The sequence below is a fragment of the Arthrobacter sp. NPDC056727 genome (genome assembly GCF_042790555.1).
Taxonomy (GTDB): domain Bacteria; phylum Actinomycetota; class Actinomycetes; order Actinomycetales; family Micrococcaceae; genus Arthrobacter.
Genome location: NZ_JBHTZA010000008.1, coordinates 3,315 through 60,985, shown reverse-complemented (window position 1 = coordinate 60,985; position 57,671 = coordinate 3,315). Strand labels below are relative to the sequence as shown.

General features: G+C 66.8%; 52 protein-coding genes (1 of these 52 only partly in view). 36 read left to right on the top strand and 16 right to left on the bottom strand.

Annotated elements, in window-relative coordinates; all coding sequences use genetic code 11:
- From carB to ACFRAH_RS09980, 8 genes are all read left to right on the top strand, one after another.
- Positions 1-171 carry the 3' portion of a carbamoyl-phosphate synthase large subunit gene (gene carB / locus ACFRAH_RS10015; RefSeq protein WP_377990740.1) on the top strand. It extends 3,174 nt beyond the left edge of the window, so 171 of the gene's 3,345 nt are visible here — the last part of the coding sequence; the start codon falls outside the window, past its left edge; it ends in the stop codon at positions 169-171.
- Entirely contained in the window at positions 164-1,042 is an 879-nt protein-coding gene (gene pyrF, locus ACFRAH_RS10010; protein ID WP_377990739.1) for an orotidine-5'-phosphate decarboxylase, read from the top strand. Before carB ends, pyrF begins: the two co-directional genes overlap by 8 nt.
- Before the next feature lie 98 nt (positions 1,043-1,140).
- Positions 1,141-1,464, top strand: a complete 324-nt coding sequence (mihF, locus tag ACFRAH_RS10005) for an integration host factor, actinobacterial type (protein ID WP_377990738.1) — start codon at positions 1,141-1,143, stop codon at positions 1,462-1,464.
- A 43-nt stretch (positions 1,465-1,507) separates the two neighbouring features.
- The gene (gene gmk / locus ACFRAH_RS10000; RefSeq protein WP_377990737.1) at positions 1,508-2,104 is read left to right on the top strand and encodes a guanylate kinase; all 597 of its coding nucleotides are present in this window, start codon (positions 1,508-1,510) and stop codon (positions 2,102-2,104) included.
- Positions 2,105-2,119: 15 nt separating this feature from the next.
- On the top strand, positions 2,120-2,380 hold the full coding sequence (gene rpoZ / locus ACFRAH_RS09995) for a DNA-directed RNA polymerase subunit omega (RefSeq protein ID WP_003800778.1): 261 nt from the start codon (positions 2,120-2,122) through the stop codon (positions 2,378-2,380).
- 40 nt (positions 2,381-2,420) lie between these two features.
- Positions 2,421-3,707, top strand: coding sequence for a bifunctional phosphopantothenoylcysteine decarboxylase/phosphopantothenate synthase (locus ACFRAH_RS09990; RefSeq protein WP_377990736.1), 1,287 nt, complete (start codon positions 2,421-2,423; stop codon positions 3,705-3,707).
- Between the two features lie 76 nt (positions 3,708-3,783).
- Positions 3,784-5,019 (top strand): methionine adenosyltransferase, encoded by a 1,236-nt coding sequence (metK, locus tag ACFRAH_RS09985; protein WP_377990735.1) that lies wholly within the window; start codon positions 3,784-3,786, stop codon positions 5,017-5,019.
- An 87-nt stretch (positions 5,020-5,106) separates the two neighbouring features.
- Entirely contained in the window at positions 5,107-7,239 is a 2,133-nt protein-coding gene (locus ACFRAH_RS09980; RefSeq protein ID WP_377990734.1) for a primosomal protein N', read from the top strand.
- A gap of 18 nt (positions 7,240-7,257) precedes the next feature.
- Here ACFRAH_RS09980 and ACFRAH_RS09975 read toward each other — a convergent pair whose 3' ends face one another.
- The 4 genes from ACFRAH_RS09975 to ACFRAH_RS09960 are packed head-to-tail and all read right to left on the bottom strand — an operon-like array spanning position 7,258 to position 10,561.
- Complete coding sequence (locus ACFRAH_RS09975) at positions 7,258-8,334, bottom strand: glycosyltransferase family 4 protein (RefSeq protein ID WP_377990733.1); 1,077 nt, start codon at positions 8,332-8,334, stop codon at positions 7,258-7,260.
- Positions 8,331-9,260 carry an alpha/beta fold hydrolase gene (locus ACFRAH_RS09970; RefSeq protein ID WP_377990732.1) on the bottom strand — a complete coding sequence of 310 codons (930 nt, stop codon included), beginning with the start codon at positions 9,258-9,260 and terminating at the stop codon, positions 8,331-8,333. The genes ACFRAH_RS09975 and ACFRAH_RS09970 overlap by 4 nt, the downstream gene beginning before the upstream one ends.
- A 14-nt stretch (positions 9,261-9,274) precedes the next feature.
- Positions 9,275-10,144: an aldo/keto reductase gene (locus tag ACFRAH_RS09965; RefSeq protein ID WP_377990731.1), complete on the bottom strand. Its 870-nt coding sequence runs from the start codon at positions 10,142-10,144 to the stop codon at positions 9,275-9,277.
- 54 nt (positions 10,145-10,198) lie between these two features.
- Positions 10,199-10,561 (bottom strand): VOC family protein, encoded by a 363-nt coding sequence (locus tag ACFRAH_RS09960; protein ID WP_377990730.1) that lies wholly within the window; start codon positions 10,559-10,561, stop codon positions 10,199-10,201.
- 362 nt (positions 10,562-10,923) lie between these two features.
- Between ACFRAH_RS09960 and ACFRAH_RS09955 the strand changes: the two genes are divergently transcribed.
- The gene (locus ACFRAH_RS09955) at positions 10,924-11,316 is read left to right on the top strand and encodes a hypothetical protein (RefSeq protein WP_377990729.1); all 393 of its coding nucleotides are present in this window, start codon (positions 10,924-10,926) and stop codon (positions 11,314-11,316) included.
- Positions 11,317-11,374: 58 nt separating this feature from the next.
- Here ACFRAH_RS09955 and ACFRAH_RS09950 read toward each other — a convergent pair whose 3' ends face one another.
- On the bottom strand, positions 11,375-12,826 hold the full coding sequence (locus ACFRAH_RS09950; RefSeq protein WP_377990728.1) for a GntR family transcriptional regulator: 1,452 nt from the start codon (positions 12,824-12,826) through the stop codon (positions 11,375-11,377).
- A 142-nt stretch (positions 12,827-12,968) separates the two neighbouring features.
- On the opposite strand from ACFRAH_RS09950, the gene ACFRAH_RS09945 reads away from it, so the two are divergent.
- A complete protein-coding gene (locus ACFRAH_RS09945; RefSeq protein ID WP_377990727.1) occupies positions 12,969-13,115 on the top strand; it encodes a hypothetical protein in 147 nt (48 codons plus the stop codon).
- 19 nt (positions 13,116-13,134) lie between these two features.
- Here ACFRAH_RS09945 and ACFRAH_RS09940 read toward each other — a convergent pair whose 3' ends face one another.
- Positions 13,135-14,097 (bottom strand): sugar-binding transcriptional regulator, encoded by a 963-nt coding sequence (locus tag ACFRAH_RS09940; RefSeq protein ID WP_377990726.1) that lies wholly within the window; start codon positions 14,095-14,097, stop codon positions 13,135-13,137.
- Positions 14,098-14,236: 139 nt separating this feature from the next.
- On the opposite strand from ACFRAH_RS09940, the gene ACFRAH_RS09935 reads away from it, so the two are divergent.
- From ACFRAH_RS09935 to holA, 9 genes are all read left to right on the top strand, one after another.
- Positions 14,237-16,024 (top strand): glycerol-3-phosphate dehydrogenase/oxidase, encoded by a 1,788-nt coding sequence (locus ACFRAH_RS09935; RefSeq protein WP_377990725.1) that lies wholly within the window; start codon positions 14,237-14,239, stop codon positions 16,022-16,024.
- A gap of 56 nt (positions 16,025-16,080) precedes the next feature.
- Complete coding sequence (locus ACFRAH_RS09930) at positions 16,081-16,827, top strand: MIP/aquaporin family protein (protein ID WP_377990724.1); 747 nt, start codon at positions 16,081-16,083, stop codon at positions 16,825-16,827.
- Between the two features lie 91 nt (positions 16,828-16,918).
- Positions 16,919-18,433 carry a glycerol kinase GlpK gene (gene glpK, locus ACFRAH_RS09925; RefSeq protein ID WP_377990723.1) on the top strand — a complete coding sequence of 505 codons (1,515 nt, stop codon included), beginning with the start codon at positions 16,919-16,921 and terminating at the stop codon, positions 18,431-18,433.
- Between the two features lie 396 nt (positions 18,434-18,829).
- Positions 18,830-21,355: a leucine--tRNA ligase gene (leuS, locus tag ACFRAH_RS09920; protein WP_377990872.1), complete on the top strand. Its 2,526-nt coding sequence runs from the start codon at positions 18,830-18,832 to the stop codon at positions 21,353-21,355.
- 72 nt (positions 21,356-21,427) lie between these two features.
- Positions 21,428-22,450 carry a DegV family protein gene (locus ACFRAH_RS09915; protein ID WP_377990722.1) on the top strand — a complete coding sequence of 341 codons (1,023 nt, stop codon included), beginning with the start codon at positions 21,428-21,430 and terminating at the stop codon, positions 22,448-22,450.
- Between the two features lie 372 nt (positions 22,451-22,822).
- The gene (locus tag ACFRAH_RS09910) at positions 22,823-23,008 is read left to right on the top strand and encodes a hypothetical protein (RefSeq protein ID WP_377990721.1); all 186 of its coding nucleotides are present in this window, start codon (positions 22,823-22,825) and stop codon (positions 23,006-23,008) included.
- A gap of 351 nt (positions 23,009-23,359) precedes the next feature.
- The gene (locus tag ACFRAH_RS09905; protein ID WP_377990720.1) at positions 23,360-24,148 is read left to right on the top strand and encodes a helix-hairpin-helix domain-containing protein; all 789 of its coding nucleotides are present in this window, start codon (positions 23,360-23,362) and stop codon (positions 24,146-24,148) included.
- 1 nt (position 24,149) lies between these two features.
- Entirely contained in the window at positions 24,150-26,126 is a 1,977-nt protein-coding gene (locus ACFRAH_RS09900) for a ComEC/Rec2 family competence protein (protein WP_377990719.1), read from the top strand.
- Positions 26,063-27,076 (top strand): DNA polymerase III subunit delta, encoded by a 1,014-nt coding sequence (gene holA, locus ACFRAH_RS09895; RefSeq protein WP_377990718.1) that lies wholly within the window; start codon positions 26,063-26,065, stop codon positions 27,074-27,076. The genes ACFRAH_RS09900 and holA overlap by 64 nt, the downstream gene beginning before the upstream one ends.
- 1 nt (position 27,077) lies before the next feature.
- Here the strand turns inward: holA and ACFRAH_RS09890 are convergent, their stop codons facing one another.
- Both ACFRAH_RS09890 and ACFRAH_RS09885 read right to left on the bottom strand, forming a co-directional pair.
- Positions 27,078-28,103: an aldo/keto reductase gene (locus ACFRAH_RS09890; RefSeq protein ID WP_377990717.1), complete on the bottom strand. Its 1,026-nt coding sequence runs from the start codon at positions 28,101-28,103 to the stop codon at positions 27,078-27,080.
- Between the two features lie 25 nt (positions 28,104-28,128).
- Positions 28,129-29,010 carry an aldo/keto reductase gene (locus ACFRAH_RS09885; protein ID WP_377990871.1) on the bottom strand — a complete coding sequence of 294 codons (882 nt, stop codon included), beginning with the start codon at positions 29,008-29,010 and terminating at the stop codon, positions 28,129-28,131.
- 304 nt (positions 29,011-29,314) lie between these two features.
- Here ACFRAH_RS09885 and ACFRAH_RS09880 point away from each other — a divergent pair, with 304 nt between their 5' ends.
- Positions 29,315-30,196 (top strand): helix-turn-helix transcriptional regulator, encoded by an 882-nt coding sequence (locus ACFRAH_RS09880; RefSeq protein ID WP_377990716.1) that lies wholly within the window; start codon positions 29,315-29,317, stop codon positions 30,194-30,196.
- 210 nt (positions 30,197-30,406) lie between these two features.
- Here ACFRAH_RS09880 and rpsT read toward each other — a convergent pair whose 3' ends face one another.
- A complete protein-coding gene (gene rpsT, locus ACFRAH_RS09875; protein WP_003800822.1) occupies positions 30,407-30,667 on the bottom strand; it encodes a 30S ribosomal protein S20 in 261 nt (86 codons plus the stop codon).
- 185 nt (positions 30,668-30,852) lie between these two features.
- Positions 30,853-31,398 (bottom strand): type II toxin-antitoxin system PemK/MazF family toxin, encoded by a 546-nt coding sequence (locus tag ACFRAH_RS09870; protein WP_377990715.1) that lies wholly within the window; start codon positions 31,396-31,398, stop codon positions 30,853-30,855.
- Positions 31,399-31,614: 216 nt separating this feature from the next.
- On the opposite strand from ACFRAH_RS09870, the gene lepA reads away from it, so the two are divergent.
- Together lepA and hemW are read left to right on the top strand one after the other, a co-directional pair.
- Positions 31,615-33,468: a translation elongation factor 4 gene (gene lepA, locus ACFRAH_RS09865; RefSeq protein ID WP_377990714.1), complete on the top strand. Its 1,854-nt coding sequence runs from the start codon at positions 31,615-31,617 to the stop codon at positions 33,466-33,468.
- A gap of 36 nt (positions 33,469-33,504) precedes the next feature.
- Positions 33,505-34,734: a radical SAM family heme chaperone HemW gene (hemW, locus tag ACFRAH_RS09860; RefSeq protein WP_377990713.1), complete on the top strand. Its 1,230-nt coding sequence runs from the start codon at positions 33,505-33,507 to the stop codon at positions 34,732-34,734.
- A gap of 82 nt (positions 34,735-34,816) precedes the next feature.
- Here hemW and ACFRAH_RS09855 read toward each other — a convergent pair whose 3' ends face one another.
- Positions 34,817-35,236, bottom strand: a complete 420-nt coding sequence (locus tag ACFRAH_RS09855; protein ID WP_377990712.1) for a DUF4870 domain-containing protein — start codon at positions 35,234-35,236, stop codon at positions 34,817-34,819.
- Between the two features lie 143 nt (positions 35,237-35,379).
- Positions 35,380-36,234: a DUF3097 domain-containing protein gene (locus ACFRAH_RS09850; protein ID WP_377990711.1), complete on the bottom strand. Its 855-nt coding sequence runs from the start codon at positions 36,232-36,234 to the stop codon at positions 35,380-35,382.
- Positions 36,235-36,458: 224 nt separating this feature from the next.
- On the opposite strand from ACFRAH_RS09850, the gene hrcA reads away from it, so the two are divergent.
- The 3 genes from hrcA to ACFRAH_RS09835 are packed head-to-tail and all read left to right on the top strand — an operon-like array spanning position 36,459 to position 39,428.
- Entirely contained in the window at positions 36,459-37,472 is a 1,014-nt protein-coding gene (gene hrcA / locus ACFRAH_RS09845) for a heat-inducible transcriptional repressor HrcA (protein ID WP_377990710.1), read from the top strand.
- 58 nt (positions 37,473-37,530) lie between these two features.
- A complete protein-coding gene (gene dnaJ / locus ACFRAH_RS09840) occupies positions 37,531-38,655 on the top strand; it encodes a molecular chaperone DnaJ (protein ID WP_377990709.1) in 1,125 nt (374 codons plus the stop codon).
- Between the two features lie 2 nt (positions 38,656-38,657).
- Positions 38,658-39,428: a 16S rRNA (uracil(1498)-N(3))-methyltransferase gene (locus tag ACFRAH_RS09835; protein ID WP_377990708.1), complete on the top strand. Its 771-nt coding sequence runs from the start codon at positions 38,658-38,660 to the stop codon at positions 39,426-39,428.
- 570 nt (positions 39,429-39,998) lie between these two features.
- Here ACFRAH_RS09835 and ACFRAH_RS09830 read toward each other — a convergent pair.
- The gene (locus ACFRAH_RS09830) at positions 39,999-40,916 is read right to left on the bottom strand and encodes a GerMN domain-containing protein (protein WP_377990707.1); all 918 of its coding nucleotides are present in this window, start codon (positions 40,914-40,916) and stop codon (positions 39,999-40,001) included.
- A gap of 345 nt (positions 40,917-41,261) precedes the next feature.
- On the opposite strand from ACFRAH_RS09830, the gene ACFRAH_RS09825 reads away from it, so the two are divergent.
- The 5 genes from ACFRAH_RS09825 (at position 41,262) to ACFRAH_RS09805 (ending at position 46,801) form a co-directional block, all read left to right on the top strand.
- Complete coding sequence (locus ACFRAH_RS09825) at positions 41,262-42,362, top strand: PhoH family protein (protein ID WP_076802834.1); 1,101 nt, start codon at positions 41,262-41,264, stop codon at positions 42,360-42,362.
- On the top strand, positions 42,346-42,819 hold the full coding sequence (gene ybeY, locus ACFRAH_RS09820) for an rRNA maturation RNase YbeY (RefSeq protein ID WP_377990706.1): 474 nt from the start codon (positions 42,346-42,348) through the stop codon (positions 42,817-42,819). Before ACFRAH_RS09825 ends, ybeY begins: the two co-directional genes overlap by 17 nt.
- Positions 42,816-44,159, top strand: coding sequence for a hemolysin family protein (locus ACFRAH_RS09815; RefSeq protein ID WP_377990705.1), 1,344 nt, complete (start codon positions 42,816-42,818; stop codon positions 44,157-44,159). Before ybeY ends, ACFRAH_RS09815 begins: the two co-directional genes overlap by 4 nt.
- On the top strand, positions 44,143-45,102 hold the full coding sequence (gene era, locus ACFRAH_RS09810) for a GTPase Era (protein WP_377990704.1): 960 nt from the start codon (positions 44,143-44,145) through the stop codon (positions 45,100-45,102). The genes ACFRAH_RS09815 and era overlap by 17 nt, the downstream gene beginning before the upstream one ends.
- A 127-nt stretch (positions 45,103-45,229) precedes the next feature.
- The gene (locus ACFRAH_RS09805; protein ID WP_377990703.1) at positions 45,230-46,801 is read left to right on the top strand and encodes an LCP family protein; all 1,572 of its coding nucleotides are present in this window, start codon (positions 45,230-45,232) and stop codon (positions 46,799-46,801) included.
- Between the two features lie 95 nt (positions 46,802-46,896).
- Here the strand turns inward: ACFRAH_RS09805 and ACFRAH_RS09800 are convergent, their stop codons facing one another.
- The gene (locus ACFRAH_RS09800) at positions 46,897-48,849 is read right to left on the bottom strand and encodes a M13 family metallopeptidase (RefSeq protein ID WP_377990702.1); all 1,953 of its coding nucleotides are present in this window, start codon (positions 48,847-48,849) and stop codon (positions 46,897-46,899) included.
- Between the two features lie 251 nt (positions 48,850-49,100).
- On the opposite strand from ACFRAH_RS09800, the gene leuA reads away from it, so the two are divergent.
- From leuA to ACFRAH_RS09785, 3 genes are all read left to right on the top strand, one after another.
- On the top strand, positions 49,101-50,840 hold the full coding sequence (gene leuA / locus ACFRAH_RS09795) for a 2-isopropylmalate synthase (RefSeq protein ID WP_377990701.1): 1,740 nt from the start codon (positions 49,101-49,103) through the stop codon (positions 50,838-50,840).
- Between the two features lie 75 nt (positions 50,841-50,915).
- Positions 50,916-51,680, top strand: a complete 765-nt coding sequence (gene recO / locus ACFRAH_RS09790) for a DNA repair protein RecO (RefSeq protein ID WP_377990700.1) — start codon at positions 50,916-50,918, stop codon at positions 51,678-51,680.
- A gap of 2 nt (positions 51,681-51,682) precedes the next feature.
- Complete coding sequence (locus ACFRAH_RS09785; protein ID WP_377990699.1) at positions 51,683-52,504, top strand: isoprenyl transferase; 822 nt, start codon at positions 51,683-51,685, stop codon at positions 52,502-52,504.
- Between the two features lie 68 nt (positions 52,505-52,572).
- Here ACFRAH_RS09785 and ACFRAH_RS09780 read toward each other — a convergent pair whose 3' ends face one another.
- The gene (locus tag ACFRAH_RS09780; protein WP_377990698.1) at positions 52,573-53,562 is read right to left on the bottom strand and encodes an alpha/beta hydrolase; all 990 of its coding nucleotides are present in this window, start codon (positions 53,560-53,562) and stop codon (positions 52,573-52,575) included.
- A gap of 100 nt (positions 53,563-53,662) precedes the next feature.
- Here ACFRAH_RS09780 and ACFRAH_RS09775 point away from each other — a divergent pair, with 100 nt between their 5' ends.
- Positions 53,663-54,727: a quinone-dependent dihydroorotate dehydrogenase gene (locus tag ACFRAH_RS09775; RefSeq protein ID WP_377990697.1), complete on the top strand. Its 1,065-nt coding sequence runs from the start codon at positions 53,663-53,665 to the stop codon at positions 54,725-54,727.
- Between the two features lie 104 nt (positions 54,728-54,831).
- On the opposite strand, the gene ACFRAH_RS09770 is transcribed toward ACFRAH_RS09775, so the two are convergent.
- The gene (locus ACFRAH_RS09770) at positions 54,832-55,422 is read right to left on the bottom strand and encodes a DUF3043 domain-containing protein (RefSeq protein ID WP_377990696.1); all 591 of its coding nucleotides are present in this window, start codon (positions 55,420-55,422) and stop codon (positions 54,832-54,834) included.
- Positions 55,423-55,551: 129 nt separating this feature from the next.
- On the opposite strand from ACFRAH_RS09770, the gene ACFRAH_RS09765 reads away from it, so the two are divergent.
- Positions 55,552-56,994, top strand: coding sequence for a dipeptidase (locus ACFRAH_RS09765; protein ID WP_377990695.1), 1,443 nt, complete (start codon positions 55,552-55,554; stop codon positions 56,992-56,994).
- A gap of 160 nt (positions 56,995-57,154) precedes the next feature.
- On the top strand, positions 57,155-57,544 hold the full coding sequence (locus ACFRAH_RS09760; protein ID WP_104138470.1) for an iron-sulfur cluster assembly accessory protein: 390 nt from the start codon (positions 57,155-57,157) through the stop codon (positions 57,542-57,544).
- Positions 57,545-57,671: the final 127 nt, after the last annotated feature.

Here is a 57,671-nt window from a genome sequence, read left to right as displayed (position 1 = left end):
TGCATCACCACCGTGGCCGAGTTCAATGCCGCCGTCCAGGCCATCGAGGCGCTGCGCACCTACGCCTGGTCCGTCACCAGCCTGCAGGAGCACGCAGCCGCACTCCTTGCGTCCCAGGAGGCCGCCCTGCAGAAGGCAGCCGCGCAGACCCCGGCAGAGCAGAATGCCTGAGGCAGCTGCAGGCGCAAACACTGCCGCGGGCGCCGGCCGGGAGTCCTTCGGCTCCCGGCTGGGCCGGGCCATGGCGGACCGCGGTCCGCTGTGCGCCGGGATTGATCCGCACCCCGCCCTGCTGCAGAGCTGGGGCCTGAACGACGACGCCGCCGGGCTGAGGCGCTTTTCGCTCACCGCCCTGGAGGCCGTGGCTTCGCTCGCTGCCGCGGTCAAGCCGCAGGTGGCGCTGTACGAACGGCACGGCGCCGCCGGCATGGCGGTCCTCGAAGAGGTCCTCGCCACTGCCCGGGACGAGGGCGTGCTCACCATCGCGGACGCCAAGCGCGGCGACATCGGGTCCACCATGGCCGCGTACGCCGACGCCTGGCTCAGCGACGGCTCGTCCCTCGCCGCGGATTCCGTGACACTGAGCCCGTACCTGGGCTTCGAGTCGCTCCGGCCGGCCCTGGACCTCGCTGCCCAGCACGGCCGGGGCGTGTTCGTCCTGGCGCTGACCTCCAACCCGGAGGGCGCCTCGGTCCAGCACGTGGGCGGAAGCGATTCCGTGGCGCGCCGGATCGTCCAGGCCGCCGCGGCGGAGAACGAACGCTACTCCGGGCCCCTGGGCTCGGTGGGCCTCGTGGTCGGAGCCACCGTGGGCACGGCATTGTCGGACCTGCAGCTTGACCTGGGGGCCGTCCGCGGTCCGATCCTCGCGCCCGGCCTGGGCGCCCAGGGGGCCACTCCGGCAGACCTGCGCAGGACGTTCGGCGCTGCCTACCCCCAGGTGCTGGGAACCTCCAGCCGGGACATCCTCAAAGCCGGCCCCGGCGTCCGGGAGCTAAGGGAAGCGGCGGAGCGCACCCTCGCCGGGCTCCGCGACGAATAGTCCATTGATTTCTCCGGCCGGCAGGGAGTAGGTTCAGGACAAATCCGCGGCTGCTCCAACGCCGCCGGCCGCGGATCCGTTGGCTGACCCCAGGGGAAATGACCGTGAGCTTGCGACCCTTGTCACCGCAGGAACGTTCCGACGCACTCAGGAAGGCCGCGGCGGCAAGGGCTGCCAGGGCCTCAGCCAAGGAACGGCTCAAATCCGGCGAGCTGTCCGTGGCCCAGATCCTGGACTCCGGCGGCACCGAGGAGGCCATCGCGCGGATGCGCGTCTCGGAACTCCTCGAGGCGCTGCCGGGGATCGGGAAGGTCCGGGCCGCCGCCATCATGGACAACCTGGGCATCGCCGCGTCCCGCCGGGTCCGGGGCCTGGGCATCCACCAGCGCCGGGCGCTGGTAGATTTTATGAACGAGAAATAGCTTCATCCGAACAGAGTCATCTGTAGACCGCCCAAAGGAATACGTGAGCAAGAAACCCGGACTGACAGTCCTCGCTGGTCCGACGGCTGTTGGCAAAGGCACCGTGTCCACCTATATCCGCGACACCTACCCCGAGGTCTGGCTGTCCGTTTCGGCCACCACCCGGGCCCCGCGGCCCGGCGAAATCGACGGTGTGCACTACTACTTCAAGTCCAAGGAAGAGTTCGAGTCCCTCGTGGCTGCCGGCGAATTCCTGGAGTGGGCAGTGGTGCACGGGCAGAACACCTACGGAACCCTGAAGAGCACGGTCAACCAGGCCATCGCCGAGGGCCGCTCCGTGCTGCTGGAGATCGACCTGCAGGGGGCGCGCCAGGTAAAGCAGGCCCTTCCGGATGCCCAGTTCGTGTTCCTGGCACCGCCCAGCTGGGAAGAACTGGTCCGCCGGCTGGTGGGCCGCGGCACGGAATCGGCCGAGGAACAGCAGCGCCGGCTGGAAACCGGTAAAGTAGAGCTTGCTGCTGAACCGGAGTTCGACTACACCGTCATCAATGACGACGTCCGCCGGGCAGCGGACGAGCTTGTTTCACTCATGGGGCTGACCCCGCACCCGCGCCAGCCGCAGACGCCGTCAGCCCGCTAGAAATTTGGAGAATTCGTGTCCACGAACCTTGAAGGCATCATCAACCCGCCGATCGATTCGCTGCTCGAGGCAGCCGATTCCAAGTACGGCCTGGTGATCTTCGGTGCCAAGCGTGCACGCCAGATCAACGCGTACTACGCCCAGCTGCACGAGGGCCTGTTCGAGTACGTCGGCCCGCTGGTAGACACCAAGCTGAACGAGAAGTCGCTGTCCATCGCCCTGCGCGAGATCAACGAGGGCAAGCTGGTTTCCACACCGATCGAAGCTGCAGAGTAACCTCCGCAGAGTAAACAGACTGCCTGCTGACGGAGTTCACGTGCGCATAGTCCTCGGAGTCGGGGGAGGGATCGCCGCCTACAAGGTGGCATCGCTCCTCCGGCTTTTTACTGAAGCCGGCCATGACGTCACCGTCATCCCCACGGACGCCGCCACCCGCTTTGTCGGCGTGGCCACCTGGGAGGCGCTGTCCGGGAACCCGGTAACCAACAGCGTCTTCGACGACGTAGAACTGGTCAACCATGTCCGGCTCGGCCACGAGGCGGACCTGATCGTGGTGGCGCCGGCAACGGCCGACCTTCTGGCCCGTGCCGCCAGCGGCCAGGCCAACGACCTCCTCACCAACACGCTCCTGATGGCCAGCGGCCCCGTGCTGTTCGCCCCGGCCATGCACACCGAGATGTGGCAGCATGCGGCCACCCAGGCCAACGTGGAAACACTCCGCAGCCGGGGGGTTACCGTGCTGGAACCCGCGAGCGGACGGCTGACCGGCAGCGACTCCGGCCCCGGCCGGCTGCCCGAGCCCGAGGCGATTTTCGGGGCGGCGATGGCACTGGTCCACGGCCTCCAGGCAGACGCCCCGCTGTCCGCGTCCGCGGACGGAACGGCTGATGGAACCGGCGAGGCGTCACCCGTCCCGCTGGCCGGCCGGACCGTGACCATCAGCGCCGGCGGCACCCGCGAACCCCTGGACCCGGTCCGCTTCCTGGGCAACCGCTCCTCCGGCAAACAGGGCGTGGCGCTGGCCGCCGCCGCCCGCGACGCCGGCGCCACCGTCCGGCTCGTGGCGGCTCACATGGAGGTGCCCTCACCCGCGGGCGTCGAGCTCGTCTCCGTCGAAACGGCGCTGCAGCTCCGGGAAGCCATGCTGGCAGCGGCAGCCGACTCCGACGTCGTCATCATGGCGGCGGCCGTAGCCGACTTCCGGCCGGCGGAGGTGTCCGGCACCAAAATCAAGAAGCGTGACGACACCGCCGACCCCGTCATCACACTGGTCCGCAACCCCGACATCCTGCATGAACTTGTCGCCGTCCGCGACGCCGGAGGCGGCAACCAGCTCGTGGTGGGCTTCGCCGCCGAAACGGGGGATGAGCAGGGCGACGTGCTCTCCTACGCCGGGGCCAAGCTGCGGCGCAAAGGCTGTGACCTGCTGGTGGTGAACCACGTGGGCTCCGACAAGGTCTTCGGCCAGGACCACAACTCCGTGGTCATCCTCTCGAAGGCGGGTTCCGAGCCCCAGTCGGCATCCGGTTCCAAGCAGGACGTCGCCGCCATTGTCATTGACCGCATCGGCTCCGAACTGAGCCGGGTTTTTCCGCGCACCTGACGGGCGTAAGCAACGTCTCCTTAGCATGGGGACACACGCTGCCGCGCCTCCGTTTGCCAACCAGTAAGGTAGTTGAGTGACTTTACCGCTGCACATTCCAGAATCCCACGGGTCCGCCCCCTCCGCGCTTCGGCTCTTCACGTCGGAGTCGGTGACTGAAGGGCACCCGGACAAGATCTGTGACCAGATCAGTGATGCGATCCTGGACGCCCTGCTGGACAAGGACCCCGAGTCCCGCGTCGCCGTCGAGACCATGGCCACCACCGGCCTGGTCCACGTGGCCGGCGAGGTGACCACCGACGCGTACGTGGAAATCCCGCAGATCGTCCGCGAGACCATCCTGGGCATCGGCTATGACTCCTCCGCCAACGGCTTCGACGGCGCACGCTGCGGTGTTTCCGTCTCCATCGGCCAGCAGTCCAACGACATCGCCGGCGGCGTCTTCAACTCCCTGGAAGCCCGCGAAGGCCGCCAGGAGGACGACTACGACCTGCAGGGCGCCGGCGACCAGGGCCTGATGTTCGGCTACGCCAGCGACGAGACCCCGTCCTACATGCCCACGCCGATCTGGATCGCGCACCGCCTCTCCGAGCGCCTCACCGAGGTCCGCAAGAACGGCGAGCTCTCCTACCTCCGCCCGGACGGCAAGACCCAGGCCACCATCGGGTACGACGGCGACCGGCCCGTTTCCGTGGAAACCATCGTCATCTCCAGCCAGCACGCCGACGGCTTCAGCCTCGACCAGCTGCGCGCCGACCTCGCCACGCACGTGATCGAGCCCGTCCTGGCCCTCGCGGACTTGGATATTTCGCGCACCAACAACATCCTGAACCCCGCCGGCGCGTTCGTGATCGGAGGCCCGGTGGGCGACGCCGGCCTCACCGGCCGCAAGATCATCGTGGACACTTACGGCGGCATGGCCCGCCACGGCGGGGGCGCCTTCTCCGGCAAGGACCCGTCCAAGGTGGACCGCTCCGCGGCGTACGCCATGCGCTGGGTCGCCAAGAACGTCGTGGCAGCGGGACTCGCCAAGCGCGCCGAGATCCAGATCGCCTACGCGATCGGCCAGGCCCGCCCCGTGGGAACCTACGTCGAAACGTTCGGGACCGAGACCGTGGACCCGGCCAAGATCAGCGCCGCGATTGCGGAGATCTTCGACCTTCGTCCCCGGGCCATCATCGACGCACTGGACCTGAAGCGCCCCATCTACGCCAAGACGGCCGCGCACGGCCACTTCGGCCGCGACGATCCCGACTTCACCTGGGAACGCCTGGACCGCGTGGACGACCTCAAGGCGTACTTCAACGCCTGAGCCGTCGCCTCCTCCGGCCGTCAGCAACCCGGGAATGTCAGACCCGCGTGATTGGCTGGTGCGTAACCCAGGACGGAGGTAAGGCGCGTGTCATCAATTCCAACGCCGCCACAGCCCGCGCCGGAGCCGCTGCAGCTGTCACTGCTGCAGGGCTTCCCGGCTGCCAGGCCCGCCGGCGGACCGGAGTTGGCTCCCGTCCGTCCGGTGGCGCGTGTTCTCATAGAGTCGCCGCTGCCGCATCTGGACCGGCCGTTCGACTACAGCGTGCCCGCCGACCTCGATGACGACGCCCAGCCGGGCGTGCGTGTCCGGGTGAAGTTCAGCGGCCAGGAGCTCGGCGGCTACATCCTGGACCGGGTTCAGGAGTCCGACGCCGGCCAGCCGCTGGTACCGCTGCACAGGGTGGTCTCGCCGGTTGCCGTCCTGACACCGGCGCTGCAGGAACTCGCCGGCCGTGTGGCGGCACGCTATGCCGGCACCGTCAGCGATGTCCTGCGCGTTGCCATCCCGCCGCGCGTGGTGAAGGTGGAGAAAGAGCTTGCCGACGCCGAACCGGCGGTTCCCGCTGAATTGCCGGCCACGCCTGCCGCCACGGACCACTCTTTTTCCGGGTCGGGCTGGACCAGGTACCGGAACGGCGCGGCCTTCCTCCGCCACCTCGCGTCGGGAGGATCGCCCCGGGCCGCCCTCGGTGCCCTGCAGGGGTTCGGCCCGGACAGCTGGCCGCACCTCATTGCGCAGGCGGTAGTGGCGGTCCGGCAGTCCGGGCGGGGCGCTGTCGTCGTCGTTCCCGATTACCGCGACCTGGACCGGGTGCAGGCAGCCCTGGAAGACATCCTGCCTGCGGATGACGTGGCCCGGCTGACGGCCGATGATGGCCAGACACCCAGATACCGGAGTTACCTCCGCGTACTCAAGGGATCTGCGGGCGTGGCTGTAGGCACACGATCCGCCGCCTATGCCCCCGTCCGGAACCTCGGGCTCGTAGTGTGCTGGGACGACGGCGACGACCTCCATGTGGAGCAACGGGCGCCGTACGCCCACACGCGGGAGGTGCTGCTGCTCCGTGCTGAACAGGAAGCTGCGGCCTGCCTGCTGGCAGGGCATGCGCGCAGCACCGAGGTGCAGCGGCTGGTGGATGCCGGCTGGGCCATGCCCGTGGATGCGGAACGTCCTGTGCTCCGCCGCACGGTTCCCCGTGTCCTCAACACAGCCGACAGCTTTGAACAGGAGCGCGACCCGCTCGCGCGGCTGGCCCGGCTCCCCGGAGCAGCATGGCGCACCGCGAAGGAAGCCCTTGAACGCGGCCCCGTCCTGGTGCAGGTGGCCCGGGCCGGGTATGCGCCGTCGCTCGCGTGCGAAACCTGCCGGGAACCGGCACGCTGCCCGTCCTGCCAGGGGCCGCTCGCCATGGCCGGGAGTGCCGCTGTTCCGCAGTGCCGCTGGTGTTCGACGCCGGCGCCGGCCTGGCGCTGTGTACACTGCCAGGGCACCCGGCTGCGCCGGGGTGCGGCCGGCGTTCTCCGCACAGCCGAGGAACTGGGCAGGGCGTTTCCGGGCAAGACCGTGGTCACGTCGTCGGGCCAGAACGTCAAAGCAACGGTGCCGGATGCCGGTGCCCTGGTGGTGGCCACCGTCGGTGCCGAGCCTGTGGCTCCGGCCGGATACGCTGCGGCGCTCCTGCTTGATGGCGACTCGCTCCTTCGGCGGGAGAACCTGCGCGCGGGGGAGGACGCTGTGCGGCGCTGGTTCAACGCCGCTGCTCTCGTCCAGCCGGCCACCGACGGCGGCGTCGTGGTCATCACCGCCGACGATACTGCCGCCGTCGGCGCCCTGCTGCGGTGGGACCCGGCAGGCTATGCCCAGCGGGAGCTGGCGCTGCGCGCCGAGCTGAAGCTGCCCCCGGCAGTGCGGGTGGCCGCCGTCACCGGCGGCAGCACCGCCGTCGGCCATTTCACGGCCTCGGCCACAAGGCTTCTTGCCGCGGAGGGCGTGGAGCTCCGTGTCGCGGGTCCGGCGCCGCTGCTCCAGACGGCGCACATCCAGATCGCCCAGGCACCGTCCGCCGGCCAGGAAAGCGATGTGCGCACCCTGCTGTTCATTCCCTACGCGCAGGCCGCAGCGGTGACCAGGGTGCTGCGTGCCGCGAAGGCGGCAGCCGCGGCGAAGCGCACCGAGGACCCGGTGCAGCTGCGGCTGGACGGCCTCGACGTGCTCTGACAGCCAGGCGTAGGCAGGTTACTTGCCGCGGAGTGCGAGTACTTCCGCTGCCACGTCCACCAGCTGGCGGGCGGACTCGTCCCAGCTGAACTGCCCGGCGCGGGCCACAGAGCAGCGGGAGATGTCCCGCCAGTGCGCCGCGTCGGACAGTTCCTGAACGGCATCCGCAAAGGCGGCGGGCGACTCCGGGTCAACGTAGGACGCGGCGTTGGCGCCAACCTCCCGGAAGATCGGGATGTCGCTGGCAATCACCGGGGTGCCCAGCGCCATGGCTTCCACTAGCGGCAGTCCATAGCCTTCGGCCTTCGACAGGCTGACCAGCGCAGTGGTGCGCTTGAGCAGCTCCGTGTACTCATCGTCGGTCACGCCGTTATGGAACACAACGTTGGCCCCGGAAGGGATCAGCGGCTCAAGCTCGGCGCGGCGCTGCGGGGTGATCCGGCTGAGCAGGTGCAGCGTGTAGCCGGGCAGTTGGGCCATCCCGGCGAGCATGGTTTCGACGTTCTTGTAGGGCATGAACGAGCCCATGTAGAGCAGGGTCTTCTCCGGCGCCGTTTCGGGGTCCCGGGGCTGCTGGGCCGGCTGCGGAGCATTGCTGACGATGCGCACCGGACGGCTCGTGAGGCGGTACTTGGCCATCAGGGCCTCGGTGGTCCTGCTGATGGTGGCCACGACGTCGGCGCGGTTCAGCAGCAGCCGCTGCGGCCAGAACGCCTTGTGGTACAGGCGCCACAGGATCCGGACCGGGGCCGGCAGGAAGCCGGGGGGCGCCGGGTGTTCGTAGTAGATGAGGTCGTGCAGGGTGAGGACCAGGCCGTATTTGCGGCCCCAGGTGCCCATGGTCTGCATGGGGCAGACCACGACGTCGGCGTTCAGTTTGTTGACTTTCCGCGCCACGAAAAGCTCGGCGGGGGAGAGCGGGCTGCTGATCAGGGTGTAGGGGACGTCGGGGAGCAGGGCCAGCTGCCGGGGATCGCTGATGAGCATCGACACGTCGGCGATTTTGGCGACGGCGGCGATGAGGCTGGCGCCGTAGCGGCTGATCCCGTCGTGGTGGTCCGTCCGGGTGAAGCGGGCGTCGATCAGAATTTTCACGCGGGGTGGTCCTTAAGGAAGCGGCGGATGAATCCTGCGGCAGGCTCGGGGGTCTCGTAGTGGATGAGGTGGCCGACGCCCGGGATGACCTCCAGCGTGGGGTCCGGGAGGAGCCCGGCCAGATGGTGCTGGTCCCGCAGCAGGGCGATTTCGTCTTTTTCGCCGGCGATCAGAAGCACGGGGAGGGTGAGCCGGGGCGCCACTTCGGCCACGTTGCTGCTGACGGACGCGGTGAAGGATTCCAGCAGGCTTTCCCGGTTGGCGAAGGCGCTGAAGTAGGCGTGGTGCTGACCATGGATGAACCGAAGCAGGTCCTTGTCCTTGGTTTTTGCCATGGCGATGCTCATGACCCGCACGATGAGCGGGCTGCGGAGCAGGGCCAGGCCAAGGGGGCGGGGGAGCCGCGCGGAGAGGCGGTAGTACAGCACGGCCAGGCGGGTCATGATGCCCTTGGGGCCTTCCAGGGCGGGCGCGGCGATGGGGTTGACCAGGATCAGCAGGCGGACCGCGTCCGGGTGGGCTGCGACGAAATGGGCGGCCACGATGGAGCCGAACGAGTGTCCCAGCAGGACGGTGTCAGGTCCGAGCCCGAGGGCTGCCATGAGGTCGCTGATGAACCGGCCGTAGCGCTCCACGCTGTGGCCGGCGTCGGTGAATGCCGCGGAATCACCGAATCCGGGAAGGTCCGGCATGATCAGGCGCATTTCCGGCAGCTGGTCCGCTACCCGCAGCAGCCCGTGGTGGTCGCCGCGGAAACCGTGGATGACCAGGATGGTGCGCGTTTCCGGCGTCGTCTTTTCCGGTTCGTAGACCCAGTAGGCAACGTGGCTGCCTGCCACCCGCACGGTAGAGGCGCGGGTGCGGGCCGCGAGTCCGCTGCTGATAAAGGACGGCGCTGTTGCGGGCTCGGAGTCGGCTGTTCTCATCTGCTGGCGGGGTCCTAGTTGACGTTGTCGGGGTGGGAACCGGTGCGGTGGCCGCGCTCCAGGGCGGCGATGTCCGCCATGTCCAGGGCCGAGAGCTCGAAACCGAAGACATCAAGGTTCTCCCGGATCCGGGCCGCGGAGCTGGCCTTCGGGATGGTCACGTTGCCCAGCTGCACCTGCCAGCGCAGCACGATCTGGGCGGGTGTCATTTTGTGCTCGGCCGCGAGGGCCCCGATGACGGGGTCCTCGAGGACCTGCCCCCGGCCCAGCGGGCTCCACGCCTCGGTGAGGATCCCCAGGCCCTTGTGTTTTTCCCGGAGCTCGGCCTGCTGCAGCCACGGATGGAGTTCGATCTGGTTGACGGCGGGCACCACCTCGGCGGTTTCCAGCAGCTGGTCCAGGTGCTGCGGCTGGAAGTTGGAAACGCCGATGGCCCGGACCTTGCCCTCCCGGTAGAGCGTCTCGAGGGCCCGGTAGGTTTCCTGGAAAAGCCCGCGCTTGGCGGATGGCCAGTGGATCAGATACATGTCGACGTATTCCAGACCGAGGTTGATCATGGACGTGTCGAAGGCCCGCAGCGTTGCGTCGTAGCCATGGTCGTCGTTCCAGACCTTGGTGGTGATGAAGAGATCCTCCCGGGATATGCCAGGGGCGGTCATCCCCGAGCCGCCCGTGACCGGTTCCATCGCAAAGACCTCGACCAGGCCACGGGCCACGCCCGACTCGTTCCCGTACATGGCGGCAGTGTCGAAGTGGCGGTATCCGGCTTCCAGCGCGGTCGCCACCAGGTTGGCGGTGTCTGCGGGCGGCACCTTGTACAGCCCGAAACCCAACTGGTCGATCAGCACGCCGTTGTTCAGGCTGAGCCGGGGTGAGGTAGTCATGCCTATGACTCTACCGATTCCGCGCCCCGGAGCGTGTCACTGACCTACTCGGTGTTAGCCCCAGCAGAGGCAGAAGGGATGGCCGGCAGGATCGGCGTACACCTGGAAGCCTTCGGCCGAGGTGATGTCGTCTGCAGGCTTCAGCAGGCGTGCACCGAGGGCAACGGCCTCCTCGTGCGCCGACGCGACGTCTTCGACATACAGGTCAAGGTGGATCTGCTGGGGTGTCCCGTCAGGCCATTCCGGCGGCACGTGGTTGGGCGCGAGCTGGAAGCCGAGGCGCGGATCCCCGTCGACACTGACCGTGTGCCAGTCATCCTCCGCGTCCACCGTTCCGCCCAGCAGGCCGGCCCAGAACGCGCTTTCGGCGGGCAGGTCTGCGGCGTCGAACACAACGATCTCTCTGGTGATTTTCATGCGGTCATCCTTGCATGGCCGCAACGGATTTCCGAGGGGTCCGCGGCGGCGCAGGTTCAGGCGGCTGGTCGACGCCTCGGCTGGGGGAGTCCGGCTCGTCCTCGGACGCATTAAAGGCTCGATTGACAGTTTTAATTCGAGCGGGGTGGAGTGGTTCTTCCTTTGAAACCCACTGAGAGTCGCAATTCCGGGATTTTTGATGCCGATTGCGGGCAATCGATGCAGGCGGCTCCGGCCCTAAAAAAGGCTGGACTGGAGGATTAAAAGCACGTATCTTTGTGGGACGAGGAAACATGACGTACATCACATGAAGCCGCAGACGTAGGGGGAAGCAACAGCCACCAGAGCACCGAGGAGCAGCAATGACCGCCACGATAAATGACCTGATCGACGACCCGTTCGCGGACCTGCCAAGGCCTGGGATCTGTCCCGCCGAACAGTTCGCTGCCCCGGTTTTGACCGTCAGGGTCAATGACGGGGCGGTGCTTGCGATCGCCCGCCGGCTGCACGACGGGGCGTGCCTGCACGGAGACGGCTGCGGGCTGCGGGACTTCCACGCAATGGATGTCTACGAGACCGATGTCCGGGTCATGTTGGCCGCCATGGTGCAGGCGGGCCGTGAAGCCGAAGGTTCGGAGATTAGCCCCTGCCGCGCGGCAACCGAACGCCGATGGGTCCGGGGCGGGTGGCGGTGTGCCGCGTGCGGTGGTGTCATCCGTTTTGGCGGCGGCATCGGGTGGGTCCACACCCGCTGATGCTCACTCCGGAGGAAATCCGATGCACGGATCGGGTGCGGCCGGCCTCGGGAATGCGTTACCTGTGCTGCTCTCCGTGTTCGCCGGCGATTCCCATGCACAGCCACCATGGGACGCCGGGCAGGGCGCGTCGTTCGACTTGCCAGGTTGCCGGGATGGTGCCGCCGACGAAGCGGCCGGTGTTGGTTGCGATGACGGCACCGTGCTGGTCCACAATGCAGGTGTTCGGCGGCAGTGGCCGCAGAAGTGGCTCGAACGCGGCCTGGAGCTGGCCGACGCGGACATCGGCGCCGAGGGCCCCAACATTGCTTCCGGCAACGAGGACCCGCTTGCTGAAAGTGATGATGTTCTCGTTCGTGCCGCTCGCATCCACATACGCGTGGCTGGTGTGGATCGGGCTGTCATCGCCAGTGTCATCCGGCCGCCACGGCGCGGTGGCGAAATCGTAGAGGTCCATGTCGATGTAAAGCCGTTGCGGCGACTCAGGACCCGCCGGCGTGTAGCACCAGGCAATCCAGCTCTCACCGAAAAACGACTGGTCGGCGACGAAGCCCGTGCCGTAGAGGAACGGAACGCCGATGCCAACTGCCCTCCGGGCTGCGGCGTAGATGTCCGAGTCGGCCCGGTCCCTGTTGGCTCCGGACCCGATGCTGGCACGTACCGCTTGCTCGACCTCGCGCATGGAGGCGGCAGCAGTTCCGGAGAACATTGCGGCCAGCGATTCGATGGCGGCCACAGCCTCGTCGACGGAAGCCGGATAGTGCGGCGAAGCGGCCGGTCCGCTCTCCAGTTCCATCCGCTCGTCGATAACCAGGTTCATGTCCCGCCTGACGTGTTCCTCGGCCAGCGCCCGCGCCCTTGCGGCGTCACCGGCGCTGATGGCCTCGACGATTTTGGCGTGTTCTTCCGCGGCTGATTCGGTGTGGCCGGTCGGGTCCGTCCAGATCAATGGGCCCACCTCGGCCTGCAGCGCCACCTCCTGGCGGGTGAGTCTGACCGATCCTGAACTGGCTGCGAGCTCGATGTGAAACTTGCTGTCCGCCCGGATTGCGTCCGCCGGCTGCTCGCAGGTCCGGATTTCGACTGCTGTGTGGTCGAGGCGCCCCATCGAGAGCCGGTGGGATCGGATAGCCGCCGCGGCGGCGGCAGCGGCGCTGCCGGCGAGGAAGGCGCGGTACTCCCTCAAATCGCGCAGGTCGTCAAGGGAGTATGCCTCAAGGGACTGGCGCTGCACGCGGGCAATATCCCCGGTGTTGGCCTTCACGAAGCTCCCGCCGCCTTTGCCGCGCCGCGTCTCCACCAGGCCCAGTCCGCGCAACTCGGCCAGCGCTGCCCGCAGCGTCAGGGTGGACACGCCCATTCGGGAAGCGAGATAGCTTTCGCTGGGCAGCTGGGAGCCGTCTTCGAGCACTCCCAGTTCGATGGCATGCCTAAGCCGGCGTCCGACTTCTTCGCTTCGATCAGCGTTATCCAATGGGGCGAAGGCGAGTTGCTCTTTCCAGGCAGTCACAGCGCATCTCCTAGAGACTTGACGTTTAACCTTGAATGTCTATTGACCTTTATCAATGAAGGTCTATAGTTAAGGGTATCACCCGGGGAGGTCGGAGAGGCCTACCCGTACAGATCGGAACGTCGAAGCGAAAGGAAAGACGATGACACGCGAAGAAGCTTTCGCAAGATGCACTCCGGACTCGTACGTCGAGTTCTACGGCGGCCGGTGGCTCGTCGTCCCGTTCGCCCAGGTGGAGCAGCCCCTGTTCTTCGTTTGCTCGCCGGGTACGCTCCGCAGCGGCCACTAGGCTTGGTCTTACCGGACGCTCAGTTTCCGTTGTCAAGGCTGACCAGCCGCCGGGCCGAGGCCTCGTCAAGAATCAGGTCAGTCGCCAGCCCGGCCACCAGCGCCCCACGTAGACCGTTGATCTTGGACGCGCCGGACACCACGCAGATCCGCCGGCGCACTTGGCGCAGTTGTTCCAGCGAGGGACCAGTGGACCGTTCGTTCAGGGTGATGCCGTCCGAAGAGCCGTCGCTGCGGAAGAAGACTGTGGCCACGTCCCCGACAACGTCGGATTTTGCCAGCGTGAGCAGATCGTCCTCGTCGAGGTAACCGCCGGCGTACACGTGGCTGGGGTAGTCGGCGTCGACCGAGCCCACGCCGAAAATCGCAATGCTCATGCGGGACTGCAGGTCGAGGATGCGCTGCACGCTCCGCTCATTCCACATCGCTGTCTTCGTGGCCGCGTGGTCGAAGAAGGCAGGCACGGGAAACTGTTCAACGCGCGCCCCGTAGGCGCTGCCGAAGCGCCGCATGATGTCGCTGGCGTAGGTGATGCCAGTGGTCTGCATGTTGCCCGCGCCGTTCAGCTGCACCACCACGCTGTCATGGGTAATCTTGCGCGTCAGGTGGCGGCTTACGGCGCTGAGTGTGGATCCCCATGCCACTCCGATGATCGCGTTCGAGTCCACCAGGGGTCCGATGGTGCGCGCTGCCTGCATGGCCACGCGGTCCAGCGTCTCAGCCTCGTTGAGGGTGTCCAGGACGGGAACCACGTGCACATCCACCTTGTACTGAGCCCGGATTAGCCGCTCCAGCTCCGGTCCGGTATCCAGCGGGCTGCGGATTTGGATCTGCACCAGGCCCGTCTCCCGGGCCGTGGAAAGCAGCCGGGAAACGGTGGAGCGGGAGGTCCGCAATTCCCGGGCGATGGCGTCCATGGTGAGGTCCTGCATGTAGTAGAGCTGGGCGGCGCGCAGCGCTTCGGAATGTCTGGGACGGGGCATGCCTGGTTCCGTTCTGCACGTTTGTGCATAGTGCTTGACGTTATTTTCCATTAATCCAAACAATAGTGGTGAACGGCCCCGCACCATTCGGTGCGCCGCCTGCAACAAGCTCTTACGAACCAACCCAAAGGAGCCAGATTTGGGACTGAAGGATTCATCCGGCCATACCGACAGCACCCCCGCCGCGGGCGCGGAGCGCGAGTCCGTCTCCCGGCTGCGCCGGCGGCCCAACGCCCAGGTTCTGATCGTGGGCGGCGGCATCAACGGCGTCGGAACATTCCGCGACCTCGGCCTGCAGGGGGTCGACGTGGCGCTGGTGGAGCGCGGGGACTACTGCCAGGGTGCCAGTGGCGCCTCGTCCCACATGATCCACGGCGGCATCCGCTACCTGGAAAACGGCGAATTCCGGCTCGTTCGGGAGTCCGTGGTTGAGCGCAACCGGCTCCTGAGGATCGCGCCGCACTACGTGAAGCCGCTGCAGACCACCATTCCAATCTTCAGCACGTTCTCAGGTGTCCTTGCCGCGCCGCTGCGGTTCCTCACGCACAAGCAGCAGGGCAAACCGAAGGAGCGCGGCGCCTTCCTGATCAAGCTGGGCCTCAGCCTTTACGATTCTTTTTCCCGTGACGGCGGCAGCGTCCCGCGCCACCAGTTCCGCAGGCGCCAGAAGGCGCTGGCCGAGCTCCCGATGCTGCACCCCGGCGTCAAATACACGGCCACCTACTTCGACGCGTCCGTTCACAACCCGGAGCGCCTCACCCTTGATGTCCTGCAGGACGGCGAGAAAGCCGGAGCGCAAAAGGCCACGGCCCGGGCCAGTAACTACCTCTCCCTGGTCTCCGTGAAGTCCAACGCGGACGGTTCCAGCACTGCAGTCCTCCGGGATGAACTCACCGGCGACGAGTTCGGCTTCACCGCGGACGTCATCGTCAACACCACCGGCGCGTGGGTTGACCTCACGAACGAGGCAATGGGCGCGCCCACCTCCTTCATGGGCGGGACCAAGGGTTCCCATATCGTCCTTGACCACCCCGGGCTGCTGGCTGCGTGCAATGGACGCGAGATCTTCTTCGAACACACAGATGGCCGGATCGTGCTGATCTATCCGATGGGTGACCGCGTCCTGGTCGGTACTACTGACGTCGACGCCGACATGTCGGAAGACGCGGTCTGCACGGAAGAGGAAGTCGAGTACTTCTTCGACCTCATCGGCCATGTCTTCCCGGACATCGCCGTGAACCGCAGCCAGATTGTCTATTCGTTCTCGGGCGTGCGGCCGCTGCCGCGGCACGACGCAACCCAGCCGGGGTTCGTGTCGAGGGACTACCGCATCGAGCGGCGGGCTCCGCAGACAGGCACCCAGGCGGGCGGCGCCGTCGTCCTCAGCCTGGTGGGTGGCAAGTGGACCACCTTCCGGGCACTGGCCGAACACCTGACCGACGACGTTCTCACCGAACTTGGAAGCGAACGGAAGCTGTCGACGGCGAAACTCGCCATCGGCGGTGGCTCAGGATTCCCGGACAGCGAAGCCGGCATCCAGAAATGGATCAAGGCGCACATGGCTCCCACCCGGGATGCTGACCGGACAGCCGGCGTCCTCACCAGGTACGGCACCCGCGCCGAGGAAGTCATCAGCTATCTCGACGCCGGCCCCGACCGCCCGTTGCGATCCACCCGGGAGCTGAGCGTCAGGGAACTTCAGTTCATGGCCGCGAACGAACAGATCGGCCATCTCGTGGACGTCCTGATCCGGCGCACATCCCTCGCCTTCCGCGGCCTGGTCACGGGGGAACTGCTGAATGAGGTTGCCCAGGCCCTGGCCGAGCCGCTCGGCTGGGATGCTGCAGGAGTTACCGCCGAAATCAACCACGCGCAGGAGGTGCTGAAGCGATACCACGGCGTCGAGGTTCACAGCCTCGTCGCGTAGCGGGAAGCCGTCCTTCAACCGCGAAGGACTGACAACAGAAAATAGAGGAGTCAAAGATGTCTCTTGGATTGGTCTTTCTTTCCGAACTATTCGGAACCGCGATGCTGACCCTCCTGGGTTGCGGCGTTGTGGCCAACGTTGCCCTGAAAGGCACGAAGGGCAACAACGGAGGATTCCTGATGGTCACGTGGGGATGGGGCATCGCCGTTTTCTCCGGCGTGTACGTTGCCGCCCACTCCGGCGCCCACCTTAACCCGGCCGTCACCCTGGGCCTGCTCGTTCACCGCAACGCCGAATACGCACCCGGCGTCCCGGTGGACGCTGCTTCCACCTTCACATACTTCGGCGGGGAACTGACCGGAGCATTCCTGGGCGCCGTGGTCACATGGCTGGCGCACAAGCAGCACTTCGACGTCGAGCCTGAGCCAGCCAGCAAGCTCGCGGTATTTTCCACCGGCCCGGCCATCCGCTCCACGCCCTGGAACCTGATCACCGAAATCATCGGCACGTTCGTGCTGGTCTTCGTGATCCTCACCTTCGGCGGGACCCCCTCGGGGCTTGGCCCGCTTGCTGTAGCCCTCCTGGTGGTCGGCATCGGCGTATCCCTTGGCGGTCCCACCGGCTACGCAATCAACCCGGCCCGTGACCTGGGACCGCGCATTGCCCACGCCATCCTGCCCATCAAGGGCAAGGGCTCCAGCGACTGGGGCTACTCCTGGATTCCGGTGGTCGGCCCCCTGATCGGCGGGACGCTGGCAGGCCTGGCCGGTCTGCTCCCGATCGTATTCAGCGCGGCCACCTGACACCTGACCCACGGCACGACTCCGGCAGCACAACGATTTTCCGTTTTACGCACATTTCCTCACTAGAAAGCACAACGACAAGGACGTCATCATGAGCCAATACGTAATCGCCGTCGACCAGGGCACCACCAGCACCCGCGCCATCATCTTTGACCACAGCGGCAGCATCGTGTCGTCCGGGCAGATGGAACACGAGCAGATCTTCCCGCAGGCCGGCTGGGTGGAGCACGATCCCATGGAAATCTGGGATAACACCCGCGAGGTCATCGGTTCCGCCCTGTCCAAGGCGAACCTGACCCGGCACGACATCGCCGCCGTCGGGATCACCAACCAGCGCGAAACGGCGGTGGTCTGGGACAAGACCACGGGCAAGCCGATCTACAACGCGATCGTGTGGCAAGACACCCGCACCCAGCCCATCGTTGATGAGCTGGCCAAGGACGGGGGAGCGGACCGGTTCAAACAGAAGGTCGGCCTGCCGCTGGCCACGTACTTCTCCGGTACCAAGATCAAGTGGATCCTGGACAACGTGGACGGCGCCCGGGAGAAAGCCGAAGCCGGCGACCTCGTCTTTGGCAACACCGACTGCTGGGTGCTGTGGAACCTCACCGGCGGCGTGGACGGCGGTGTGCACGTCACTGACGTCACCAACGCCTCGCGGACCATGTTCATGGACCTCGACACCCTGCAGTGGGACGAGGAGATCCTGGGCATCTTCGGCGTTCCCGCCACCATGATGCCCGCGATCAAGTCCTCCTCCGAGGTCTACGGCAACGTCCACACCTCGCAGTTGCTGCGGGAAGTTCCCGTGGCGGGCATCCTCGGCGACCAGCAGGCGGCCACGTTCGGCCAGGCCGCGTTCGAGACCGGCGAAGCGAAGAACACCTACGGCACCGGCTGCTTCCTGATCTTCAACACCGGCGAGGAGATCGTGCACTCCAAGAACGGGCTGCTGACCACCGTCGGCTACAAGCTGGGGGACGCGGCCCCGCACTACGCGCTGGAAGGGTCGATCGCCGTCACCGGTTCGCTCATCCAGTGGCTGCGCGACAACCTGAACATGATCAGCAGCGCGCCCGAAGTGGAGTCCCTGGCCGCCTCGGTGAAGGACAATGGCGGCGTGTACATCGTGCCGGCGTTCTCCGGGCTCTTCGCGCCCTATTGGCGCTCGGACGCGCGCGGCGCCATCGTGGGCCTGACCAGGTTCGTCAACAAGAGCCACATCGCCAGGGCCGCGCTCGAGGCCACCGCCTTCCAGACACGGGAAGTCCTGGACGCCGTCAACGCTGACTCCGGTGTTCCGCTCACCGAGCTGAAGGTCGACGGCGGCATGGTCGCCAACGATGCGCTCATGCAGTTCCAGGCGGACATCCTCGGCGTCCCCGTCATCCGGCCCAAAGTGGTGGAAACCACCGCGCTGGGGGCCGCCTACGCGGCCGGACTCGCCGTCGGCTTCTGGAAGGACCTCGGCGAACTGTCCGCCAACTGGTCCGAGGACAAGCGCTGGGAACCGAACCTGGACACGGAGGAACGGGAACGGCAGCTGCGCCTCTGGAAGAAGGCCGTCACCAAATCCATGGACTGGGTCGACGAGGACGTGAGGTAACCTTCTCGTCCCGTTCTCAAGGGGCCGCCTCACCTCCGCGAGGAAGGCGGCCCCTGCCCCGCCCGGTTCGCGGTGCCCACCACACCATGGGCGAGGGGCCGCCTTCCTCGCTTCTCCTGTGATGTCACCCAAGTGAACGGTGCGTCAGCTATTCAGCCGCTCGGGGCGACGGGGCTTAGGTGGCGGGGCGGGTATCGCGGTGCGCTAGAGTAGGTGTATGCGTGCGATCCTTCTGCTTAGCTAGCCGCTTGGTATCCCGAACAAATACGGATTATCGAGCGGCCGCCCCTCCATGTCGAGGGGCTTTTGTGTGTCCGGGGAAGCCTTCCCGGCGGGCGGCGGGGATCAGACCGTTGTGACAGGACAGAGGTCATGACAGAACAGAAGAGGGCAGCAGTGAGCGTTCAGCCGGAGACCGAAACCGGAACAGCAGCAAGTGGAGCGGAGGCGCCCGAGGAGGGCGCGTACAGCTTCGCGGCGATGGAAGCCCGGTGGCCGCAGGTGTGGGAAGACCTGAAGGTCTTCACCCCCGCCGACGACGGATCCCGGGAACGCCGCTATGTCCTGGACATGTTCCCCTACCCCTCCGGCGATCTCCACATGGGGCATGCCGAGGCGTTCGCAATGGGCGACGTGGTGGCCCGCTACCTGCGCCAGCAGGGGTACGACGTGCTGCACCCGATCGGCTGGGACTCGTTCGGGCTCCCCGCGGAGAACGCTGCCATCAAGCGCAACGCCCACCCGAGCGAGTGGACCTACGCCAACATCGACACCCAGGCCGCGTCCTTCAAGCGCTACGCCATCTCGGCAGACTGGTCCCGCCGCCTGCACACCTCGGACCCGGAGTACTACCGCTGGACGCAGTGGCTGTTCAAGCGCTTCTACGAGCGCGGCCTCGCCTACCGCAAGGACTCACCTGTCAACTGGTGCCCCAAGGACCTCACCGTGCTGGCCAACGAGCAGGTTGTCAACGGTGCCTGCGAACGCTGCGGCACGGCAGTGACCAAGAAGTCGCTGAACCAGTGGTACTTCAAAATCACCGAGTACGCGGACCGGCTGCTGGACGACATGACCGAGCTGCAGGGCCACTGGCCAGAGCGGGTTCTGGCGATGCAGCGCAACTGGATCGGCCGCTCGGAAGGCGCGCATGTCCGGTTCGTGATCGAGGCGTCCGACGGACGTGCCGAGCGTGAGGTCACGGTCTTCACCACGCGTCCGGATACCCTGTACGGCGCCACGTTCTTCGTCGTGGCCGCTGATGCGCACCTGGCCCTGGACCTGGTCACCCCCGAACACCACGACGCACTCATGGCATACCGTGAAAAGGTCAAGGCCCTTTCGGACATCGAACGCCAGTCCACGGAGCGCGAAAAGACCGGTGTGTTCACCGGCCGCTACGCCATCAACCCGCTGAACGGTGAAAAGCTGCCCGTCTGGGCAGCGGATTATGTCCTGGCCGACTACGGCACTGGCGCCATCATGGCTGTCCCCGCGCACGACCAGCGCGACCTCGACTTCGCCAGGGAGTTCGGCCTGCCTGTGCGTGCGGTGCTGGACACCGGCGAGGAAGATCCCGCAGTTTCCGGCAAGGCGACCGCCGGGGAGGGAACGCTGATCAACTCCGGCGTCCTTGACGGCATGCCCAAGAGCGACGCCATCCCCGAAGCCATCAGGATTCTCGAAGAACAGGGCACCGGCGAGAAGTTCGTCAACTTCCGGCTGCGCGACTGGCTCCTGAGCCGCCAGCGCTTCTGGGGCACCCCGATCCCCATCATCCATTGCGCCGAGTGCGGCGAGGTGCCGGTGCCCGACGAGCAGCTGCCGGTTACGCTGCCCGAGGACCTGCGCGGCGAGGCGCTGTCACCCAGGGGCACTTCGCCCCTGGCCGCAGCCGCAGAGTGGGTCAACGTCGAGTGCCCGAACTGTGGACGCGCGGCCCAGCGGGACACTGACACCATGGATACGTTCGTGGACTCGTCCTGGTACTTCCTGCGCTTCGTCTCCCCGCACTACACCGACGGCCCGTTCGATCCTGCGAAGATCAACGACTGGATGCCCGTCGGACAGTATGTCGGCGGCGTCGAGCACGCCATCCTGCATCTGCTCTACGCCCGCTTCTTCACCAAGGTCATTCACGACATGGGCCTGCTGGCGGCAGACGAGCCGTTCAGCGCCCTGCTCAATCAGGGCCAGGTGCTCAACGGCGGCAAGGCCATGAGCAAGTCGCTGGGCAACGGCGTCGACCTCGGCGAGCAGCTGGACAAATTCGGCGTCGACGCCGTCCGGCTCACCATGATCTTCGCGTCCCCGCCCGAGGACGACGTCGACTGGGCGGACGTTTCGCCGTCGGGCTCCGCGAAGTTCCTGGCCCGCGCCTGGCGCCTTGGCCAGGACGTCACCAGCGAGCCCGGGGTGGACTTCAGCGCCGGCGACCGCGCCCTGCGCTCGGTCACGCACCGGACCATCGCGGATGCGGCAGAACTCCTGGACAACAACAAATTCAACGTCGTGGTGGCCAAGCTGATGGAGCTGGTCAACGCTACCCGGAAGACCATCGATGCCGGCGCCGGCGGTGCCGACCCCGCCGTGCGGGAGGCGGCAGAGGCCGTGGCCGTCATCCTCAGCCTCTTCGCGCCCTACACCGCTGAAGACCTGTGGAACGTCCTGGGACACCCGGCATCCGTGGCCAACGCCGGATGGCCGTCGCACGACGAGGCCCTCCTGGTGCAGGAGACCATCACCGCGGTGGTCCAGGTCCAGGGCAAGGTCCGCGACCGCCTCGAGGTATCGCCGGCCATCTCCGAGGACGAACTGCGTGAGCTTGCGCTGGCCTCCGAGAACGTCCAGCGCGCCCTCGATGGCCGCGGCATCCGGACCGTGATCGTGCGGGCACCTAAACTGGTGAACATCGTCCCGGCCTAGCAGGGCGATAACTGGACGGATTCCGGCCGCCGGCACTGCCGGCGGCCGGAAAACAACTGCAAGGGGTGCGCCGTGATTGACCGTGAGCCGGCAGCCTGGCTGTGGTTGAAAGAGCACCTGGTCCGCCTCCGCCAGGCGACCAGACCGGGACAGGTCCCGCCCACGGGGGAGCCCGCCGTCGTCGTCCGCACTGCCGTGGTGACGGACTCCGCCGCTGCCCTGCCGGCCGACTGGGTGCGTGCTTTTTCCATCAACGGCCGGCTGACTGTCATTCCCATGCCCGTCATGGTCGGCGAGGAGATCTTCGGCGAAGGTGAGGACGACATCACCGGGACCATAGCCCTTGCTCTGGCTGCAGCGACTCCCGTCAAGACGTCCCGTCCGTCGCCGGGACAGTTTGAGCAGGCCTATCTCGCCGCCGAACGGCAGGGGTTCGAGTCCGTCGTGTCCATCCACATTTCCGGTAGTCTCTCCGGCACCGCTGATGCGGCCCGGCTCGCGGCCGGCCGGGTCAGCATCCCCGTTGAGGTGCTGGACACCCGCACCGTGGGGATGGCGCAGGGACTTGCCGTCCAGAGCGCCGTGGTGGCGGCGGCGGACGGGAGGGGCGCGGCTGAGGTGCGACTGCTCGCCGAGGAGCGCGCCGCCCGGAGCAAGGTCTATTTCTACGTGCCCAGCCTGGAGCAGTTGCGGCGCGGCGGACGTATTGGCGCTGCTGCCTCGCTCGTCGGTGCCATGCTGTCCATCAAGCCGATTCTGGCGGTCGACGGCGGCAAGATCGTTCCGCTGGAAAAAGTGCGGTCCGCGGCGAAGGCCATCGCACGGCTGGAGGAGATCGTGGTGGCGGAGGCCGAGGGCAGACCATTGGGGGAGGCCCGGCTGGCCATCCACCACTTCGGCAACCGGCCCGAGGCCGAGTTGCTTGCGGCCCGGCTGGCCGCGAAGCTCCCGGCGTGCCCTCCGGCTCAGATCAGCTCGCTCCCGGCCGTCCTGGCGGCGCACGCCGGGCTCGGCGTCCTTGCGGTGATCGTGGGGGAGAGCAGCGCATCGGTTGCCGGTTGCCTCGCGGCGGGCGGTACTGACACTGACAGCTAAGGCGTAGCTGCTTCTGTTTCGATGCGGTGCACTCGGTCCGACTCTTTGGTTCCAGACGATCCAGACAACCCCATCGGCGTCTACGGCTACTCAGGCGTGTCCGGTGACCCGGGCCCGGAATCTTGGAGGCTCCCCATATCTATGTCGAGAACTCGCTGGCTCTCGACGGACACGAACCTCCACTGCCAGTGGACCCATGGCCCGATTGGGCATCCTCGCCAGCAGCCTGGGAAGACTCCTGCCCCAACGTTCCGGTCGTCGGGGCGCCTAAACGACTGCTCACGCCTGCGCTGCACGAATGCCTCAACTGTTCATGCCCTACCAGCGGCGGGCCGCTGGTAGTACAGTCTCCCCACCGAGCAAGGAGGCCCCATGTCCATGCAAGTCCACCACGTCGCACAGTTGGACCGGGACGTGGCCGACGAAGTCACGAAATGGCTGAAGTACCTGAAGGGCCAGGTGACCGGCGTCCAGTTCCTCACCACCACGATCCCCGATCCCAAGGAGCCGGAGAAGTGGCGCGTGCAGTACGAGGCGTACATCACCTACCAGCGATAACTGAACTATCCACATAGGGCATGACGGGACTGTCGGTGGGATTGACCGTTTCCTAGCGTGGTGGATATGTCACGCCGGACCGCTGGAGCCGCAGCCCGCGATCAGTCGCGCGTTGGCGGGGGCCGTGCGTCCGGTCGGGCGGGCACGGTGGAGACACCGGCGGCCAGAAGACTGGCGGCCTCCCTCGGGCCGCCAGCCACGCCCGGCCTCCCCGGCGATGAAGTGACCGACCGGCGGCCGGGTGACGGCGCTACGGGCTTGCTGGAGCCGGGCACTACAGGTGGCTTTGTCTACGGCAGGCAGTCAGGTTCGGCCGGGTCTGCGAAGTCCGGCGAAGTGTTGGAACCACGCTTGCGCTGGCGCCTTGGTATCCGCGCGGCGGCATTGGTGGGCGTCTTGTCGCTGCTTGCCGGAGCACTGCTCTGGTGGCAGGCGGCGGCCAACGGACCCGTTGTCATTCCGCTCAGTTCATTCACCCACGACGCGGCGGGCGAGTCGGCCGGCAACCCGTCTGACCGGGAGAATGGCGGCACGGAAAGCGGGTCGAACGAAGACGGGACTAACGGTGATGGGAACGACGCCGACGGAAAAGAAGGAAACGGGGCGGACAGCAAAAGCCCGGCGGCGGGGAATGTTGTGGTGCACGTTGCCGGGGCGGTGAAAAAGGCCGGAGTGGTCCGGCTTCCGCGGGGGAGCCGGGTTCACCAGGCTATCGCTGCTGTCGGAGGCGGCAGCCGGGATGCAGACCTCGACCGCCTCAACCTTGCGTCCCTGCTGGAAGACGGACAGAAAATCTACGTGCCGCGTCGGGGGGAGGCGGCACCGGCTGACACGTCGGGTGGCCCGCCGGCGGACCGCCCCGGGTCGGGCGGCACGTCGGGCGGCACGTCGGGCGGGGGTGGCCCCGCTGGCGGTGGAAGCCCCGGGGCTGCGGGCGGCGGTGCGGGAGCCAAGGTCAACCTCAACACGGCCACCGCCGAACAGCTCGCAGAACTGCCGAAGGTGGGCCCGGTGCTGGCTCAGCGGATCGTCGACTGGCGCATGCAGCAGGGCCCCTTCAAATCGCCGGAGGAACTGGACGCCGTCGACGGCGTCGGCCCCAAAATGCTGGAAACGCTCCTTCCGCTGGTGACCATCTGACATGGATGGCAGGAACGGACGCGCACCCAGTCGGTGGCACCGCTATGTCCAAGCCGCCGTGGAGTCTCCACGGGTTGACTCTGCACGGCGCGACTCCGCGGCTACAGGCTCCAGACAGGACGGTTCTGCACCGGGCGCCGCCGCACCTGCTCCACCTATCAGTCCGGGGCCTCCATTCCGCCCCAGAGCCGCGAGTGTCCTCAGTGGCAAGATTCGAGCTGACATCCGCCGTCGTTTGCTGCCGGACCCAAAGGACACGGCAGCAGCTGAACAGAACCGCCGCCGGACCGACCTTCGCCTTGTCCCCGCCACACTGCTGGTCTGGGCAGCCACCGTCGCGGGGCCCTGGCTGACGCCGACCACTCTCCTGCTTGTTTGGAGTGGACTTGCGGCATCCGCCGGCGCACTGCTGGCCATGGTCCTGCGGAGGAAGAAAGCCGGAGGACACTGGCGGCGCACCTTCCTGACGACGCTCACCGCAGCACTCATGCTGGCCGCCGCATCGACTGCACATTCGGCGGTGTCATCGGCGCAGCGCTCGGACGAGCACATGGCCGGACTAATCGCCGGGCGGAAATCAGTTGTGGCGGAAGCCGAGCTGACCGGGGCACCGCGTGCCCTCAAGACGCCGGGCCCCTCCGGGCGCGCCGAACGCTGGGCGGTGGCGGCGGTGGTCCGGGCGTTGACGTCGGGAGGCCAAGTCGCGCGGGCCCAGCTCCCGGTGGTCATCATCGGCGGTCACGAGTGGCAACACGCGGGCACCGGCCAGTTGATCAGGGTGACAGGAAAGCTCCGGCCTCCGGATGCGGGCCGCGTCGAGGCGGCAATTCTGACCGCTTCATCGCCGCCCGCCCGGCTGGCAGCGGCACAGGACTGGCAGCAGGCCCCGGCTGCCTTGGGCAAGCGGTTTGCTTCGGCCTCCGCCTGGCTTCCCCCCGATGCTCGCGGCCTGCTTCCCGGCATGGTTACCGGCGACACGGGCGGACTCAGCGAGGAACTGGAAACGGTCATGAAAACCGTTGGCCTGACACACCTGACTGCCGTCTCCGGGGCCAACTGCAGCCTCATTCTTGGTGCGCTGCTGCTGGCTGCACGTTCGCTGCGCCTGGGCAGGATCCCTGCCGCGGCATGCGCCCTGGCAGGCCTTGGTTTGTTTGTCCTCATGGTGGGACCGGACGCCAGCGTCCTCAGGGCCTCGCTGATGGGAGCTGTTGCCGTCGCTTCCCTTGCAGGTGGCCGGGCCGGCAGGGGACTGAGCTTCCTCTGCCTCGCCGTGATCGCCCTGCTGCTCGTGGAACCGGAGTTGGGCGCGAGTTTCGGGTTCCTGCTCTCTGTCCTGGCCACGCTGGGGATTATTGTGCTGGGACGCAGCATTATGGGCTGGTTTCCGCCCCGCGTGCCGCGCTGGGTTGCGGCGGCGGTCGCGGTTCCGCTGTCAGCCCAGGTGCTGTGCGGCCCGGTCATTGTGCTGCTGCAGCCGCAGTTTGCCACGTATTCGCTGCTGGCCAATGTCCTGGTAGCCCCTCTCGTCGCGCCCGTCACCATCCTGGGTACCGCTGCTGTGCCCGTCTTGCCCTTCCTGCCGTGGCTGGCGGCTGTGCTAATCGGCATTGCGGGGCTCTTTGCCGGTGCCGTGGCTTCCATCGCCCGCTTCACGGCCGGGCTTCCCGGCGCCGCACCGTCATGGCCGGAAGGGGTGTTCGGCCTGCTGACCATGTTGCTGTTTTCCATGCTGACGCTGGTCGCCTTGTGGATTGCCGTCCATCCTGCCCACACCGTCAAACTGGTCCTGGCGGCCCACGCCCACACCGTGCGCTTCCTGGACCGGCTGCCTGAGGTCCGGCTCCGCCGCACCGCCCCCGGGAGCCGTGGGAGACTTAGAGTCTGCAATTTGAACTCCGGGAGGAATCACGAGTGGCCGCTGCCCAGCAACGACCGAAGACGCCGGCAGCCAATTCGGCGTCCTGGCGGGACGTAACCCCTGCGGCCGTCGTCCTGATAACAGGCCCCGAGGAGTACCTCGGCATCCGGGCGATGGACCGTATCCGGACCCAGGTACGTGCGGCGGCTCCCGACGTGGAAGTCACCAGGCTCAGTGCCGGCGCATACGAGGCCGGGGCGCTGGCCATGAACGTCAGCCCGTCGCTGTTCGGTGAGAGCAAGCTGATCGAGGTGGACGGCCTCGAAGCTATGAATGACGCTTTCCTGGCCGACGGACTGACGTACCTCAAACACGTCGAGCAGGACGCCGTGCTGGTGCTCCGGCACGGAGGCGGAACGCGCGGCAAGAAGCTGCTCGACGCCGTGAAGGCCGGCGGCTGGCCGATTGTCGACTGCCAGCCGCTGAAAAAGGACGCGGAGAAGACCGCCTTCGTCACGGCGGAATTCAAGGCCGCCGGCCGGCGGATCACGCCCGACGCGGTCCAGTCCCTGGTCAACGCCGTCGGCGCGAACCTGTCCGAACTTGCGGCCGCGTGCAGCCAGCTCGTTGCCGACGCCTCGACCGCCGTCGACGCCGACATGGTCGACAGGTACTACGGCGGAAGGATCGAGGCGACAGCCTTCAAGGTGGCTGACGCAGCCATGGCCGGCAACGGCCCGCTTGCCCTGTCCACGCTCCGCCACGCGCTGGCAACGGGTGCCGATCCGGTACCGCTCGTCGCCGCGTTGGCGGCGAAGCTGCGGACCGTCGCCAAGGTGGCGGGCGCCAAGGGCTCGGCTGCGCAAATCGCCAAGCAACTGGGCATGCAGCCCTGGCTCGTGGAGCAGGCGCAGCGTGACGTCCGCAGATGGACGCCGGAAGGCCTCGCCCGGTCGATTCAGGTCACGGCCGAGGCTGACGCCCAGGTCAAAGGCCTTTCCCGCGATCCCGTCTACGCCGTCGAACACGCCGTCACCGTCATCGCCTCCGCCGCCCGCGGCCGTTAGCTCACTGCTGTCTCCGCCGGCGGGCCTGCGCTGTGAGCTCGTGGGCTCCGTAGCTGTTGTCTTCGGGATTGACGGTCACACCGGGTGCGACGATCTTGTCGATGCGCTCCAGCACATCGGTGGACAGGGCCAGGCCGGCCGCCGGGAGATAGGACTCCAGCTGCTCCATGGTGCGCGGACCGACAATTGCTGCCGTGACGGCGGGATGGTTGATCACGAACGCGATCGCCAGCTCGATCAGGCTAAGCCCCGCCTGGTCGGCGAGCTGGGCGAGTTCCTCGACGATGTCGAGCTTGCGCTGGTTGGCCGGGCTCGTCATATCGAACCTGGCGCCCGGACGGGCGGTCGAGGTGGGGGAGGAGGCTTTGTCTTTCCGCCAGCGCCCGGAGAGCCAGCCGCCGGCGAGCGGACTGTATGTCAGTGTGCCCATCCCGTGGCGCTGCGCCGCAGGGAGAACATCCTCCTCGATGCCGCGTACCAGGATCGAGTATGGCGGCTGCTCCGTGACGAAACGCTCCAGGTGCCGCTCCCGGGACGCCCACTGGGCCTCCACGATCTGGGATCCGGAGAAGGATGAGGACCCTATGTAGCGCACCTTGCCCTGGCGGACGAGGTCGGTGAGGGCTCCGAGGGTCTCCTCCACGTCCGTGTCAGGGCCGGGCCGGTGGACTTGGTAGAGGTCAATGTAATCGGTGTTCAGGCGGCGCAGGGAACTCTCAACCGCGCGCATGATCCAGCGGCGGGATCCTCCGCGCTGGTTGGGGCCGTCACCCATGGGCATGAAGAACTTGGTGGCGAGGAATACGTCGTCGCGCCGGCCCTGGAGCGCCTCCCCGACGATGTCCTCCGAAACGCCGCCGGAGTACACGTCGGCGGTGTCGACGAAGTTGATTCCTGCGTCAAGTGCGCGGTGGATGATGCGGATGGAGTCGGAGCGGTCGTCGTTGCCCCAGGGCCCGAACATCATCGCGCCGAGGCATAGGGGACTGACCTGCACACCGGTGCGGCCGAGGTGGCGGTATTCCATGCTGGTTCCTTCTCTCTCTCGGGTCTTAGGCTTCGGGGATGACCATGGCAAAGCGCTCCGGGCGGGCTTCGTCCGGATCCGGTCCGTTGCGCACGCCCGTGTCCAGTGCGTCGATGGCCGCCAGCTCATCGGAACTGAGCTCGAAGTCGAAGACGTTGAAGTTCTCGCTGATGCGCGCCGGGTTGGTCGATTTGGGGATGGCGGAGCGGCCCTGCTGCAGGTGCCAGCGCAGCATCACCTGGGCGGGGGTCTTGCCGTGCGCATTCCCGACGGCGGCAATCGCCGGTTCTTCCATCACATTCCGGCGGTTCTCGCCCCAGCCGGGGTAGAAGGTGATGCCGCCGATCGGGGACCACGCCTGCGTGAGGATGCCGTTAACGGCGTCGGCTGCCTGGACAGCCGGCTGCGCGAAGTAGGGGTGCACTTCGATCTGGTTGACGGCGGGAACTACGTCCGTGGCCGCGAGCAGCTCCTCGAGGTGGTGGGGCATGAAGTTGCTGACGCCGATCGCCCGCACGCGCCCATCAGCGAGCAACGTCTCCAGCGCCTTGTACGCGGCGATGGTTTTTTCGAACCGGTCGGGTGCAGGCTGGTGCAGAATGAACAGGTCCAGGTAGTCAGTGCCAAGCTTGCCGGCTGCCTTCTTCCAAGCATGCAGGGTCTGGTCGTGGCCGTAGTCGCTGACCCAGACCTTGGTTTCGATGAAGACGTCCGGACGGTCGGGACCGGAACGGCGGATGCCGTCGCCAACCTCCCTCTCGTTGCCGTACGCGGCGGCGGTGTCGATGTGCCGGTAGCCGGCGGCCAGTGCGGCCTCGACCGCCGCAGTCGTCTGCTCCGGCGGGCTCTGGAAGACGCCCAGGCCAAGGGCGGGAATCGTGACGCCGTTATTGAGTGTGAATTCCATGGTCATGCCTTTCACGCTAATCAGATGGGTTGGTTGTTGGTGGGGGGGACGTCAGTTCGCCAGCCGCCGCCGCACCGGGGCTAAAAGGACAACGAGCACCAGGCCGGGGCAGAACGCCGCGATCGTCATCATGAAGCAGCTGGCGAGGATGACCGCAAGGACGGCCACCGGCCGGGGAGCGGATGATGGGGGCGGCGTTCATGCATTCAATGCAACCCTGGCCTGCACGTGCGCGGGAGTTCCTGCCGTTCCAAGTAATGCCAGACCCTCCCTCGGCCATCATGGCCCGCGTAGCCTTGAGGCCATGACACACAGCGACGACGTGCGGAAGTTTTTGACCTCCCGCCGGGCCCGACTCAGTCCCGACGAAGCCGGCCTGCCACTCTACGGCGGCAACCGACGGGTGGCTGGCCTGCGCCGCGAAGAAGTCGCGATGCTTGCCGGACTGAGCGTCGACTACTACATACGCATGGAGCGCGGCAACCTCACCGGTGCGTCGGACAGCGTCCTTGAGGCCCTTGGGCGAGCTCTGCGGCTCGATGAGGCGGAAACGGCGCACCTTTTCGACCTCGCCCGCGCGGCCACCAGTTCCCCCCGGACGCGGCGGAAACGCAGCCCGCAGACTGTCCGGCCGAGCGTGCAGCGCGTCATCGATGCCATCACTGCGGCGCCCGCCTGGGTCCGCAATGACCGCGGGGATGTCCTGGCCGCCAACGAACTCGGCCGGGCGCTGTACCTGGACCTCATGGCGGAGCGGGTCACGCCGCCGAACAGCGCACGGTTCACCTTCCTGAATCCGAAGGCGCGGAAGTTCTTTGCAGACTGGGAGCGGGCCGCGGACGACATCGTTGCGGTACTCCGCTCCACGGCAGGGAAAAACCCCTACGACAAAGACCTCACGGACCTGATCGGTGAACTCTCCACCCGGAGTGAGGAGTTCCGCTCCCGCTGGGCCCGGCACGACGTGAAATACCACCGCACGGGCCGGAAACGGCTCCACCATCCGATCGTCGGGGATCTGGATCTAAGCTTCGAAGCGCTCGAGCTGCCCGGCGATCCGGGGCTGCGCATCAACGTGTACACCGCCGAACCCGGGACACCTTCCGAGGACGCGTTGAAAGTCCTGGCCAGCTGGGCGGCGACCCAGCGGGAGCCGGCCGCGATTTCCCTCGAGGAGACGAAATAACGGGCCAGCCAGCCACCGGGCTCATCGTCGGCGCCACCGCAGCGTCGGACGCCTTGCCGTCGCCGACTCGCAGTGGCAGGGACATGCCGTCCGTCCCGCCGTCGGAGGTTCCCGCCGTCGTGCTTTGAAAGAGCCGGTGTAAGTTAAAAGAGAAGTGGCCGGCACCAATGGTGCCGGCCACAAGCATCAGTTCAGATGAACTGGAAAACCTTAGAGTGCGTTGACCTTTTTGGAGATCGCCGACTTGCGGTTTGCAGCGTTGTTCTTGTGCAGAACACCCTTGCTGACAGCCTTGTCCAGCTTACGGCTGGCAGAAACGAGCGCAGTAGTAGCAGCTTCCTTGTCAGAGGACTCAACGGCGGTGTTGACGGCGCGGATGGCCGTCTTCAGCTCGGACTTGACTGCGTTGTTGCGCAGGCGAGCCTTCTCGTTGGTCAGGATGCGCTTCTTCTGGGACTTGATATTTGCCACGTGTGAACTCTCTTTGTAATGCGGAAATGGTCTAGAGGGCTTTCAGGCTGGCCTTGACTGAGCGGCGTGGGGATACCTATGGCGGCCAGCCATCAGTGACCGTCGACCTGCACGGACACACAGCTAAAAATACTAGCAGGTCGGGGCCATTTGTGGCCATTCAGGCCGGGGGCGGCGCGTCGCCGTCACTTCCAGCCGCGCAGCCGCCGCAACTCGCCCGCCACCAGCCTAAACTTCTTCCGGTCCAGGACCGCACCCTCGCGCCGGATATCGGCCGGGTGGATCTGCAGGACGCGGTTCAGTTTGGCCTCGCTGGCGCGGCCCTGCCTGTCCCAGTTCCCGGTCCCGATATCGACGTAGCCGAGCCGGGCATGCGGGTGGCGGTCATGGTCCTTGCTGGTCAGCATCAGGCCCAGCAGATACTTCCCGTGGCTGCCGACCAGGAGGACGGGCCGGTCCTTGCCGCGCGAGTGGTCCTCTTCGAAGGGAACCCACGTCCACACAATCTCGCCCGGGTCCGGGCGGCCGTCGGGGGAGGGGCTGTACCGCAGGGCCGCCGTGCCGGTGAAGTCGCCCGGATACGTCCCGGTTACGCCGGCGGAGAGCCGGGGACCGTTTTCGGGCCTGCCCCGGTCCGGTGACGGGGTGCGGACCGGCGGCTGCCTCAGCACTCCAAGGAAGCGGAGCACACTGCGGACGGCGCCGCCGATGGAGGAGAAGTCCGAAGCCATGGGGGCCACCATAACCCGCGCGCCCTTCAAAGCTGCCCGACAGTAGCCGGACAAAGCTGCCGGACTAAGCTGCCCGACGTCGTGGGTGGACCGCGCAAAATGTACTGTCAGCGCCCCGGACGTGGGAGACTAGAGGATCAGATATGCGGCCGGCAGCAGGATCGCCAGAGTTCAGCCTGAACAACGCCGCTGAAATGCCAACAGTAAGGACCCTGCGTGTCTCCCATGGCCCGCACCGCCCCGGTGCCCGCCGCGACAGATCCGGCCATTATTCGGAATTTCTGCATCATCGCGCACATTGACCACGGTAAGTCCACCCTGGCCGACCGCATGCTGCAGTCCACCGGCGTGGTGCAGGCGCGGGACATGAAGGCCCAGTACCTGGACCGCATGGACATCGAGCGCGAACGCGGCATCACCATCAAGTCCCAGGCCGTCCGCATGCCGTGGGAACTGGACGGCGTCAGCTACGCGCTGAACATGATCGACACCCCGGGCCACGTGGACTTCACCTATGAGGTGTCCCGTTCCCTGGCGGCTTGCGAAGGCGCAGTCCTGCTTGTTGACGCGGCCCAGGGCATCGAGGCCCAGACGCTGGCCAACCTGTACCTGGCCATGGAAAACGACCTGACGATCATCCCGGTCCTGAACAAGATCGACCTGCCTGCCGCGCAGCCGGAGAAGTACGCGGCCGAGCTCGCGGGCCTCATCGGCGGCGACCCGGAGGACGTCCTGCTGGTGTCGGGCAAGACCGGCGTGGGCGTCGAGGCCCTGCTGGACAAGATCGTGCGCGACCTGCCCGCTCCCGTCGGCGACCCCGAGGCGCCTGCGCGGGCCATGATCTTCGACTCCGTCTACGACACGTACCGCGGCGTGGTCACGTACGTCCGCGTGGTTGACGGCATGCTCCACCCGCGGGAGCGCATCCAGATGATGTCCACCAAGGCCAGCCACGAGCTCCTGGAAATCGGCGTCAGCTCCCCGGAGCCCACGCCGTCCAAGGGCCTGGGCGTCGGCGAGGTGGGATACCTCATCACCGGTGTGAAGGACGTCCGCCAGTCCAAGGTGGGCGATACCGTCACCAACCTGGCCAAACCGGCGACAGAATCACTGAGCGGTTACGCCGATCCCAAACCGATGGTGTTCTCCGGCCTCTATCCGCTGGACGGCACGGACTACCCGGTGCTCCGTGACGCTCTGGACAAGCTGAAACTCAACGATGCCGCGCTCATCTATGAGCCCGAGACCTCAGCGGCGCTGGGCTTCGGGTTCCGCGTGGGCTTCCTTGGCCTGCTGCACCTCGAAATTGTCCGTGAACGCCTGGAGCGCGAGTTCAACCTGGACCTCATCTCGACAGCCCCCAACGTGGTCTACGAGGTCACCCTCGAGGACAAGAATGTCCTCACCGTAACCAACCCCAGTGAGTTCCCGTCCGGCAAGATCAACGAGGTCCGCGAGCCCATGGTGGCCGCCACCATCCTGGCCCCCAACGAGTTCGTGGGCTCCATCATGGAGCTCTGCCAGGGCCGCCGCGGCCAGATGCGCGGCATGGACTACCTGTCCGAGGACCGTGTGGAGCTCCGCTACTGGATTCCGCTGGCCGAGATCGTCTTCGACTTCTTCGACCTGCTCAAGTCCAAGACGCGCGGCTACGCCTCGCTGGACTGGAAGGCCGACGGCGAACAGGTCGCCGACCTGGTCAAGGTGGACATCCTGCTCCAGGGCGAACAGGTGGACGCCTTCAGCGCCATCACCCACAAGGACAAGGCCTACGCCTACGGCGTGATGATGACCGGCAAGCTGCGTGAACTCATCCCGCGGCAGCAGTTCGAGGTGCCCATCCAGGCCGCCATCGGATCCCGCATCATCGCCCGTGAATCCATCCGCGCCATCCGCAAGGACGTTCTGGCCAAGTGCTACGGCGGTGACATCTCGCGCAAGCGCAAACTGCTGGAAAAGCAGAAGGAAGGCAAGAAGCGCATGAAGATGGTGGGGCGCGTGGAAGTTCCGCAGGAAGCCTTCATCGCAGCCCTCACCACCGACGAATCCAAGGACAAGGCCAAGAAGTAGTGATGACCGTGGCCGGAATCTCCGGAGGCCGCACCCATGCCTAGCGTTCTTCCCCTGGGCGACCCAGCACCGTCGGACGGCCTGCTGCCGCCGCAGGCGCTGGAGGGTGCAGCCAACCGGGCCTTCGGACTGTATGTGCACATCCCGTTTTGTGCTGTGCGCTGCGGTTACTGCGACTTCAACACCTACACGGCAACAGAGCTAGGCGGCGGGGCGTCCCAGGACGCCTACGCCTCCACCGCCATCTCGGAAGTGGACTTTGCCGCGCGGGTCCTTGAAGAGTCGGGGCTGCCGGCCCGGAAGCTGAGCACAGTGTTCTTCGGCGGCGGCACGCCGACGCTGCTGCCGGCCGAGGACCTGGCCAGAATCCTCCGCGCCGCCATCGACCGGTGGGGGATCGAACCGGGCGCCGAAGTGACCACGGAGGCCAACCCGGACTCGGTCACGCCGGAATCCCTGCAGCTGCTCGCCGATGCGGGCTTCACCCGGGTCTCGTTCGGCATGCAGTCCGCTGTGCCGCACGTGCTGAAGGTCCTGGACCGCACCCACACGCCCAGCCGTGTCCCGCTCGTGGTGCAGTGGGCGCGCGACGCCGGCCTGGCAGTCAGCCTGGACCTGATCTACGGCACACCGGGCGAGTCAATGGAGGACTGGCGCTTTTCGCTTGAGACTGCGCTGTCCTACCAGCCGGACCACATCAGCGCCTACGCGCTGATCGTGGAGGACGGCACCAAGCTCGCAGCCCAGATCCGCCGTGGCGAAGTTCCCGGAATCGACGACGACGACCACGCCGACAAGTACGAACTCGCCGACCGGATGATCACCGAAGCGGGGCTGCACTGGTACGAGGTCAGCAACTGGTCCGCGACGCCGGATCAGGCCTGCCGCCACAACCTCGCCTATTGGCGCGGGGATGACTGGTGGGGCATCGGTCCCGGCGCTCACTCGCATGTGGGCGGGGTGCGCTGGTGGAACGTCAAGCACCCCACCGCCTATGCCGGCCGGCTCGGCTCAGGTGCCTCGCCAGCGGCCGGCCGCGAGACGCTCGATGCCGAAACGCGGGGCGTCGAAAAGGTCATGCTTGAGGCCCGGCTGTCCTCAGGGATCGAGACGGCCGCCCTTTCGCCGTCCGGACGAAAGGCCGTGGCCGGGCTGATCGCCGACGGCCTCGTGGTGCCGGAGGAGGCGTTCAAGGGGCGTCTGGTCCTCACGCTGAAGGGCCGCCTGCTGGCCGATGCCGTGGTCCGCCGGATCCTGCCTGACTGATCCCTTAAAACCAACGCGGGGCCAGTTACAGCCCAATATCCTCGAAGGATCGGGCTGTAACTGACCCCGCGTTTCGTTTTCGCTACTTGATCCAGCGGAGGTTGTACTGGTAACGGTGCGGCTGGCCCTTGTTGACGTGGACGCCCGCGGACACCGCGAAGCAGGTCAGCGCAATCCAGATCAGCGTGGCTATGACGGCGAACAGGTTTCCGACGACGGGAAGCAGCACCAGGAGGTTCGCCACGAAGGCCGCGATGGTGGGCGGCAGGGTGAAGTTGAGCGCTTCCTTGGACTCCTGCGCGGTGAAGGGCCCGCGGTCGCGGAAGATGAGGTAGATCAGCAGCGCCGGAACGCAGCCGAGGATGCCGCCGAAGTGCGCCAGGGTGGCCCACTGCCGGTCTTCGCCGGCGGTCAGCGGAAGAGCGTTGGCCGGTACGCCATGGTACTGGGGCAGGTCCTGGCCGGACTGTGTGTCCCTGCGGTCGCGAGCGTCTTCTGCCACGGTGTCTTCCTTTTGCTTGCGTTGGTGCGTTGGTGCTTTGGTGCGGCGCCGGGCCCGCGGTGCGGTGACGCCGTACCAAGGATACCGGGCCGTTGGGGCAATCGCTGGCTCGACGCTGAAACCCGGAACCGCCGCGGCGGGAACTACGGCACGGTCAGGAAATCGATGACCTCTTCCACGCGGCCCAGCAGCGCGGGCTCGAGGTCGGCATAGGTGCGGACGGCGCCCAGGAGTTTCTGCCAGCCCAGGCCAATGTCCTCCTTGGTCTCGTGCGGCCAGCCGAAGGCGGTCAGGATGCCCGTTTTCCAGTCCGTGCCGCGCGGCACCACAGGCCACTGCGGAATCCCCAGCACCGACGGCCGGATCGCCTGCCAGACGTCGACGTACGGGTGGCCCACGATCAACACGTTTCCGGCAGCTCCGGGGGAGGCCATCACGGCGTCCGCGATCCTGGACTCCTTGGAGTCGGGGACCAAGTGGTCCACCAGAACGCCCAGCCTGCGGCCGGGACCGGGGCGGAAGGAAGCAACTGCCGCCGCCAGGTCGTCGATGCCGTGCAGGGGTTCGACGACGATACCCTCCACCCGGAGGTCGTCGCCCCAGACTTTTTCCACCAGTTCGGCATCATGCTTGCCCTCGACCCAAATGCGGCTGGCCTTGGCCACCTGGGCGCGCTGCCCTTCCACCCGAACCGAGCCCGACGCCGTCCGTGCGGCAGTGCCGGACCCTGCCGGCTTGGCCTTGGGAGCCGGGGGCATCAGGCGGATCGGCTGTCCGTCCAGGAGGAATCCGAAGCCAAGCTTGAAGGACCGGGACTTGCCGCGGCGGTCCTCGAGCGCCACCACGTGCATGCCGCCGGACTTCTCCACCCGGGTCACCGCGCCCACCCAGCCGGACTGGACGTCCTCGAGCACCATCCCGCGCTCCACCGGCACCTCGGGCAGGCTGCTCTTGGCAGGCGCCGCAATCTCCTGCGGGCCCCAGTTCTGGTACTGCATTCGTTCACCGCTTTGCATTAGGAATTTGCACAGGAAGGAGCCGCTCCGGCAGCGTGCGTGCCGCCGGGGGACAGGCGCCCGGAATTTCGCCCGGAGCGGTACCAATGCTAACAACGCGGCGACTCATATTAGACTTGTTAGCACTTAGGCATGTCGAGTGCTAACCACGGCGTTTGCGGGCGGGATTGACGCCCGGCGCGGTTATGGCCAAAAGGAGGTGGACTGTGAGCGAACCACGGAAGCTTGAGGTGCTGCGCGCCATCGTGGAGGACTATGTCCACTCCCGCGAACCTGTCGGCTCCAAGGCGCTGGTGGAGCGCCACCACCTGGGCGTTTCCAGCGCCACGATCCGCAACGACATGGCGGCATTGGAGGACGAGGGCCTCATTACGGCCCCGCACACCAGCGCCGGCAGGATCCCCACGGACAAGGGTTACCGCCTTTTCGTCGACCAGATCTCGGCGGTCAAGCCGCTCTCGCCGGCGGAGAAACGAGCCATCCAGACCCTGCTCGAGGGCTCCGAGGACCTTGACGACGTCCTGGACCGGACGGCCAGGCTCCTGTCCCAGCTGACCAACCAGGTCGCCGTCGTACAGTACCCGCACCTGAGCCGCGCCGTGGTCCGGCACATCGAATTCGTGCTGCTGGCGCCCCGAAAGGTGCTGATCGTGCTGATCGCCGATTCCGGAAAGGTGGACCAGCGTGTTGTCGACGTCGGGCAGGACCTGTCAGACGACACACTCGCGGCCCTGCGCACCCGGTTCCTGACAGGCGTGGCCGGAACGCCGGTGGCAATCCTGCCCCAGCACCTGGCCGCCGTCGTGGCGGGCTGCGCACCCGCCGAGCGCCATGCGGCTGTTGCCCTCGGGAAGGGGCTGGAAGGCCTCGCCCACAACAGTCGGGAAGACCGGATGGTCATGGCCGGAACGGCCAACCTCGCGCGGTCCAACGTGGACTTCCCGCTGAGCATCGGACCCGTCCTGGAGGCCCTCGAGGAGCAGGTGGTTATGCTGCAGCTCCTGAGCGACATGGCCCACGACCCGCGGGGAGTGGCCGTCAGCATCGGCCGCGAAAACCCTTACGATGGGCTGGCCGAAGCGTCGGTGGTGGCCACCGGCTACGGCCCCGACGCCAGCGCCAAGGTGGGCATCCTCGGCCCCACCCGGATGGACTATCCCACCACCATGGCCGCCGTGCGCGCGGTGGCCCGCTACCTTTCGAGGATTCTGGGACCGTGACAGCACTCCCCGGACATCCTCTGACCACAGGCAGTACAACCAGGAAGAGATACGAACTTTGAGCAGCCACTACGACGTTCTTGGAGTCTCCCCGGAAGCCACCGGCGAAGAGATCAAAAAGGCCTACCGCAAGCTGGCCCGCTCCCTTCACCCGGACGTCAACCCGGGCGACGACGCCGCGGAACGGTTCAAGGCCGTGACCCACGCCTATGAGGTGCTGTCCGATCCGCAGAAGCGCCGGGTCTACGACACCACCGGCAACGAGAACGGCACCGACAACGGCTTCGGCGGCGGCTACGCCGGCCAAGGCTTCGCGTTCCAGGACATCTTCGACACCTTCTTCGGCGCCGGCGGCACCTCCGGGCCGGCGTCCCGCGTCCGCCGCGGCCAGGACGCACTTATCAGCGTCCGGATCGACCTGCGCGACGCCGTTTTCGGCGTCAACAAGAAGCTGGAAGTGGACACGGCCGTCACCTGCCCCACGTGTGAAGGCTCCTGCTGCCAGCCGGGCACGCACCCGGAACGCTGCGACATCTGCGGCGGCAGCGGCCAGGTGCAGCGGGCAGTCCGCTCCATCCTCGGCCAGGTCATGACCGCAGCCCCCTGCGGTTCGTGCGAGGGCTTCGGCACGGTCATCAAGGACCCCTGCAACGAATGCAGCGGCCAGGGCCGCATCCGCAGCCGCCGGTCCCTGACCATCAAGGTACCGGCAGGCGTGGCCACCGGAACGCGCATCCAGCTCTCCGGACAGGGCGAGGCCGGCCCCGCGGGCGGCCCCTCCGGCGACCTCTACGTGGAAATCCGCGTCAACAGCGACTCCACCTACGTCCGCGAGGGCGACGATCTCCACGCGACCCTGAACATTCCCATGACCGCCGCCGCCCTCGGCACGGAACTGAGCCTGGAAACCTTCGACGGCAAGCAGGAGATCGACGTCAAGGCGGGCACCCAGTCCGGCGAGATCATCACTCTCCGGGGCCTCGGCGTCACCCACCTGCGCGGCTACGGCCGCGGCGACCTCAAGGTCCACCTGCAGGTGGAAACGCCGTCCAAGCTCGACCCCGCCCAGGAGGACCTGCTCCGGCAGTTGGCCAAGCTCCGCGGAGAGCAGTTCTCCGAGGGCAAGCTTGCGGCCAGCGGCGGCGTCTTCGCCAAACTGCGGGACCGCCTCGGTAACCTGTAGCGGTGAGCAACCCCGTATTCTTCACCCCGGCCGGCGCGCTGGACAGCACCGCTCGCGGATCGCTGTTCGTCCTTGACGGCGCCGAGGCCCGGCACGCGGTCACCGTCAAGCGCCTGTCCGTGGGGGAGCAGGTGGACATCGCCGACGGCGCCGGCAAACGCATCACCGGAACGGTCACCGAAGCTGCCCCCGCCGAACTGACGGTCGAATGCGCTTCTGTCACCATGGAGCAGCGGCCGGCCGTCCGTCTGGTCCTCGTCCAGGCCCTCGCCAAGGGAGACCGGGATGAACTCGCAATCGAAACCGCCACCGAACTCGGCGTCGACGCGGTAATCCCCTGGCAGTCGGAACGCTCCATCGTCAGGTGGAAGGGTGACCGCGCCGCCAAAGCCCACGGCAAATGGCAGTCCGCCGTCACGGCCGCCGCCAAACAGGCGCGGCGCGCCTGGATCCCCGAGGTGCGTCCCGCCGTCGAGACCCAGGCCCTGGCCAGGGAAGTGGCGGAGGCCGGCCTTGCGGTGATTCTGCATGAGGACGCGGTGACACCGCTGCGCCGGGTCCTTGGGGACTGGCGCGAAAAGCACCAGGAGGGGATGGGCCCCAGCGAGATCCTCCTCATCGTCGGCCCTGAAGGGGGCATCAGCCCGCGAGAGGTCACCCGACTGTGCAGTGCCGGTGCGGTCACGGCACTGCTGGGACCGCACGTCCTGCGGTCATCGACGGCGGGACCGGCCGGCGTCGTCATTGCCAGCGACGTCCTCGGACGCTGGTAGCCCGCCTCCACCTGCGCAATCGGGTAGCGGCGACGTCGCAGAATCGCGTACGGACTACTCGTGTGCGAAGGGCCGGTCCGGTGTTGACTGGATACAGGCCGGCGGCGTCGAGTGCCTTCGAGACCGGGCACCTCCCCCCAGTCGCCGCCGGCCCCTACCGGCAGGCAGCTGCGGCACCCCTGCTGAAGGGCCTCAGATGAAGGGGTAGACCGGGAACAAGGCCGGCGCCCCTGCCGCTGGGGTTGCAGGTACCTCCGGGTGCCCGGACGCCGGAGGTCCGCTGTCAGAGTCGGGCAGTTCGAGGCCTGGAAGCGCGGCCTGCGTGTGGTCCACGGGATTGCTGTTCGTCACTGCCCCCTGCACCTCCTGGATGGTCTGCGACCATTCTCGCCTCCGCTGATCAAGGGCAGATCGGGCTTGCCTCAAGATTCGATCAAAAAACCCGGGGTTCGATCAAAGACCAGCGTTCGATCAAAGACCAGGGTTCGATCAAAAATGCAGGTCTTGATGAAAAATGCCCGACGGCGGGCGTTGCGGACGCGGGGAAGCCGGCGCAGCCGGCGGGGACCGCTAGCGGACGGTGAATCCGCGCGAGTCCACGTTCAGTTCGTCCTCCGGCCGGCCTGGGCTGACCTGGGAGACGCGCACCTCGTAGTTGCCGGGCGCGAGGTTGACCCTAATGCCGAAGACTCCGGAGGCGGCCGGATCAGCTGCCGCCGTGACTTCGCCGGTCAGGTAGCTTTCCTTGTCGCCGTTGTCCCGGACCTTCAGGATGCGCCAGTGGAGTTTGCCCTTGGGGACGGTGCTTCGCCCGGAGATCTTGACCCGCCCGTCACCGACTACGGTGCCCTGTTGCGGATCGATGATCCATACCGGGGCAACCATTCCGGCGCTGCGGGACGTGGGGGAGCCAAGCTTGACGTGCTTGAAAGCCAGGTAGTCGGTGTGCCCGTCCACCAGGATCACCACTTCGATCTGCTGGCCTGCGTCGATCAGGCCCGAGCTGGCTCCGGCGGCCGTTGCCGTGTACACCAGCTGCTGAATGGCCCGCTGGGCCATGTCCGCGTCGAGGTTGCTGTTAAAAGCGTCCGCGGAAACGTCCACGGTAATGACGTTGGTGCCCGAGATCGACGTGGCGAGGTTCTTCGGGTTCTGCCATGGCGTGAAGAAGTCCGGGTCCAGCGGCGTCTCGGACATCATGGCGCGAAGGGCGCGCGTGATGGGGTTCTCATCGTCCGGCACGTCACGGAACTCGCGGTACAGGAAGACGTTGCTGTTGCTCCGCCCGATCCAGTAAACCGGCGCCTTGTTGGACGACTGCGTTGTTTCCAGCGGCGCGCTGGTGGTGGGAACGCCGTCCGTGCCGGCGGCCCGGCGTGAGGAGGACGTCGGGGAATTGGCGGACGTCACCGTGGGATCGGGGTCGGCGATGCAGCCGGTCAGCAGCAGGGCAGCAGGAAGCAGCGCGGACAGCACGGCGGAGCGCATCCGCGGTACTTTCCGGCCCGGAGTTCCTGGCTGACTGATGCTGGCGATCCCTTCAAACGAGGATTTGCTTGCGGGCACGCCGAACCGTTTCCGGCGAGTTCCTTTTCCAGCATTACACGAGACTTTGGGGCGCCGCGTGCCTTTCGCGGCAGGCAGCCGAACTGCAACGGGAACGATATGAGGCCGATACAAAGTTGATACCTAATTGCGGGAACGCGTTACGGAATTGCGGTCCGCTGTGACCTTCCGGGGCGGCGGGCCGGGGCGTGCGCTGGCGTAAGATGTAAAGACACAAACGAGTTATATTCCGAACTGGAGGGAACCGTAGGCCCGAGGGCCGTCACCATGACTGAATCAGCAAACGGAAAGCGCCGCCTCAACACAGGGGACCGCACCACGGGTGAATTCCCCCATACTCTTCCCGGTGTCCGGACGGAGGTGGTCATCTTCGATAACTCTGATCAGATGGTGCAGTCGCTGGGTAGCCACGACGAAGCCCTCCGCTTTATCGAGGACCAGTTCCCGGCCGTCAGTTTCCACGTCCGCGGCAACGAGCTCTCCATCAATGGGCCCGCGGCCGATGTTCCGCGGATCATGCGCCTCCTCAATGAAGTCCGGGGGCTGGTAGCCCGGGGAACGGTGATCACGCCGGCAGTCCTCCAGCAGCTGGTTTCGATGCTCCGGAGCCAGTCGCTGCAGAACCCGGTGGAGGTATTGACCCACGACATCCTGTCCAGCCGGGGCAAGACCATCCGGCCCAAGACGCTGAACCAGAAGAACTATGTGGACGCGATCGACTCCAACACGGTGATCTTCGGGATCGGCCCCGCGGGCACCGGCAAAACCTACCTGGCGGTGGCCAAGGCGGTGCAGGCGCTGCAGCAAAAGGAAGTCAGCCGGATCATCCTCACCCGCCCCGCCGTTGAAGCGGGCGAACGGCTGGGCTTCCTCCCCGGAACGCTCAGCGACAAGATCGACCCGTACCTGCGGCCGCTGTATGACGCCCTGCACGACATGATGGACCCGGAATCGATTCCTCGCCTGATGGCTGCCGGCACCATCGAAGTCGCGCCGCTCGCCTACATGAGGGGCCGGACGCTGAACGACGCCTTCATCATCCTGGACGAGGCGCAGAACACCACGCCGGAACAGATGAAGATGTTCCTGACCCGCCTCGGCTTTGGCTCCAAGATGGTGGTCACCGGCGACGTCACGCAGGTGGACCTTCCGTTCGGAACCCGCTCCGGCCTGCGCATCGTTGAGGAGATCCTCACCGGAATCGATGACGTCAGCTTTTCCGTTCTGGACGCCGCCGACGTCGTCCGCCACCGCCTGGTGGGGGACATCGTCAACGCCTACAGCATCTGGGACGAAGCACAACGCAACCGGGTCAAGCATTCCGTTCCCCGGGAACGACGGGAGAGCACGCATGAGCATCGAAGTTAACAACGAATCCGGCGTCCAGGTGGACGAAGCCCGGCTGGTGGCGCTGGCACGCTTCATCTTCGAGCAGCTGTACATCCATCCGCAGGCGGAACTGTCCATCCTGCTGGTGGACGAGCCGGCCATGGAAAAGCTGCACATCGAACTCATGGACGAGCCGGGCGCCACCGACGTGCTCTCCGTGCCCATGGACGAGCTGACCCCCGGAACCCCGGACAAGCCCACCCCGCAGGGGATGCTGGGCGACATTGCGATCTGCCCCCAGGTGGCAGAGGTCCAGGCGCGCAACGCCGGACACACCACGCAGGACGAGATGCTGCTGCTGACCACGCACGGAATCCTCCACCTGCTCGGCTATGACCACGCCGAACCCGAGGAGAAGGCAGAAATGTTCGGCCTGCAGCGCGACCTGCTGACGGCATTCACCGGCAAAGAAGCACCGGCCGAGACCACCCAGTGACCTCCCTGCTCCTTGTCTGCATGGCGCTGGCGTTTCTCGGTGCCGCAGCGCTGCTGACTGCTGCCGAGGCGGCGTTCAGCTTTCTTCCGCGCCACGACGCCGAGCAGGCGATCCAGGGGAGCCAGGGCCGGGCGCTGCGGAGGATCCTCGACCAGCCGATGACGCACATGCGTGCCTTGCGTTTCTGGCGGATCTGGTTCGAATCGGCCTCCGCCGTGGCCGTGGCCGTGCTGCTTTACAGCCTGCTGGACAACGTGTGGCTGGCCGGCCTGGCAGCGACGGGCATCATGGCGGTGCTCGGGTTCGTGCTGGTGGGTGTGTCGCCGCGCCAGCTGGGCCGTTCGCATCCGGCGGCTGTGGCGCAGTATTCGGCGTCGCTGGTCCGGTTCCTCGCCTGGGTGCTCGGACCGATCCCCGCCTGGCTGGTCCGGCTGGGCAGTGCCGTGGCCCCCGGTTCACCCAACGGAGACGACTCCTACTTCAGCGAGGAGGAGTTCCGTGAGCTGGTTGACCGGGCCACCGAGTCGGACATGATCGAGGACAACGAGGCCGAACTCATCCAGTCCGTCTTCGAGTTCGGCGACACCCTGGTCCGCGCCGTCATGGTGCCGCGGACCGACATCCTGACCATCGACGCCGGCTCAAGCCTGCACAGCGCCATGTCGCTGTTCCTGCGGTCGGGCTATTCCAGGATCCCGGTCATCGGCGAAAACACCGACCAGATCCTGGGCATCATCTACCTCAAGGACGTGGCCGCCGCGATCCACGGCATGGACCCGGAGGCCGAACCGCCGGTGGTGGACGCGCTGGCGCGCGAGGTCCGCTACGTTCCGGATTCCAAGCCGGTCAGCGACCTCCTCCGGGAACTGCAGAAGGAATCCACCCACGTGGCCATCGTCATCGACGAATACGGCGGAACGGCCGGGCTGGTGACGCTGGAGGACCTGATCGAGGAGCTCGTGGGCGAAATCGTGGATGAATACGATTCCGAGAGCGCCGCCGTCGTCGACCTGGGCGACGGAACGTACCGGGTCAGCGCACGGATGGGGATTGACGACCTCGGCGAGCTGTTCGGCATCGAGCTGGACGACGACGAGGTGGACACCGTGGGCGGCCTGCTGGCCAAGGCCCTCGGCAGGGTCCCGATCGTGGGCAGCGCCGTGGACCTCGACGGCGTTTCGCTGCGGGCCGAGCGGCTGGAGGGCCGCCGGAACCGCGTTAGCCACATCATCGCGGCCGCTGCACCAAAAGGCGCCGTTCCAACCAACACTGACCTTGACGAGCTTCTCGACGAGGCCCAACCAATGCAACAGGGAGTTCCACGTGAGCAAGCAGAATAAGGCCGACGGCGAAGAACCGTTCGGCGGGTACCACGCCGGATTCTCGGTGCTGGTGGGCCGGCCCAACGCCGGCAAATCCACCCTCACCAACGCGCTGGTGGGCAAGAAGGTGGCCATCACCTCCGCCAAGCCGCAGACCACCCGGCACACCATCCGCGGGATCGTCCACCGCGAGGACGCCCAGCTGATCCTCGTGGACACCCCCGGCCTGCACCGTCCCCGCACGCTGCTGGGCAAGCGCCTGAACGACCTCGTTGCCGACACCCTGGCGGAAGTGGACGCGATCGGGTTCTGCATCCCCGCCAACGAGAAGATCGGCCCCGGCGACAAGTTCATCGCGGCCCAGCTCGCCGCCGTGGGCCGCAAGCCGGTGATCGCCCTCGTCACCAAGGCTGACCTGGTGGACAAACAGGCCCTGACGGAGCAGCTGCTGGCCGTCGCCGCGCTCGGCCGGGAAGTGCTGGGCGAGGACGGCTGGAAGGACATCGTGCCGGTCTCGGCCGCGGACGGGTTCCAGGTGGGCACGGTGGCGGATGTCCTGATCAGCCACATGCCGCCGTCGCCCCCGCTTTACCCGGACGGCGAGCTGACCGATGAGCCGGAGGCCGTCATGGTGGCCGAGCTCATCCGGGAGGCGGCGCTGGAAGGCGTGCGCGACGAACTGCCGCACTCACTGGCCGTGGTGGTCGAGGAGATCGTGCCGCGCGAGGGCCGGACGGAGGACAACCCGCTGCTCGATGTCCGCGTCAACCTCTACGTGGAGCGGCCGTCGCAGAAGGCGATCATCATTGGCAAGGGCGGAAGCCGCCTGCGGGAGGTCGGCACCAATGCGCGGAAGGGGATCGAGGCGCTCCTGGGCACCCGGATCTACCTCGACCTCCACGTCAAGGTGGCCAAGGACTGGCAGCGTGACCCCAAGCAGCTGGTGAAGCTCGGATTCTGACCCGCCGCCGCCCGCAGTGCGGGGCGGATGCCCGCCCGCCGGGCCGGGAACGCCGGATGTCCGGCGATTTCCCAGAAACGGCTACTAAAATAGGCCGGATCCCATTTTTTCGAGGAAGGTACACCCTGTGGTGCGACGCCGCGACAACCGCGCCCAAGGACCGGGCACACCCGCCCGTTCCGAGCCAGCTGCCCGGCATGCCGAGGACGCCCGGCTGGGCGCTGCCCGGCACCTGAATGTCCGCCACATGCCCGCCTGGCTCAAGGTGACCACCGCCGTCGTCGCCGTGGTCCTGGCCGGCGGCCTCGCGTTCGCGGGCTACTGGTACTTCAGGCTGCAGTCCAACATCTCCACGTCCGCGCTCGGCGCCGGAAGCAGCCGGACCGACACCACGGACGACGCCACGGGCAGGCTGCAGATCCTGATCCTGGGTTCGGACACCCGTGACGGCAAGAACTCGAATTACGGCAGCACCCAGGATTCCACCGGGTACGGCAACTCCGACGTCATGATGCTCATGGACATCTCGGAGGACAACAAGCGGGTCAACGTCATCAGCTTCCCCCGCGACCTGCTCGTGGACATCCCCAAGTGCACCGACCAGAAGACGGGCAAGCAGTACCCGGCCCGCAGCGGCATCATGATCAATGAGGCCATGAAAGAGGCAGGCATCGGCTGCGCCGTGGACACCGTCAACAAGCTGACCGGCATGGAGGTGGACCACTTCATGATGGCCGACTTCAATGCCGTGAAAGAACTGTCGAACGCCGTGGGCGGCGTCGAGGTATGCATCAGCGACGCCGTTTACGACCCCGACTCGCGGCTGCGGCTGCCGAAGGGCACCTCCCAGGTGCAGGGCGAACAGGCCCTGGCCTTCCTCCGCACCCGCCACGCGTTCGGCGACGGCGGCGACCTCGGCCGCATCAAGGCGCAGCAGGGATTCCTGTCCTCGCTGACCCGCAAAATCAAGGATGACGGCACCCTCACCAACCCGGCGAAGCTGCTGAACATCGCCGACGTCATCACCAAGAACCTCACCGTCGATGACGGGCTCTCCTCGGTGCCGGCGATGATCACCATCGCCAACCGGCTCAAGACGATCGACGTCGGCAAGGTCGCCTTTGTTGCGATGCCCACTGTCCCTGCCACGAGCGATCCCAACCGGCTCGAGGCCGCGCCGGCCGCCGCGCAGCTGTTCGCGGCGCTGCGGAAGGACATCGACCTGACGGACCCGGACGGGAAGGCAACCCCGTCACCGTCCGCCACGCCCAAGCCCTCGCCGAGCTCCACGCCGTCGGCAACGCCCAAGCCCACTGCGACGCCGTACGACAAGACGCTGCAGCCTGTCACGGTGGCAAACGGAACCGGAGATGCCACCAGGGCGCAGGAAATCGTCGAGGCCGTTGTTGCCGGCGGATTCACCCAGGCGGGGCAGCTGGAGGCCGACACCACGGCAAAGACCATGGTGTACTACGGACCCGAGTTCGCAGATGTTGCCGCTGACGTGGCAGCCCTGTTCGGCATCCCGGCCGCCCAGGTGGCGCCGTCGTCGGGCGTCTCGGGAGTGCAGCTGTACCTCGGCACCGACTTCCCGTCCGGGACCAAATACGGCAAGACGACGGTCCCCAAGGACATCGTCAACCAGACCGCCAGCGACACCGTCTGCCAGAAGGCAAACCCCGACCTGATCACCCAGTAACTGCCCGGGCCTCATCCCGGCTCCAGGCCGGACACAAAAAATGCCGGGCCGCCCCGAACGGGGGCGGCCCGGCATTTCTGCGCCTGCCGGATCGCCTACCAGATGCTGACGCGCTCCGCCGGCGGCATCCACATGCCGTCCTCCTCCGTGACGCCGAACGCGGCGTGGAAGGAGTCGAGGTTCCTGGCGATGGCGTTGGTCCGGAATTCGTTGGGGGAGTGCGGGTCCGTGGCCAGCCGCCGGATGGCCTCCTCGTTGCGTATCACCTGGCGCCAACCGGCCGCCCAGGAGGCGAAGAAGCGCTGCTCGCCCGTCAGCCCGTCCAGCACCGGGGGTTCCTGGCCGTCGAGGCTGAGGCGGTACGCCTTGTGCGCAATGGTGAGGCCGCCCAGGTCGCCGATGTTCTCGCCCAGCGTGAGCTTGCCGTTGACGTTGTGGCCCGGCGCCGCGTACGGGGACAGCGCATCGAACTGGTCCACGAGGCGGCCGGTCAGGGCTTCGAAGGCCTTTCGGTCGTCCTCGGTCCACCAGTTGCGCAGCTCGCCCTTGCCGTCGAACTGCGAGCCCTGGTCATCGAAGCCGTGACCGATTTCATGCCCGATGACGGCACCGATGCCGCCATAGTTCACGGCGTCGTCGGCGTCGGCCGTGAAGAAGGGCGGCTGCAGGATCGCCGCCGGAAAGACGATCTCGTTCAGCATCGGGTGGTAGTAGGCGTTGACGGTCTGCGGCGTCATGAGCCACTTGTTGTGGTCCACCGGCTTGCCCACCTCGTCCAGGTGCCGGTCGACGTCGGCATTGTGGGCCCGCTCGACGTTTCCGAGCAGGTCCGCGGGGTCGATCACCACAGCGGAGTAGTCGATCCATTCGTCGGGGAAGCCGATCTTCGCGCGGAACGCCCCCAGCTTCCGGAGTGCCTCGGCCTTGGTGTCCTCGCCCATCCAGTCCAGGCCGTTGATGCTCTCACGGTAGGCCTCGATCAGGTTCCCCACCAGCGTCTGCATACGGGCCTTGTGGCCCTCCGGAAAGTGCCGCGCCACGTAGATCTGCCCAACGGCCTCGCCCAGTGCGGCCTCGACGACGGCGACCCCCCGCTTCCAGCGGTCCTTGTTGCGCGGGGTGCCGCTGATGGTGGTGCCGTAGAAGGCAAAGTTCGTGTCGACGAAGGCGGACGAGAGGTAGGGGGCCGCCGAGTTGATGACCCGCAGGGCAAGCCATTCCTGCCAGACGGGCAGCGACTCGGAGGCCAGCAGCGCGGCGGCGCCGGCGAAGAAGTCGGGGGTGCTGACCACGATCTCCTGCCGCTTCTCGGCGGCGATGTCGGCGGCGTCAAACCACGTGTCCAGCAGGGGGAACAGCTCCCGGGCCTCGTCCGCCGACTTCAGGTTGTAGGTCTTCTGCGGATCGCGGAGCGTGACGTTGTCCCAGTGATGCGAGGCGAGGGCGGTTTCCAGTGCCACCATGCGGGCTGCGGCGCCTTCCGGATCGGCCACGCCTGCCAGGCCGAAGATGGTGCCCACGTACTCCCGGTAGGACTGCACCACCGGGGCGAACTTCTCCTCGCGGTAGTAGGACTCATCGGGCAGGCCAAGGCCGCCCTGGCCGGTGTACAGGAGAACGCGTTCGGGGTTGCCGGCGTCGGGTGCCGGGTAGATGTAGAAAAGCCCCGACACATCGGCGCGGAAGAGCCGGCCGGTCAGTGCCAGCAGCTCCGGGATGCTGGCTGTGGCGAAGACTTCGGCCAGGCGTCCGCGGATGGGATCCAGGCCCTTGGCCTCCACGGCTGCCTCGTCCATGAAGCTGCTGTAGAGGTCGCCGATCTTCCGCTCGATGCCGCTGGCCTCGGAACCCTTGGCTGCGGCCTCTTCGATGATTTCCCGGACAGCAAGCTCGGAACCGTCGCGCAGGGCGGTGAATGTGCCCTCCAGTGCGCGGTCGTCAGGGATGGCGGTGTCCTTCAGCCAGGCGCCGTTCACGTGCTGGTAGAGGTCGTCCTGTGGCCTCACGCTGTGGTCGATGTTTGACAGGGCGATCCCCGAAATTGGCACAGGAACTCCTTAGGTGACGGGCTGCGGCCGGCACTTTCACCGGTGCAGCGTCTGCATGGTGGACGTTGCTGGGGGTGTTGCCCCTTCATCTTACGCACCCGTGTTACTGTGAAATCGTGCGTGCAGAGCTCCTTCTTCTTAGCTGCCGCGGCGAGGCCTCAGACGCGATCTAGCGCAAGGCCCACCCTCGTCGCGGAGTTTGCGTTGCCCGGCCACCCTTTCACCCAGGAATCACAGAAAAGGCCAGATTAATGCGAAACGCACAGAAGCCCTCGGGAATGCCGGTCCACCGCTACATCCCCTTCCAGGACCAGATCACGGTCGATCTGCCGGACCGGACGTGGCCGGACAAGATCATCACCGAGGCCCCGCGCTGGTGCGCCGTTGACCTGCGGGACGGCAACCAGGCGCTGATCGACCCCATGAGCCCGGCCCGCAAGATGAAGATGTTCGACCTGCTGGTCCGGATGGGCTATAAGGAAATCGAGGTGGGCTTTCCCTCCGCGTCCCAGACCGACTTCGACTTCGTCCGCCAGCTGATCGAGGGCAACCACATCCCGGACGACGTCACCATCCAGGTGCTGACCCAGGCCCGCGAACACCTCATCGAGCGGACCTACGAGTCCCTGGTGGGCGCCAAGCAGGCCATCGTGCACCTGTACAACTCCACCTCGGTCCTGCAGCGCCGCGTGGTGTTCAACCAGGACGAGGACGGCATCCTGGACATCGCCCTGCAGGGCGCCCGGCTCTGCAAGAAGTACGAAGAGACTCTGGGCGACACCCACATCACCTACGAGTACTCTCCCGAATCCTTCACCGGCACCGAGCTGGAGTACGCGGTCCGCGTCTGCAACGCCGTCGCCGACGTCTTCGAGGCCTCAGCCGACCGCCAGGTGATCATCAACCTGCCCGCCACGGTGGAAATGGCCACCCCGAACGTCTATGCCGACTCCATTGAGTGGATGAGCCGCCACCTGCACCCGCGGGAGGGCATCATCCTCTCCCTGCACCCGCACAACGACCGCGGCACCGGCGTGGCAGCGGCGGAACTGGGCTACCAGGCCGGCGCCGACCGCATCGAGGGGTGCCTGTTCGGCAACGGCGAGCGGACCGGCAACGTGGACCTGGTGACCCTGGGCCTGAACATGTTCGTGCAGGGCATCGACCCGATGATCGACTTCTCCGACATCGACGACGTCCGGCGCACCGTCGAGTACTGCAACCAGCTGCCGGTCGCAGAGCGTGCACCCTATGGCGGCGACCTCGTTTTCACCGCCTTCTCCGGCTCCCACCAGGACGCCATCAAGAAGGGCCTCGAAGCCCTGGAGAAAGACGCCGCGGCCGCCGGCAAGGACGTCAGCGACGTCACCTGGCAGGTGCCCTACCTGCCGGTGGACCCGAAGGACCTCGGCCGCAGCTACGAGGCCGTGATCCGCGTCAACTCCCAGTCCGGCAAGGGCGGCGTGGCCTACCTGCTCAAGAGCGAGCACAGCCTGGACCTGCCGCGGCGAGCCCAGATTGAATTCTCCGGCGTCATCCAGCGCCGCACCGACACCGTGGGCGGCGAGGTCAGCGGTGCCCAGCTCTGGCAGCTGTTCCAGGACGAGTACCTGCCCTCGGCCCAGCCGGAAAGCCAGTGGGGCCGGTACTCGCTCGGCTCGGTGAAGACCGAGACCGATGAGGACGGCTCCATGACCCTGCTCGCATCGCTGGGCGTCGACGGCACGCACGTCAGCCGCACCGGCACCGGCAACGGGCCCATCGCCGCACTGCTGGACATCCTCGGCCAGGACGGCGTGGACGTGCGGGTCCTGGACTACAGCGAGCACGCCCTGTCCGAAGGCGGCAGCGCCCTCGCCGCGGCCTACGTCGAATGCGCCGTGGGGGAGCGTGTCCTGTGGGGCGTCGGCATCGACTCGAACACCAGCACCTCGGCGCTGAAGGCAGTCATCTCCGCCGTGAACCGGGCCATCCGGGACGCCCAGGCCTGAGCTTCCTGACAGCTGCGCCGCCGGTCCGCACCGGCGGCGCAGCTGTTTCGGCGGCTCACCTGTTTCATTGAGTCAATGGGAAGATTAAGCGTGGTCCAATCATTCGCAGCGCGCAGCTACCGCGACGACGCCGTGGTGTTGCGCACCCACAAGCTGGGCGAGGCGGACCGCATCATCACCCTGCTGACCAAGCACCACGGCCAGGTCAGGGCGGTGGCCAAGGGAATCCGGCGCACCACCAGCCGGTTCGGCGCCCGCCTGGAGCCCTTCATGGTGGCAGATCTGCAGCTCGTGTCCGGCAAGACCCTCGACATCGTCACGCAGGCCGTCGCTAAAGGAGCGTACGGGGGCAACATCGCCGCCGACTACGGGCGGTACACGGTGGCTGCGGCCATGACCGAAACCGCCGAAAAGCTAACCGACGTCGACGGTGAAGCCGGGACCGCGCAGTACAACCTGCTGGTCGGGGCCCTGGCCTCACTGAGCCGCGGGGACCACGCACCGGAGCTGATCCTGGATTCCTACCTGCTGCGGGCCCTGTCCACCGGCGGCTGGGCGCCCAGCTTCACGGACTGCGCGCGTTGCGGCGCGCCCGGGCCGCACACCGCGTTCTCCGCCCCGCTGGGCGGCATGGTCTGCGGCGGCTGCCGCCCGCCCGGCTCACCGGCACCGGCGCCGGAGACGGTCGCCTTGCTGGGCGCGCTGCTCACCGGAGATTGGCCGACGGCGGACGCTTCCCTTCCGGTCCACCGCCGGGAATCCGCCGGGCTGGTGGCAAGCTATCTGCAGTGGCACCTGGAGCGTGTCCTGAAATCCCTCAAACATGTGGAGCGTACCTAACAGTGTCCTTGGGAAAGAAGACCAGTCCTGCCCGGCGCCGCACCGCTCCGGTGGTGGCGCCGTACCCCCATGCCTCCGGGGCTGTTCCGCCGCCGATTCCGGCCGAGTTTGTGCCCAGGCATGTGGCGATCGTGATGGATGGCAACGGGAGGTGGGCCAACCAGCGCGGCCTGCCGCGCACCGAGGGCCACAAGGCCGGGGAGCCCGCACTGCTGGACGTCGTGGCCGGGGCCATTGAACTGGGCATTGAATATGTCACCGTGTACGCATTCTCCACGGAGAACTGGCGCCGGTCGCCGGAGGAGGTGCGCTTCCTGATGGGCTTCAACAAGGAGGTGCTGCGCCGGCAGCGCAACCAGCTGGATGAGTGGGGTGTCCGGATCCGCTGGTCCGGCCGGCGTCCCCGGCTCTGGGGTTCGGTCATCCGCGAGCTCGAGGAGGCGGAGGCCTACACCGCCGGAAACAGCACCTGCACCCTGACCATGTGTGTGAACTACGGTGGCCGGGCCGAAATCGTGGACGCGGTGTCTGCCATCGCCCAGGATGTGGCCGACGGCAGGCTCAGGCCCGGGGCCATCACCGAGAAGACGATCCAGAAGTACCTCGACGAACCGGACCTTCCCGACGTCGACCTCTTCCTCCGCAGCTCCGGCGAGCAGCGCCTGTCCAACTTCATGCTGTGGCAGTCGGCCTACGCCGAGTTCGTGTTCCTGGACACCCTGTGGCCCGACGTCGACCGGCGCACCCTTTGGGACGCGGTGGAGATCTATGCCCGGCGGGACCGCCGTTACGGCGGGGCAGTGGACGCCGCCCAGGCCCTCTAAAGACCAGGCCCTCTAAAGACCAGGCCCTCTAAAGACCAGGCGCTCTAAAGACCAAGCCCATTATCGGCTTAGGCGGCATAACCCCTGATCCACCGGGCCAGCCGCCCGTATGCATCCCCGCGCACATCGGCGCGGGAAAGGAACACGTCGTGGAGGGCGCCGTCGATGCGCTCCACGGTGACGGTCCTGCCCAGTGACATGGCACGGGCGGCAATGATGTTGACGTCCAGCACCGCGTCCGTGCGGCGCATTTCCTCGTTCCACACCATGCCGTTCTCGCTGGCCACCGACAACAGGACCAGAACCGGGACCCCGATGTCCAGGCCATGCGCCACCTTGGCCTGCCCGGCCAGGATGGCACTGAGCCAGGCGGCCCGCACCGGAAAGGCCAGCGGCGGACGGTAGGCACTGTCCAGCGTCCATTCGCCTTCGGCCGAACTGCTGATGCTGCGCCAATAGAAACCGCGCTCCGGCAACCTGAGCACCGCCTCCGGCCGCAGCCGGGCGATCGGCTCCACCATGGTCCACGCCGCCCGCCGGACCAACGCACTGCGGTGCATTTCGAGCCACGGGCTGTTCAGCACCAGCTGGGAAACCGCGCCGGGATTGCGGCTGGCCCAGAGGGCTGCCACGAGGCCGCCCGTGGAATGGCCCATGAGCACGAGCTGCACGCGTCCGGCACCCCCGGACCCGGCAATCATGCCCACCGCGGTGCCGATCTCGGCGTCGTAATTTCCCAGATCAGCAACGTAGCCGCCGTGGGTGCCCGGCTGCAGGCTGCGGCCGTGGTTGTGCATGTCGAGGGCAAAGAACTCGAATCCCTGCGCTTCCCAGAAGTGTGCCAGTTCAACATTGAAGAAGTAATCGCTCCAGCCATGCAGGAAGAGCACGGCCCGGCGGGGTGCGGCAGGAGGGGCGTCCTGAGGGTTCAGGGCATCCGGCGCTTCCGGGGGAGTGAAGCGAACCAGAGTCGCCCGGCGGCGGACGCCGTCCCAGCCCACGGCGTCGAACGCGCAGGACTCGAAGCCCGGCCCCAGGATGTCGCTCTGCCACTCCATGGCACCAGCGTAGGCTTTCAGTCCCCCGCTGTGCAGTGTTCAGCCCGGTGTTGTGGCAGGCCGGTTTGGTCTGCACCGCCGGAGACGGAAAACTAGAGGCATGCGCGTATACCCCACTTTTTTCAGGCTGGCCTTTTCATGGATGGACGCCGAACGCGCCCACAAGATCGGTTTCAAGGGGATCCGTCTGGTCCACTCCGTGGGTGCGGGACGACTGCTGGAACGGTTTACGGCGCCGCCGGCATCCCTGCAGACCGAGGCGTTCGGCCTTACCTTCCCGTCACCGTTCGGGCTGGCCGCCGGATTCGACAAGGAAGGCCACGGGATCGAGGCCCTCACGGAACTTGGATTCGGCCACGTCGAGGTGGGCACCATCACCGGCCAGGCCCAGCCGGGCAACGAAAAGCCCCGGCTGTTCAGGCTCATTGACGACAGGGCTGTCATTAACCGGATGGGATTCAACAACGACGGCGCTTCTGCCGTGGCTCCGCGGCTCAAGTCGGCCCGGGCCGCACTGCAGCGCCGCCACGCCAAGGTGCGGCCGGTGATCGGTGTGAACATCGGCAAGACAAAGGTCGTAGAGCTTGAGGATGCCGTCGAGGACTACCTGGTCAGTGCCCGCAGCCTGGCTCCTGCGGCGGACTACCTCGTCGTGAACGTCAGCTCGCCGAACACCCCCGGGCTCCGGCTCCTTCAGAACGTGGAGACTCTCCGGCCGCTGCTGAAGGCCGTGGGGGAGGAGGCGGACAAGTCAGCCGGACGGCACGTCCCGCTGCTGGTCAAGATCGCCCCGGACCTCACCGACGAGGACATCGACGACGTCGCCCGGCTGGCGATGGACCTCGGGCTCGACGGAATCATTGCCACGAACACCACCATCGGCCGCGACGGGCTCAGTTCCGCAGCGGACAAGGTGGAGGGCTGCGGCGCCGGCGGCCTGTCCGGTGCCCCGCTGAAGAACCGGTCGCTGGAGGTGCTGCGCCGGCTGAAATCTGTCACCCAGGACCGGCTGACGCTGATTTCCGTGGGCGGCGTGGAGACCGCCGCTGACGTTCAGGAACGGCTCGACGCCGGCGCCAGCCTGGTCCAGGGCTACACCGCATTCCTCTATGAGGGTCCGTTCTGGGCCGCCCGGATCAGTAAGGAACTGGCCAAGAGGCGCTGATACCCGCGTTAAACACAGCAGCCCGGCGGTGAAACCGCCGGGCTGCAGTGTTTAGGTCCGGGACCGTCCCCCGGCAGCCTGGGCTGCGGGAGGAAAAAGAGGTATTAGGACGGGTACTGCCCGCGGCGGACCTGGGGCTTGGGCAGGCGAAGCTTCCGGAACTGCAGAGACCGCATGGAGCCGTACCAGACGGTACCTCGCTCGACTTCGCCGAACTTTTCGGCGAGGCGCTTGCGCAGCTTGCGGGACAGGATGAACACGTCAACGAAAACGGCCAGGAACATCACCCAGAAGCCGCCCAGCACGTAAACCATCATCTGGCTGCTGGCCGGCACCACGAACGAGACGATGACGAACACCAAAGCGCCGAACATGAGGTACTCACCCAGGCTGGTGCGGGCGTCCACGTAGTCGCGGGCGAACCGCTTCTGCGGGCCCTTGTCACGGATCGGCAGGAAGCGTTCGTCGCCGGTGTCCAGCGCCTGGCGCGCCCTCAGGCGCTGCTCCTGGGCGGCGGCACGCTCTGCTTCCTTGGAGGCTTTGCGGTCCTCCGGCACGAGCGGCCGCTTGCGGGCAGCTTCCTGTGCTTTCCGCTTCGGCGTGGGGGCGCCTTTGCCTGGTATTGCGGCCGCGTCGGCAGCCTGCTGGTCAACTACATCCTGCGCCGCTGGCGCTTCCTTTTTACGTCCGAACACCAGAACAGAATACCTTGGCGGGCTGTGCCTCCGGTCATGCCGGCCGCGGGCAGAGCTACAGACCGCGGGGGTCCGGCGGGCTGTGGCTGCAGTGTTTGTTGTGGCCTGTGACACAGGTAGTGTTTGGCCATGACTACTTTCCCTGCGGCGACCCCGCAACAGTACGACGCCCAGCATGGGGGGACAGCGGTCGGCGTCCACACCGACGCCCTGCGTGCCGCCGTTGACGCGGCCTTTGACAGCACGGTTTCGCAGTTGAAGGACCTGGTGGCCATACCCGGCATCGCCTGGCCCAGCTTTGACCCCGCCCCGCTGGACGCCAGCGCCGAGGCTGTCGCGAACCTGGTGCGCGGAGCCGGCATCGGTGACGTCCGGATTCTGCGGTGCGACAAGGAAGACGGCACTCCTGGCGGGCCGGCCGTCGTGGCGCGCCGCGAAGCCGCGCCCGGCAAGCCGACCATCCTTCTCTACGCCCACCACGACGTCCAGCCGCCCGGCGATCCGGCTCTGTGGGAATCGGAGCCGTTCACCGCCGTCGAACGAAATGGCCGTCTATACGGGCGCGGCGCGGCGGACGACAAAGCAGGGATCATGGCCCATGTGGCCGCCTACGGCGCTGTCAGCCGCGTGCTCGGTGATGAATTCGGGCTGGGAGTCACCCTCTTCTTCGAAGGCGAGGAAGAGGCCGGTTCACCCACCTTCAGGACGTTCCTGGAAACCCACCGCGAATTGCTCCGGGCGGACGTCATCGTGGTGGCCGATTCGAGCAACTGGAAAGTGGGCGTCCCGGCGCTGACCACCAGCCTGCGCGGACTGGTCGACGGAACGTTCGAGGTGCAGGTCCTTGACCACGCCGTGCATTCGGGCATGTTCGGCGGGCCGGTGCTTGATGCGCCCACGCTGCTTTCCCGCCTGATCGCCACACTTCACGACGACGATGGAAGCGTTGCGATTGCCGGCCTGGTGAGCCGGGATGAAACCGACGTGGACCTTACGGAGGAGGAGTACCGGGCGGATTCTTCAGTGCTCGACGGCGTGAAGCTGGCTGGCACGGGAAGCATTGCGTCACGGTTGTGGACCAAGCCGGCCCTGTCGATCATCGGCTTCGATGCGCCGGCGGTCAATGTGGCCTCCAACACTCTGCTGCCCAGTGCCCGGGCCAAGTTCAGCCTGCGGCTGGCCCCTGGCCAGGACCCGGCGGAGGCCATGGAGGCCGTTCGCCGGCACGTGGAAACGCATGCGCCCTTCGGCGCCAAGGTGACGTTCACGCCGGGGGAGAGCGGCAACGCCTTCCAGACGGACACAGGGTCCGCAGCTGCGGGGTTCGCCATGTGGGCGCTGGGCGAGGCCTGGGGCGTTCCGGCCGTCGAAATGGGGATCGGCGGTTCCATTCCGTTCATCAGCGACCTGACCGAGCTGTACCCCGAGGTCCAGATCCTGGTGACGGGCGTCGAGGACCCTGATTCGCGCGCCCATTCCGCCAACGAGTCGCTGCACCTGGGGGACTTCCGCAACGCGGTGGTCGCCGAGGCGCTGCTGCTGGCCCGGCTGAACGCGGAAGGCCTGCGCTAGAAGCCTGCGGAGGGAACAATGATGGCCTCGTGAGGGTTACGCCTGAAGTTAGAGCTCCGCGCCGGATCGACGTAGCATGTAGCTATAGCCCGTACCGTTTCCGTAGGGGCAGGCACCGTGCAAGCGGGGCAGCCACAACCGTCGTTAGTAAGGTAGGCCAATGAGCACTACGACCAATGAAAACAGCACCGAACCCACCGGCACTGCCAGTGACGAACTGGCGAGCCACGAGGTTCAGCTGACGGACGTTGCAGCAGGCAAGGTCCGCAGCCTCCTGGAGCAGGAAGGCCGCACCGATCTTCGCCTCCGCGTCGCCGTGCAGCCGGGCGGCTGCTCCGGCCTCATCTACCAGCTGTACTTCGACGAGCGCCTCCTTGAAGGTGACGCGGTACGCGACTACGACGGTGTCGAGGTCGTCGTCGACAAGATGAGCGTCCCGTACCTCAGCGGTGCCAGCATCGACTTTGAGGACACCATCTCCAAGCAGGGCTTCACCATCGACAACCCGAATGCGGGCGGCTCATGCGCCTGCGGTGATTCGTTCCACTAAAGGGTCAGTAAGCCCTTCCCAATACCTCGTGGCGGGGGGGGGGGGAGCGCGCCGGCCCCCCCCCGCGGGGGGGGGGGGGGGGGAACGAGCGGGGGGGGGGGGGGGGAGACACCGAGCGAAAAGAATT

Excerpts from the sequence above, each read along its gene's own strand:
- ACFRAH_RS09910 (WP_377990721.1), top strand. The coding sequence starts at position 22,823 with ATGTCCATGCAAGTCCACCACGTCGCACAGTTGGACCGGGACGTGGCC.
- ACFRAH_RS09760 (WP_104138470.1), top strand. The coding sequence starts at position 57,155 with ATGAGCACTACGACCAATGAAAACAGCACCGAACCCACCGGCACTGCC.
- glpK (WP_377990723.1), top strand. The coding sequence starts at position 16,919 with ATGAGCCAATACGTAATCGCCGTCGACCAGGGCACCACCAGCACCCGC.
- ACFRAH_RS09955 (WP_377990729.1), top strand. The coding sequence starts at position 10,924 with ATGACCGCCACGATAAATGACCTGATCGACGACCCGTTCGCGGACCTG.
- pyrF (WP_377990739.1), top strand. The coding sequence starts at position 164 with ATGCCTGAGGCAGCTGCAGGCGCAAACACTGCCGCGGGCGCCGGCCGG.
- mihF (WP_377990738.1), top strand. The coding sequence starts at position 1,141 with ATGACCGTGAGCTTGCGACCCTTGTCACCGCAGGAACGTTCCGACGCA.
- ACFRAH_RS09885 (WP_377990871.1), bottom strand. The coding sequence starts at position 29,010 with ATGGAATTCACACTCAATAACGGCGTCACGATTCCCGCCCTTGGCCTG.
- ACFRAH_RS09965 (WP_377990731.1), bottom strand. The coding sequence starts at position 10,144 with ATGACTACCTCACCCCGGCTCAGCCTGAACAACGGCGTGCTGATCGAC.
- ybeY (WP_377990706.1), top strand. The coding sequence starts at position 42,346 with ATGAGCATCGAAGTTAACAACGAATCCGGCGTCCAGGTGGACGAAGCC.
- ACFRAH_RS09870 (WP_377990715.1), bottom strand. The coding sequence starts at position 31,398 with ATGGCTTCGGACTTCTCCTCCATCGGCGGCGCCGTCCGCAGTGTGCTC.
- ACFRAH_RS09940 (WP_377990726.1), bottom strand. The coding sequence starts at position 14,097 with ATGCCCCGTCCCAGACATTCCGAAGCGCTGCGCGCCGCCCAGCTCTAC.
- ACFRAH_RS09970 (WP_377990732.1), bottom strand. The coding sequence starts at position 9,260 with ATGAGAACAGCCGACTCCGAGCCCGCAACAGCGCCGTCCTTTATCAGC.
- ACFRAH_RS09880 (WP_377990716.1), top strand. The coding sequence starts at position 29,315 with ATGACACACAGCGACGACGTGCGGAAGTTTTTGACCTCCCGCCGGGCC.
- ACFRAH_RS09960 (WP_377990730.1), bottom strand. The coding sequence starts at position 10,561 with ATGAAAATCACCAGAGAGATCGTTGTGTTCGACGCCGCAGACCTGCCC.
- ACFRAH_RS09945 (WP_377990727.1), top strand. The coding sequence starts at position 12,969 with ATGACACGCGAAGAAGCTTTCGCAAGATGCACTCCGGACTCGTACGTC.
- hemW (WP_377990713.1), top strand. The coding sequence starts at position 33,505 with ATGCCTAGCGTTCTTCCCCTGGGCGACCCAGCACCGTCGGACGGCCTG.
- ACFRAH_RS09890 (WP_377990717.1), bottom strand. The coding sequence starts at position 28,103 with ATGGAATACCGCCACCTCGGCCGCACCGGTGTGCAGGTCAGTCCCCTA.
- ACFRAH_RS09825 (WP_076802834.1), top strand. The coding sequence starts at position 41,262 with ATGACTGAATCAGCAAACGGAAAGCGCCGCCTCAACACAGGGGACCGC.
- leuA (WP_377990701.1), top strand. The coding sequence starts at position 49,101 with ATGCGAAACGCACAGAAGCCCTCGGGAATGCCGGTCCACCGCTACATC.
- ACFRAH_RS09830 (WP_377990707.1), bottom strand. The coding sequence starts at position 40,916 with ATGCGCTCCGCCGTGCTGTCCGCGCTGCTTCCTGCTGCCCTGCTGCTG.
- ACFRAH_RS09930 (WP_377990724.1), top strand. The coding sequence starts at position 16,081 with ATGTCTCTTGGATTGGTCTTTCTTTCCGAACTATTCGGAACCGCGATG.
- ACFRAH_RS09780 (WP_377990698.1), bottom strand. The coding sequence starts at position 53,562 with ATGGAGTGGCAGAGCGACATCCTGGGGCCGGGCTTCGAGTCCTGCGCG.
- ACFRAH_RS09850 (WP_377990711.1), bottom strand. The coding sequence starts at position 36,234 with ATGCAGTACCAGAACTGGGGCCCGCAGGAGATTGCGGCGCCTGCCAAG.
- recO (WP_377990700.1), top strand. The coding sequence starts at position 50,916 with ATGGGAAGATTAAGCGTGGTCCAATCATTCGCAGCGCGCAGCTACCGC.
- ACFRAH_RS09765 (WP_377990695.1), top strand. The coding sequence starts at position 55,552 with ATGACTACTTTCCCTGCGGCGACCCCGCAACAGTACGACGCCCAGCAT.
- ACFRAH_RS09775 (WP_377990697.1), top strand. The coding sequence starts at position 53,663 with ATGCGCGTATACCCCACTTTTTTCAGGCTGGCCTTTTCATGGATGGAC.
- ACFRAH_RS09900 (WP_377990719.1), top strand. The coding sequence starts at position 24,150 with ATGGATGGCAGGAACGGACGCGCACCCAGTCGGTGGCACCGCTATGTC.